The following is a 57,236-nucleotide window of genomic DNA, read 5'->3' as shown; positions in this document are numbered from 1 at the left end:
GGCGACTACCAGCTGCCGCGCAGCCTGGGCGAGGCGCTGGAGAAGCTGCGCAACGAGAAGGCGCTGGCGGAGGTGCTCGGCGAGTCCTTCATCACCGTCTACACCGAGATCAAGGAAATCGAGTACGCCGAGTTCATGAAGGTGATCTCGCCGTGGGAGCGCGAGCACCTGCTGCTGCACGTCTGAGCCGCGCCCGCCCGCCGTACCCGCACCACCGAACACGATCAGGAACCGCACCATGAGCACCCCGACCACCCACGACACCGCCTCCTGGCAAGCCGCCGACGCCGCCCACTTCCTGCACCCCTTCACCGACTTCCAGCAGCTCGCGCAGAAGGGCTCGCGCATCATCACCAAGGCCGACAACCTCTACCTCACCGACAGCGAAGGGAACCGGCTGTTCGACGCGATGAGCGGCCTGTGGTGCGTCAACGTCGGCTATGGCCAGCAGTCGCTGATCGACGCCGCGGCGCACCAGATGAAGGAGCTGCCCTTCTACAACAGCTTCTTCCAGACCACGACGCCGCCCGCCGTCGAACTCGCGCAACTGCTTGCCGAGGTCACGCCGCCGCAGTTCCAGCACGTCTTCTACGCCGGCTCCGGCAGCGAGGGCAACGACACCGTGGTGCGCATGGTCCGCCGCTACTGGGATCTGCAGGGCCAGCCCGAGCGCCAGGTCATCATCAGCCGCTGGAACGGTTACCACGGCTCGACGATGGCCGGCGCCTCGCTCGGCGGGATGAAGTACATGCACGCCCAGGGCGGCCTGCCGATCCCCGGCATCACCCACATCGACCAGCCGCACTGGCTCGAACACGGCGCCGGCATGACACGCGACGCGTTCGGCCTGAAGGCGGCCGGCTGGCTGGAACAGAAGATCCTCGAAGTCGGCCCGGACAAGGTCGCCGCCTTCATCGGCGAGCCGGTGCAGGGCGCGGGCGGCGTGATCGTGCCGCCGGCCACCTACTGGCCGGAGATCCAGCGCATCTGCGACAAGTACAACATCCTGCTGGTCAGCGACGAGGTGATCTGCGGCTTCGGGCGCACGGGGAACTGGTTCGGCTGCGAGACGATGGGCACGAAGCCGGACCTGATGACCTTCGCCAAGGGCGTGACCTCGGGCTACATCCCGCTGGGCGGCGTGATGGTCGGTGACCGCGTCGCCAAGGCGCTGATCGAGCAAGGCGGCGAGTTCGAGCACGGCTACACCTACAGCGGCCACCCGGTCGCCTGCGCCGTCGCCATCGCCAACATCAAGCTGATCCAGTCGCTGAAGCTGGTCGAGCGGGTGCGCGACGAGACCGGGCCGTATCTGGCCGCGCAGTTCGCCAAGCTGAACGACCACCCGCTGATCGGCGAGACGCAGACCTGCGGGCTGATGGCGTCGATGCAGCTCGTCAAGGCCAAGGACCGCGGGGATGGGCATCCGGCGATGTTCGATTCCGCGCTGGAAGTCGGGATGCTCTGCCGCGGGCACTGCTTCGCCAACGGGCTGGTGATGCGCGCGGTCGGGGACCGGATGATCATTGCGCCGCCGCTGGTGATGACGATCGCGCAGGTGGATGAGTTGATGGGGTTGATCCACAAGTGTCTGGACCTGACGCTGGGGGATGTGCGGGCGCGGGGGTGGGTGTGATGCACGAACTGGATGGATTGCGTACGCGCATCGACAGCATTGACGAGCAGATCATCCAGTTGCTGGCCGAGCGATTCCGCGTCACGGAAGATGTGGGGCTGATCAAGAAACGATACCAATTGCAGGCCGTCGATCCGCAACGAGAAGCCGCACAAGCCGAAAATTTCCGTGCCCTGGCCAGAGCCCACCAACTCAATCCGGATCTGGTTCAACACATTTTTTCCTGCGTTATTCAGGAAGTCGTATCGCGCCACCGGATCTTGTCAATCACGCCAGAAAAATGAGCACTGACCGCTTCACGCAACGCGCCAACGACCTGCGCCGTGCCGTCGCCCGATTGGTCGAGGCGTGCGAACAACCGTTCAATTCATTCGTCCGCGACTCGGCCATCCAGCGCTTCGAGTTCTGCTGGGAGCTGGCGTGGAAGACGCTCAAGCTGCGGCTGGAGGTGGTGGGCATCGACGCCCTGACGCCCCGCGATGTCTTTCAGGCGTCGCTCCAGAACGGCCTCATCCACGACGGCAACCTCTGGAGCGACGCGCAGAAGATGCGCAACCTGACCAGCCACACCTACGACGAATTGCTGGCCCAGAAGGTGTACGAATTCCTGCTCGAATCCGGACAAGGAATCTTCAAGCAACTGGCTGTGGACGTGGCGCAATGGCAGACCGAGACCCCTTGACCTTCGGCATCGCGCAGCGGCACCTCGACGCACTGCGTCAGGTGTTCGCCCGGCACGCCACGATCGACCAGGTGCTGATCTTCGGCTCACGCGCCCGTGGCACCGCACGGCCCGGATCCGACATCGACCTGGCCGTCGTGGCGCCACAGATGACCGATGCGGAGTTCTCGACGCTCTGGAACGAGATCGACGCCCTGCCGATCCTGTTCAAGATCGACCTGCTGCACTGGGACCGGATCACCAATCCGGCGCTGAAAGACAACGCCTTGCGCGACGGACGCCCGCTCGGCTCCCCCGCGCCCTTGCAGACCAAGACGACGGAACATTCATGAACCCAACGCAGTCCTGGCACGACCGTGCCGCCGCCCTCACCCTCGACGGCCGCGCCTTCATCAACGGCCAGCGCACCACCAGCGCCAGCGGCGAGACCTTCGACAAGCACTCGCCGATCGACGGCCGCCGCCTCGCCCCCATCGCCCGCGGGCAGACCGCCGACATCGACGCCGCCGTGGCCTCGGCCCGCGCCGCGTTCGAGGACGGCCGCTGGGCGCACCAGCCGCCCGCCGCTCGCAAGAAGGTGCTGCAGCGCTTCGCCGAGTTGATCCTGTCCCACCGCGACGAACTCGCGCTGCTGGAGACGCTCGACATGGGCAAGCCGATCCAGTTCTCGCGCAGCGTCGACGTGCCCGCCGCGGCGCGCACCATCGCGTGGTACGCCGAGGCGATCGACAAGGTCTACGACGAGATCGCCCCCACCGGTCGCAACGCGCTGGCGCTCATCACCCGCGAGGCGATGGGCGTGGTCGGCGTGATCGTGCCGTGGAACTATCCGATGATCATGGCCGCCTGGAAGCTCGGACCGGCACTCGCCACCGGCAACTCGGTGGTGATGAAGCCGAGCGAGAAATCGCCGCTGACCGCGCTGCGGCTGGCCGAGATCGCGCTCGAAGCCGGTTTGCCGCCGGGGGTGTTCAACGTCGTGCCGGGCTTCGGCCACGAGGCGGGCGAGGCGCTCGCGCTGCACATGGACGTGGACGCGATCGGCTTCACCGGCTCGACGCGCACCGGCCGGCGCATGCTCGACTACGCCGGACGCTCCAACCTCAAGCGCGTCTACAACGAACTCGGCGGCAAGTCGGCCTTCCTCGTCTTCCCCGACCACCGCGACCCAGCCAAAGCGGCCCGCACCGTCGCCAGCAGCCTGTTCTTCAACCAGGGCGAGTCGTGCAACGCACCTTCGCGGGTGCTGGTCCATGCGTCCATCGCCGACGAGTTCGTCGCCAACGTCACCGCCCAGATGCCCGGCTGGCAGCCCGCCGACCCGCTCGACCCGGCCACCGTGATGGGCGCGCTGGTCGATGAAGGGCAGATGCGCACCGTGCTGGGCTACATCGACGCCGGTCGGGCGGAAGGCGCGGTCTGTCACGGCGGCGAGCGGGTGCGCACCGAGTCGGGCGGCTTCTACGTCCAGCCGACCGTCTTCGACCACGCCACCAACGACATGCGCATCGCCCGCGAGGAGGTCTTCGGGCCGGTGATGTCGGTGATCCGCTTCGAAACCGAAGAAGAGGCGGTGCGACTGGCCAACGCCACGCCCTACGGCCTGCAGGCCAGCGTCTGGAGCCACGACCTCAACCGCGCGCACCGCGTGGCACGCGCCTTGCGAGCTGGTACCGTGCATGTGAACCAGTACGACGAGGACGACATCACCGTGCCCTTCGGCGGCTACAAGCAGAGCGGCAACGGCCGTGACAAGTCCCTGCACGCGCTGGAGAAGTACACCGAGCTGAAGACCACCTGGCTGAGACTGGATGATGCATGAAGCCCCCCGTGCGGCGTGACGGAATGGCGAATCCTCAGGCCATAATCCCGCCGCGCGCAGGGTCATTCCAGCGCCAGCACCACCCGGTACCACTGATCCACCCACTTCTGGAGCACTCATGAAGCTGTTGTCCTCCCGGCCCGCCAAGGCCCTGAATGTCCTGGTCGCCGCTGTCGCGGTGCTGTGCTCGGCGGGCGTGCGCGCCGAGGAAGAGAAGGTCCTGAACATCTACAACTGGTCGGACTACATCGCCGAAGACACGATCAAGAACTTCGAGAAGGAAACGGGCATCAAGGTCCGCTACGACTTCTTCGACAGCAACGAGTCGCTGCACGCCAAGCTGATCGCCGGCAAGACGGGCTATGACATCGTGGTGCCGGGCTCCAACTGGGCCAAGTCGCAGATCGAGGCCGGTCTGCTGATGAAGCTCGACAAGAGCAAGATCCCCAACCTGGCCAACCTCGACCCCGCCATCCAGGCGCAGCTCGCCAAGATGGACCCGGGCAACGACCACATCGTCGACTGGCTCTGGGGCTACACGACGGTCGGCATCAACGTCGACAAGGTGAAGAAGGCGCTGGGCGACAAGCCGATGCCGGACAACGCCTGGGACTTGGTGTTCAACGCCGACTACGCCAGCAAGCTCAAGAGCTGCGGCGTCGCCGTGCTCGACACGCCCTCGGAAATCATGCCGCTGGCCCTGAACTACCTCGGCAAGGATCCGCACAGCAAGAACGCCGACGACTACAAGGCCGCTGGCGAGATGCTCAAGAAGGTCCGTCCGTCGGTGACGCGCTTCGTGGGCTCGGGCTCGGACTACATCGACCAGATGGCCAAGGGCCAGATCTGCGCCGTGGTGGGCTGGTCGGGCGACATCATGATCGCCAAGGACAAGTCGCAGAAGGCCAAGAAGCCGCAGAACCTGGAAGTGCTGCTGCCGAAGAACGGCGGCTTGCTGTTCTTCGACACCATGGCCATCCCGAAGGATGCCAAGCATCCCGAGAACGCGCACAAGTGGATCAACTACATCCTGAAGCCGGAAGTCCACGCCTCGCTGACCAACACCGTGTTCTACGCCAACCCGAACAAGGCCTCGCTGAAGTTCGTCAAGCCTGAACTGGCCAAGGACCCGGCGGTGTTCCCGGACGAGGCCGCGCTGGGCAAGATGATCCCGCCCGGCACGCCCGACCAGGCCACCCGCAAGCTGATCACCCGCACCTTCACCAACTTCAAGGCGGGCCGCTGACGCGGGCACCGCACTGTCACAGGGATACACGCACATGGCCAAGACACTGGAGGACAGCGCCTTCCTGCGGATCGACTCCGTGGTGAAGGAGTTCGGGGATTTCCGGGCGGTGGACCAGGTGAGCCTGGACATTGCCAAGGGGGAAATCTTCGCCCTGCTCGGCTCGTCGGGCTGCGGCAAGAGCACGCTGCTGCGCATGCTGGCCGGCTTCGAGTCGCCGACCTCCGGCCGCATCGTGCTCAACGGGCAGGACCTCGCGGGCAAGCCGCCCTACGAGCGCCCGGTGAACATGATGTTCCAGTCGTATGCGCTGTTTCCCCACATGACGGTGTGGGACAACATCGCCTTCGGGCTGCGCCGCGACGGCCTGCCCTCGGCCGAGATCACGGCGCGCGTCGACGAGATGCTGCGCCTGACCCAGCTCGGCAAGCTGGCCAAGCGCAAGCCGCACCAGCTCTCCGGCGGCCAGCAGCAACGGGTGGCCCTGGCGCGTTCGCTCGCCAAGCGGCCGCAACTGCTGCTGCTCGACGAGCCGCTGGGCGCGCTCGACAAGAAGCTGCGCGAGGCCACGCAGATCGAGCTGGTCAACATCATCGAGACGGTCGGCGTGACCTGCGTGATGGTGACCCACGACCAGGAAGAGGCAATGACCATGGCCTCGCGCATCGCGGTGATGAGCGAGGGCCGCTTCCTGCAGGTCGGCAGCCCGTCCGACATCTACGAGACGCCGACCACCCGCTTCGTCGCCGACTTCATCGGCAACGTCAACCTCGCCGACGGCACGATCACGGTCGACGAGGCGGACCATGTGCATGTGCAGTGTGCCGACTACACGCACTACATCGGCCATGGCATCACGGGCTACCTCGGCCAGCCGGTGACGGTGGCCGTGCGCCCCGAGAAGATCCACCTGAGCAAGGACCGCCCCGAGAACACGCCCGGCGACATGAACCGCGTCGCCGGCAAGGTCAAGGAGATGTCCTATTTCGGTGACACGACGCTCTACCACCTGGAACTCGCCAGCGGTGCGCGCCTGAAGGTCAGCGTCGAGAACGACTCGCGCGACCGGCAGGGGGCACTGACCTGGGGGGACCAGGTCTGGGCGCACTGGCTGCCGTCGTCCCAGGTCGTGCTGACCCAATGATCTGCTGCCGGAGCTGAGCATGGCCATCGCCCCCACCCTGCAGCGCCTGCGCACCCTCGCGAGCGGGCGCAGCCTCGTCATCGGCACGCCACTCGTGTGGCTGCTGGTGTTCTTCCTGCTGCCCTTCCTCATCGTGCTGCGCATCAGCTTCGCGGAGATGGACGGGGCGCGGGTCAGCGACCTGTTCACCTTCGCGAACAACGAGCTGTTCATGAAGCTCAAGCTTCAGAACTTCCTCACCATCCTGCAGGACGACCTGTACCTGGCGACCTACGGCCAGTCGCTGCTGTACGCCGGCATCACGACCGCGGTCTGCCTGTTCATCGGCTACCCGTTCGCGTATTTCATGGCGCGCTCGCCCGCGACGGTGCAACCGCTGCTGCTGATGGGCGTGATGCTGCCGTTCTGGACCAGTTTCCTGCTGCGGGTCTACGCCTGGAAAGGACTGCTGGACACCGAGACCGGCTGGGTCGGCACCTTCCTGAACACCCTCCACGCCGACCAGGTGCTGCTGCCACTGGGGCTGATCTCGGCCGAGGGGCAATACATGTACACGCCCTTCTCGCTGATCCTGGGCATGGTCTACACCTACCTGCCGTTCATGATCCTGCCGCTGTATGGCACGCTGTCCAAGCTCGACCTGCGCCTGCTGGAGGCCGCGCAGGACCTGGGTGCAACGCCGTGGCAGGCGTTCTGGCGCATCACGGTGCCGTTGTCCAAGGGCGGCATCATCGCCGGCGCCATGCTGGTGTTCATCCCCTGCGTCGGCGAATACGTGATCCCCGAGCTGCTCGGCGGACCGGAGACGCTGATGATCGGCCGCGTGCTGTGGGACGAGTTCTTCAGCAACAACGACTGGCCGATGGCGTCGAGCGTGGCCGTGACGATGGTGCTGCTGATCCTCGTGCCCCTGGCGATCTTCAACCGCAACCAGTCGCAGGGAGCCGCCCAGTGATCATCACCCCCGCCGGACGCTGGACGAGCCGGATCTGGCTGACCGCCGGCTTCGTCTTCCTCTACCTGCCCATCATCGCGCTGGTGGTCTACAGCTTCACCGACTCGCCCGTGCCCAATGTCTGGGCCGGCTTCTCGCTGCGCTGGTACGAGAAGCTGGTCGAGGACGAGGCCATCCGCAACGGCCTGTTCCTGTCGCTGCAGATCGCCACCGCCACCGCCACCGGCGCCGTCATCCTCGGCACGCTGGCCGCCTTCACGCTGGAGCGCTACCCGCGCTTCCCCGGCCGCACGCTGTTTTCCGGCATGGTGAATGCGCCGCTGGTGATGCCGGAGGTGATCGTCGGGCTGTCGCTGCTGCTGATGCTGGTGTCGATGCAGCGGCTGTTCGGCGTGCCCGAACGCGGCATCGTGACGATCTGGATCGGCCACATGCTGGTCGGCATGGCCTACGCGACGGTCGTGATCGCGGCGCGTCTGCGCGACCTGAACCCGCAGTTCGAGGAAGCCGCGCAGGACCTCGGCGCCCGTCCGCTGCAGGTGTTCTTCCTCGTCACGCTGCCGATGATCGCGCAGTCGATGCTGGCGGCGTGGCTGCTGACCTTCACGCTGTCGCTGGACGACGTGGTGATGTCGGCCTTCCTGTCGGGACCCGGCTCGACCACGCTGCCGCTGGTGATCTTCTCGCGCGCCCGGCTGGGTCTGGACCCGACGGTGAACGCGCTGGCCACGGTCGTGATCGTGGTGGTGGCGGTGTTCGTCGTGGTGTCGAGCTACATGATCGCGCTGCGCGAGCGGCGCCTGCAGCAGGAACAGCAGGCTGCGCTGAAGGGTGGTTGACCGGGTGGAACGTCTCTGCAGCAGCATCAGCCTCGTCATCCCCTGCTACAACGAGGCCGACAACCTGGACGCGCTGCTGGCGCGCTGTGTCGCCACCTTGAACACGCTGGGCATGGTCTGGGAAATCGTGCTGGTCGACGACGGCAGCCGGGACAACACCGCGCTGCAACTGGCGCACTGGTCGGTGCGGGAGCCACGGGTGCGCGCGCTGCTGCTGTCCCGCAATTTCGGCAAGGAAGCGGCCCTGAGCGCCGGCCTCGACGCCGCACGCGGGCAGGCCGTGGTGCTGATGGACGCCGACCTGCAGCACGAACCCGAACTGGTCCCCACCATGCTGCAGCGCTGGAAACACGGCATCGACGTGGTCTACGCGCGCCGCCGGGACCGCAGCGACGAGCCCTGGTTCAAGCGCACCTTCACGCGGCTGTTCTACCGGATGCTCAACGCCACGCATCCGCGGGTGACGATTCCCGCAGACGCAGGCGATTTCCGGCTGCTCGACCGCCATGTGGTCGACGCGCTCAAGTCGCTGCCGGAGCACAACCGTTTCATGAAGGGCATGTACGCCTGGGTCGGCTTCCGCTCGGAAGAGCTGCCCTACACGCCCAAGGCACGCGCCAGCGGCCAGAGCCACTACAACCTGCACAGCCTCGTCAGCCTGTCGCTGAGCGGCATGACGGCGTTCACGACCTGGCCGCTGCGGGCCTCCAGCGTGCTCGGCGTGAACCTGGCGCTGCTCGCGTTCGGCTACGGCGGCTATCTGGTGCTGGACTACTGGCTGTTCGGTGCCGAGGTGTCCGGCTGGACCACCATCGTGGTCAGCACCATGCTGTTCTCCGGCGTGCAGCTGCTCAGCCTCGGCGTGCTCGGCGAATACATCGCCCGGATCTACGAGGAGGTCAAGGGGCGCCCGCTCTACATCGTGCACCGCCACCTGGGCGAAGGTCTGCCACAGGGCGGTGGCATCACCCCGGCGACGCCGCCCGAAACACCCACAGCCGGCTGACCACGAAGGTCGCCACCGCCAGCCCGACCAGCACCACGCCGAGCGCCAGGTCGTAACGCAGGCCGCCAGCGCGCAGCAGCGCGGCGTAGCAGACCTCGTTGACGGCGAACCCGGTGCCGGACACCAGGACAAAGCGCCACAGACTCTGTCCGGTGCCGACCCCGGTGGTCGCGCCGAAGGTCCAGAACCGGTGGCCGCTGAAGGACACGACGAATGCGATCATCCAGCCCGCCACGTTGGCCACCAGCGGCGCCACCTCCATGGACTCCACGGTCAGGCGCACGACGCCCCAATGCACCGCAGCCGCGGTGGTCCCCACGGCGATGAAGCGCACGCCTTGCCAACGATCTTTCGACATGCCCGACATCCTAGCCTCCCCCCGACCCTGCAAGCGCCTGGCGGTCTGTGTCGATGACTACGGCCTGCATGCCGGCATCGACGAGGCCAGCACGCAGCTCGCACGCGCCGGCCGCATCAGCGCCGTCAGCGTGATGAGCGATGGCCCGACCTGGCCCGCCAGTGCCCCCGCGCTGCGCGACGCCGCCCGCACGCACCCGGTCGATGTCGGCCTGCACCTGAACCTGACCGAAGCCCTGCCGGGCACCGCGGGCGAGCCGTTGCCGCGCGTGATCCTGCGTGCCGGGCTGCACCTGTTCGACGCACGCGCCCTGCGGCGCCGGATCGAGCAGCAGCTGGACCGGTTCGAGGCCGGCTGGGGCGCGGCGCCGGACCATGTGGACGGACACCAGCACGTGCACCAGCTGGCCCAGGTCCGCAGCGTGCTGCTGGAGGCACTGGAGGCGCGCTACCCGGACACCGCCCGCCGGCCGTGGCTGCGCGCCAGCCGGGCCCCCGCCGGTGCCGACCTGCCGCTGCGGCGCAAGGCCGACGTGATCTCGTGGCTGGGTGCGGTGGAACTGCAACGCGGCGCGGCCCGGCGTGGCTGGCAGTCCAACGCCCACCTGCTTGGCGTCTACGGCTTCGACACCGACGCGGCGGGTTACCGGGCCTTGCTGCAACGCTGGTTCGCCCTGGCGCAGGACGGTGATCTGCTGATGTGCCACCCGGCCAGCCATGCGCCGGCCGGCGATGTCATCGGCACGGCCCGCCAGGTCGAATGGCGCGTCTGGCAATCCGACACCCTGCCGGAGGACCTCGCCCGGTCCGGGCTGCAGATCACGGCGCTGCGCAACGTGCTGGCGGAACGATCATCCAGTGGAGCGTCTGGTGCGGTGCTTGCCGCTGCGCCGGGACATCAAAACTGAACTCCCCCCGCAACACCGGACCGGACGACCAGTCGTCCAGCTCCGGCGGCGTGCCGAGCCGAACCGCGAGATGCCCCGCCTCGGCGAAGTCCGCCAGCTGCAGCCACGGCGTGTGCAGCAGGTTGTCGTCCACCACGGCCGGATGCTCGGGCGCATAGAGCCCGATGATGCCGGCCTCGAATCCCGGACCACGCACATAGCGCAGCGTGCAACCCGCGGGCACGGCGGCCAGCCACTGCGCGCGCATGGCATCGGCCATGGCGCGGGCCGGGTAGAACTCGTCGACACGGGCTCTGGTCGAACGGGCCATGTCCGTCCAGCGCGGCGCGGAATGGGCCAGCAAGAACACGCCGTGCAGCACCAGCGCCACCGCCACGCAGCGACGCCACGCCGGCCGCACCGGCCAGGGCCAGAGCGCAGCCGCCACGAGGCCCATGAACTGGAAGGTCTGGATGCCCCAGTGGTCCTGCAGGCGCAGCCCCCCCATCAATGCCGCCACCAGCACGCCCGCCACCGGCACACCCAGCAGGCTGGACAGCCAGATCCACTGCGGTGCCGGACGGTCGTCGCCGCGCACGGGCTGGGGCATCCGGGCCGCCCTGTCCGTCCCGCGCCGGCCGGACCAGCCGGCCACCAGCGCCAGCATCAGCAGCGCCGGCGACAGCACCCGCAGCTGGATCACCAGAAACTTGACCACCCCGGCCAGGCGCTCGCCAGCGGACTGGGACACCCCCGACTGCGTCGCGTAGGCCACCGTGCTCCAGCCGTGCGTGGCCACCCAGGCCACGTGCGGTGCCAGCATCAGCAGCGCGATCACCACCGCCAGCGCCAGCCCCTGGCGATTCGCGGGACGCGCCAGCGCACCCGAGCGCCACATCGCCACCACCACGCCGATCAGCGGCAGCGCGGCCTGGTATTTCGACAGCATCGCCAGCCCGGCCACCACACCGACCAGTGCCCAGCGCAGGGTCTGCTGCCGCGCCGGACGCGCTGCCTCCAGCTGCGTGGCCCGCAGCGCCAGCAACACGACCGCCGACACGCAGACCACCAGCACCGAGTTGTGGTTGAACAGCTGCGCCTTGCCCATGAAGCCCTGCTGCAAGCCGGCGAACAGCACGGCCAGCCCTGCACGGTCCTCGCCGATCAGCCAGCACGCAATGCGCCAGGTCAGTACCAGGTTCAGGGCAATGCAGCCCCCGGCCAGCACGGATGGCCACCACGCATGCAGCCCCCCCACGCGGATCGCGGCGGCCAGCAGCCAGCTCGGCAGCGGCGGGTGCTTGTGGTAGCCCCACTCCATCGACTGTGCCCAGGACAGCTGCTCGAAGTGGTCCCCGTACTGCGCCGTGTTGGTCCACCAGGCCACCAGCACCCAGACCAGCACCAGCCCTGCGGCCAGCAGCGGGGGGTGGATCAGCCCACGCGCCGAGACCGCCCACCGCAGCCCCCCTTCGGGCAGCCACGGCACCGACCGCCGACCGGCTCCGGCGGCCACACCGGCCACAGGCGCGGCCTCTGCACAGGTACCATCCGGACGGCTGTTTCTCGTTTTCACACTGGCATCCCGGCTGCAGCGCAACACTGCTTCACGAACAGACACATAGATACATTCAAGGCGCGGGATTGTGCTTGATCAACATGACATCTTCTACCGAGAGTTTCCCCGCCGCGCCGCTGCGCTGGTCCTACATCTGTCTGGCAGGCAGCATGGCGCTGGTCGGCAGCTACGTCGGGCTGTCCAAGCTGCTGGTCGCCGTCTTTCCGATCTTCCTGCTGGCCTGGCTGCGCTTCGGCATCGCCGCGGTGGCGATGGCCGGCTGGGTGCGTCGTCCGGCCAGCGAAACACCCCTCGCGCGCCACGACCGCGTGCTGCTCTTCTTCGAGAGCTTCCTCGGCAACTTCCTGTTCTCGATCTGCATGCTGTATGGCGTGGCCATGAGCACGGCGCTCGCCGCCGGCGTGATCATGGCGGCGCTGCCGGGGGTGGTCGCGCTGATGTCGCGGGTGTTCCTGGGTGAACGGCTCACCGGGCGCGTTCTTGCCGGCATCGCCTGTGCCGTGGCGGGCATTGCGCTGGTGTCCTGGAGTCGGCACGGCGTCGCCGATGTGCCAGGCACCACCAGCACCAGCACACTGACGGGCAATCTGCTGCTGGTCGGCGCGGTGGTCTGCGAGGCCAGCTACGTCGTGATCGGCAAGCGGCTGTCTGGCCGCATCGGCCCGCGCCGCATCAGCGCACTGGTGAACCTGTGGGGCCTGGCACTGGTCACGCCGTTCGGCCTGTGGCAGGCCCTGTCGTTCGACTTCACCGCGGTCACGCAGCCGACCTGGATGCTGCTGCTGTTCTATGCCCTGGCCGCCAGCGTGGTGACGGTGTGGCTGTGGATGACCGGCCTGCGCCACGTGCCCGCCGCGCGGGCGGGGGTGTTCACGGTGATGCTGCCGGTGTCGGCCGCTGCCGTGGGCGTGCTGCTGCTGGGCGAGTCGTTCAGCACGGCGCAGGCGCAGGCGTTCGCACTGGCCATGCTCGGCGTGGTGCTGGCGACCTGGCCTGAATCAGCCGCCCGCTGAGCGGGTGTCGATCCGGGCAGAACCGGACAAGACCACATTTCCAGCAATTGTATTGTGTGCAATTAAACTGCACACATCATGAACACCCATCCCAGCGACAGCACCCGCCACGAGGCACCCGACCGTCCGAGCCGCGACTGGCTCGCCCTCGACCGGCAGTTGTGCTTTGCGCTGTACACCGCCTCGCTGGCAATGACCAGGCGTTACCGGCCGCTGCTGGAGCCGCTCGGGCTGACCTACCCGCAATACCTGGTGATGCTGGCCCTGTGGCAGCGCGACGGCCGCAGCGTCGGCGAGCTGGGCGAAGCCCTGTCGCTCGACTCCGGCACCCTCACCCCGCTGCTCAAGCGCCTCGAAGCCGCGGGACACCTCCGCCGCCAGCGCAGCCGCGACGACGAGCGGCGTGTCCAGGTCCACCTCACCGAGGCGGGCCGTGCACTGCGCGAACAGGCGCTGGCCATTCCTCCCCAGCTGGCGGCCGCCGCCGGTTGCTCGCTCGACGAGATCGGTGCCCTCACCGGTGAACTGCACCGCCTGCGCCAGGCGCTCGCCCAGACGGAAGGCCAGATCACCGTGTCCCCTCAATGTCCCCACCCCGCCCTGAAACCCTGAAAGACCCCACCATGTCCCTCGACAAAGTGCTCTACACCGCCCGCGCCACTGCCACCGGAGGTCGTGACGGCGGCGCCACCACCGACGACAACCGCCTGAGCGTCAAGCTGTCCGTGCCGAAGGGCCTGGGCGGCGACGATGGCGCCGGCACCAACCCCGAGCAGCTGTTCGCGGCCGGCTATGCCGCGTGCTTCATCGGCGCGATGAAGTTCGTCGCCGGCCAGAAGAAGGTCGCCCTGCCCGCGACCACCTCGATCGCCTCGGAAGTCGGCATCGGCCCGATCCCGACCGGCTTCGGCATCCAGGTGACGCTCAACGTCAGCATCCCGGGCGTCGACCGTGCAACCGCCGAAGCGATCGTCCAGGCCGCCCACATCGTCTGCCCGTACTCGAACGCCACCCGCGGCAACATCGACGTCACGCTGAACGTGCTCTGATCGGTCGGTACCTGCCCGGCCGCCGCCACGCTTCACGCCCGGCGTGACAGCAGCCGGAGCAGGATTTCCACGCGGGCCTGCACCGCGGTGAGCGCGCCGGCATCGGGGACCAGATCATGTCCGGTCGGCACGATGCAGCCGGAGCCACCGCGCAAGGCCCGCACCACGGCCACACCGGCAGACTGCGCCCGCAGCAGGGCCGTCTGCAGTTCCTGGTGCACCGTGCCATTGCCGGTGGCCGCGACCACCAGCCCCTGCACCCCGGCCTCCATGAGCAGGTCCACCACCCGGCCGTCGGCGCCAGCGTGGCTCACGACAATCTGCACTTCCGGCCAGATGTCCGCCGCGAGCACCTGCAGACCCAGCGGCGTTCCAGTCGGCCAGTCGCGCAGCACGCGCAGACGGCCTTCCTCGACATGCCCGAGCGGCCCGGCATCGCCGGCATCGAAGGCATCCGGCCGGTAGGGATGCACCTTGCGCACCTCCCCGCCCAGCCAGACCTTGCCTGCCAGCACCGCCACCACCCCCCGCGCGCCGTCCAGACCGGCAACCGTGACGGCATCCGCCAGATTCTGCGGACCGTCGGGCTGGCTCGCGCTGGCCGGGCGCATCGCGGCCGTCAGCACCACCGGCTTGGCGGGCGCCAGCACGCGCTGCAGCAGGTAAGCGGTCTCCTCCAGCGTGTCCGTGCCGTGGGTGACGACGATGCCATCGACCTCCGGACGGTCCAGGTGAACCTGCACCCGCTCGGCAAGCCGCCGCCAGACGGCGTGGCTCATGTCCTTGCTGTCGATCTGGGCCACCTGTTCCGACTCGATCGACCAGCCTTCCTCGCTGCGGCGGCGCAGGGCTGGCACAGCACCCAGCAGCTGTGCCACCGCGACCTGACCGGCGGTGTAACCCACGTTGTCGTCGGCACTGGCAGCCTGCCCGGCAATGGTTCCGCCAGTGCCCAGCACGACAATGCGCCGCGGCAGAGCATGGAAGCTCGAATTCGAATCTGTGCTTGTCATTTGCAAATGGCTGGATAAAAATACAGGCGCTGGATGTTTGACCAGTCCATGCGCCGCCAACGTCACCACCTAGCGAGGAATCCGTGGACGACAGCCCCAAGCTCACCGACCGACAGCAGCAGATCCTGGAGCTGATCCTGCGATCAATCGAACGAACAGGCGCACCACCGACACGCGCCGAGATCGCATCCGAACTGGGATTCCGCTCGCCGAACTCCGCCGAGGAGCACCTCAGGGCCCTGGCACGCAAGGGCGTCATCGATCTGGTCAGTGGCACCTCGCGAGGCATCCGCGTCAAGTCTGACACATTGCGCCGCCTCAACGCGTCGCGGATGCGCGGCGTCGACGAGACCGCCCGTGATGCCATTCCGGCCGGTCCGCTGTCGCTGAGTCTGCCGCTGGTGGGCCGGGTCGCGGCAGGCAGTCCGATCCTGGCGCAGGAACACATCGAGCGGACGTTCAACGTCGAGTCCTACCTGTTCGCTCGCAAGCCGGACTACCTGCTCAAGGTCCGCGGCATGAGCATGCGAGACGCCGGCATCCTGGATGGCGACCTGCTGGCGGTCCAGAAGACCAGCGATGCCAAGAATGGCCAGATCGTCGTGGCCCGCCTGGGCGACGAGGTGACGGTCAAGCGGTTCAGGCGCACGGCTTCCTGCATCGAGCTGATCCCAGAGAACCCTGATTTCCAGACCATCCGGGTGCCTGCGGACAGCACCGACTTCAGCCTGGAAGGGCTGGCGGTCGGCCTGATCCGCAACACGCTGCTGAGCTAGCGGGACCGCTCGATCCCCTGCCACGAGGGCCACGCACCGGAGCGCGCGTCCGGGCGGGGCATTGTGCGGTCAAGTCAACCCATCGCTGGTCGATAGATCTGGCATGCGCCCGATCCGTCGACCTCCAGGAGGTCCTTCATGCATCCACTGCTTGCCCAGTTGCTTCAGCGACGTGCAGCGCGGCGCGAGTCGATCCCCGGCCACATCCTGCGCACGACACTGCCACCATCGCGCGAGATGTCCATCCGGCGCCCCGGCACTGGCCACCGCACCGACAGCGGGATGGCACTGTTCATGAACCAGTCGCCGCGCCCAACGTTCGGCCGACCCTGCCCTGCAGCGTCCGCGGCCATCGACACCGTGCTCGACGAACTGCAGGCAATCGCTCCGTCGGCCAGGGTACCCGCCAGCGATGCACGGTCACGGTCACCGACTGAATCCGACGGCGTGCACCTGTGCATCGACCCGCAAGACCACCAGCGCGTGCGCATCAGCGGCAGCATGCGCGAGGTCTGCGCCGCACTGGATGCGCTGATCGCCGTGCAATGAAAAAAACCGGGCAAGCCCGGTTCTGGAGTCGGCAAAACCGGCCTGCAAGTGGCCGGAGACCGATCAGCCCATGTGCAGGCCGCCGTTGCAGCTGAAGTCCGCACCGGTCGTGAAGCCCGAGTCATCGCCGGCCAGCCAGGCGACGATGGAGCCGATTTCTTCCGGCGTGCCCAGGCGCTTCACCGGGATGGTGGCGACGATCTTTTCCAGCACTTCCGGCTTGATCGCGCGGACCATGTCGGTGCCGATGTAGCCGGGGCTCACGGTGTTGACCGTGACACCCTTGCTGGCCATTTCCTGGGCCAGGGCCATCGTGAAGCCGTGCATGCCGGCCTTGGCGGCCGAGTAGTTGGTCTGGCCGGACTGGCCCTTTTCGCCATTGACCGAGCTGATCTGGATGATCCGGCCCCAGCCCTTGGCGACCATGTCCGCGACCACCTGCTTGGTGACGTTGAACATGCTGTTCAGGTTGGTGTCGATGACAGCGTCCCAGTCGTCGCGGGTCATCTTCAGGAACATGCGGTCCTTGGTGATGCCGGCGTTGTTGACCAGCACGTCGATGATGCCGTGCTCGGCCTTGGCGCGCTCGAAGGCATCGACCGTCGAGTCCCAGCTCGCCACATTGCCCACCGAAGCGTAGAAGGTGTAGCCGGCCGCGGCCTGCTCATCCAGCCACTTCTGCGCGTCGCGGGTCGGGCCGCAACCGGCGATGACCTTGAAGCCTTCCTTGTGCAGGCGACGGCAGATCGCGGTTCCAATGCCACCCATGCCGCCAGTGACGTAAGCAACTTTCTGAGTCATGTTGTCTCTCCTACTGATTCGAGCCTGTCCCCGATGGACAGGCTTCAGGCCCGTGTTCGGCCCCTGCTAACTGGGAACTCTGAAAACTCAGCGCTCGACCGTGAGCGCCACACCCATGCCGCCGCCGATGCACAGCGAGGCGATGCCCTTCTTGGCATCGCGCCGCTGCATCTCGTGCAGCAGCGTGACGAGAATCCGGCAACCGGATGCACCGATCGGGTGACCGATGGCGATGGCGCCGCCGTTGACGTTGACCTTGCTGGTGTCCCAGCCCATTTCCTGGTGGACAGCGCAGGCTTGTGCGGCAAAGGCTTCGTTGATTTCGAGCAGGTCGAGGTCGGCCGGCGACCAGCCGGCGCGCTGCAGCGCCTTGCGCGCAGCGGGAACCGGGCCCATGCCCATGAAGGCGGGGTCCAGACCGGCGCTGGCGTAACTGGCGATGCGGGCCAGCGGCGTCAGGCCGAGGGCAGCCGCCTTGGCGGCCGACATCAGCACGACACCCGCAGCACCGTCGTTCAGACCGGAGGCATTGCCGGCCGTGACGCTGCCCGTCTTGTCGAACGCAGGGCGCAACCCGGCCAGCGCTTCAGCCGTGGATCGGCGGTTGATGAACTCGTCGCTGTCGAAGACGACCGGATCGCCCTTGCGCTGCGGGATCGACACGGCGGCGATCTCGTCCTTGAACTTGCCGGCTTCCTGGGCGGCGGCGGCCTTCTGCTGCGAGCCCAGCGCCAGCGCATCCTGCATCTCGCGGGTCACGCCGTACTTCCTGGCGATGTTCTCGGCGGTCGTGCCCATGTGGTACTGGTTGTACACATCCCACAGGCCGTCGACGATCATGGAGTCGACCATCTTCCAGTCGCCCATGCGCTGGCCATCGCGCGAGCCAGCCAGCACGTGCGGGCTCATGCTCATGTTTTCCTGGCCACCGGCAATGACGATCTCGCTGTCGCCGTCGCGGATGGCCTGGGCACCCAGCATCACGGCCTTCAGGCCGGAGCCGCAGACCTTGTTGATGGTCATGGCTGGCACGCCTTGCGGCAGACCCGACTTGATGACCGTCTGGCGGGCGGGGTTCTGGCCCGAGCCGGCCGTCAGCACCTGGCCGAAGATCAGCTCGCCGATCTGCTCGCCGGACAGGCCCGAGCGCTGCAGCAGCGCGCGCACGACCGTGGCGCCAAGTTCGGGCGCAGCGGTCTTGGACAGGCTCCCGCCAAATTTTCCAACGGCGGTACGCGCCGCAGCGACGATGACGATGTCAGTCATGCAATTCTCTCCAAATACAAAAACTAGAAGTCGGTTCAAGCGTCCAGGGACGCCGACACTCTATCTCAGACTGTCGTCGAACCGACAATCAGACCTTGGCTTTGACGTACCGACCCGGCGCCGGCTCGATCGCCTTGTACTTGCGGCTGCCGAAGGACTTGGGGGCGGCCTTCTTCTTGCCTGCATGGCCGGCCAGCCACTCGGACCAGTCGGTCCACCAGCTTCCAGGCTGGCTGGTGGCGGTGTCCAGCCAGGCGTCGGCCGAGGCGGCCGGAGCCGCATTGATCCAGTAGTTGCGCTTCTTCTTGGCCGGCGGATTGACGACACCCGCGATGTGACCGGATGCGCCCAGCACGAAGCGGTACGGGCTCTTGAAGATGCGCGTGCTCAGGAATGCAGAGTCCCACGGCACGATGTGGTCTTCACGCGACGCATAGAGATAGACCGGTGCCTTGATCGCGCCGAGATCGACCTGTTCACCACACACGGTCAGGGCACCGGGCACCTTCAGCTGGTCCTGCAGGTAGGTATTGCGCAGGTACCAGCAGTACATCGCACCGGGCAGGTTGGTGCTGTCGGAGTTCCAGTACAGCAGGTCGAACGGCGGCGGCGTCTCGCCCTTCAGGTAGTTGCCGACGACATAGTTCCAGACCAGATCGTTCGGACGCAGGAAGCTGAAGGTGCTCGCCAGTTCCTTGCCACGCAGCATGCCAGGGCCCTGCGGGGCATCCGGCCCGATCGTCATCTCGCGCAACCGGACCGAGCCTTCGTCGACGAAGATGTCCAGGATGCCCGTGCTGCTGAAGTCGAGCAGCGTGGTCAGCAGCGTCAGACTCGCCGCGGGGTGCTCGCCGCGCGCCGCCAGCACGGCCAGCGCGGTGGACAGGATGGTGCCGCCCACGCAGAAGCCCAGCATGTCCAGCGTCTCCGCACCGGTGATCTCCTGCGTGACGCTGATGGCCTTGAGGACCGCGTTCTCGATGTAGTCGTCCCACGTCGTGGCCGCCATGTCATCGGTCGGGTTGCGCCAGCTCACGACGAACAGGCGGTGGCCCTGTTCGACCGTGTAGCGGATGACCGAGTTGTCGGGCTGCAGGTCGAGGATGTAGAACTTGTTGATGCATGGCGGCACGAACAGCATCGGCTTGTCAAACACCTGTGCCGTCAGCGGCTTGTATTCGATCAGCTGGAACAGCTCGTTCTCGAACACCACGGCGCCTTCGGTGGTGGCCACGTTGCGGCCCACCTCGAACAGCGATTCGTCGGTCTGCGACACATGGCCCTGCTTCAGGTCACCGAGCAGGTGCTGCATGCCCTGCGTCAGGCTCTCGCCCTTGGTCTCGACGGCCTTCTTCAGCGCCTCGGGATTGAGTGCAAGGTAATTGGACGGTGCGGCGGCATCGACCCACTGCTGCACGGCGAAGCGGATGCGCGCACGGGTCTTGTCATCGCCCTGCACCACGTCGGACAGTTCCATCAGCGTGCGGGCATTGAGCAGGTAGGTCGCCGCGGCGAACCCGGCCAGCGGGTTGTCGCTCCATTCAGGGGCGGAGAACCGGCGGTCCTTGGGCAGCGTCACCTTCCCGCCTGCCCCCAGGCTGCTGTTCCACAGTTCGCTGGCACTGCGCAGGTACTCCCCCTGGATACGGGCAAGATCGGCCTGCGGGATCTGCAGTTGCGAAAGGGTCTTCAACAGACCTGCGACGTCCTGCCCCAGCTCGGGTGCAGTGAACATGGACTTGCCAAACGGGTTCATTCATCTCCTCCGGTGCATGGAATACTGCATTTGAAGGCATTATGCATGCCGCATCCATACAGCCACCTTGCTAACTGCGTTGCAACAGATAACGGGAAATCCCCATGTACTTGGTCGCAATTGCGTGGCTTTATGTCACGTTGATGATGGCACTGGCAGAAGCCACGAATCCCCACGGGACCATACTCGGCGCGGTATTCACGCTGCTGCTCTACGGCATCGGCCCGCTCGCGCTGGTGATGTACCTGATGGGAACGCCCATGCGCCGCAAGGCGCGTCAGGCCAAAGAATCGACGCAGAAAGACGACACAGCAACGGCCACCGTCACCGGCCCGGAGGGGACCCCGCCGGGCTGATCGCTCGTTCGACCGTTCAGCGCAGCCAGACCAGCGCCGCCATCCGTCCGGTGCGCGGCGCGTGCCGGTAGGAGAAGCAGCGCTGCGGGTGGCCCAGCGTGCACCAGTCCGGCGCGCCGCTGTTGCCCGCCATCTGCTGCACACCGGCGGCCGCCAGCCGCTGTCGGGCGAGTGCCGGCAGATCGGCCAGCCACTTGCCCGGCCGAGCCGGCCGGAAACACGCGCCCGGCTGTTCGGGCGAAGCACCGAAGGCCAGCAGCACATCGGCACCGACCTCGAAGCGCGTCGGTCCGATGCACGGGCCGAGCCAGCATTCGATGTCCCCCGCCGACGCATCGGCCAGCGCACGGACATGCGCCAGCGTGGCCTCCAGCACGCCGCCAGCCAGACCGCGCCACCCGGCATGCGCAGCCCCGACGGCCCGCCCGCCGACATGCGCGAACAGCACCGGCAGGCAATCGGCCACCTGGATCTCGCAGGCCACGGCCGACGAAGCGGTCACGACCGCATCCGCCACCGGGGGTGTCGCGGGCGGCTCGGCCATCGACTCCAGCAGGTGCACCGCCACGCCGTGCACCTGCGACAGCAGCCGCGTCGGCCGGCCGACGATCTCCTGCAGCAAGGCCCGGTTGGCCGCGACCGCCACGGGATCGTCACCCAGACCATCCCGCAGGTTGAAGGCATCGAACGGCGGCTGGCTGACGCCGCCGGAGCGTGCCGTCATCACCGCCCCGACACGGGGGTGGGAGAACCGTGGCCGCCACCAGTCGGCGGGTGCGAGTTCGTCGAGACGCTCAGGCATCGGCATCCGGGCACGCCGAGGGTTGCGCCGCCAGGAAGGCCGGCAGCCGCATGCAGTTCTCGAAGATGCGCATGACCGTGGGGACATGGTCCAGGCGGCAGTCGAAGCGCTGGGCGTTGAAGATCTGCGGCACGAGCAGGCAGTCGGCCATCGTGGGCGTGTCGCCATGGCAGAACGTGCCGGTCGCGGGCTGCTCGGAGAGCTGACGCTCCACCACCTCCAGACCGACTTCGACCCAGTGCCGGTACCAGGCGTTCTTGGCGTCCTCGCTGGCGCCGAGTTCCTTGACCAGGTAGCGCAGCACCCGCAGGTTGTCGAGCGGGTGGATCTCGCAGGCGATGTCCTGGGACAGCGAGCGCACCCGCGCGCGGCCCAGCGGATCGGCGGGCATCAGCGGCGGCTCGGGGTAGACCTCGTCGAGGTATTCGATGATCGCCATCGACTGCGTGAGCGTGGCCTCGCCGTCCTTCAGCAGCGGCACCAGGCGCTGCGGCGACACGGCCGCGAACGCCGGGCCGGTCTGCTCGTTGCGCACCAGATGCACCGTCCTGTAGTCATACGGGAGCGACTTGAGCGCCAGCGCAATGCGCACCCGAAATGAGGCAGACGAACGGAAATAGCTGTAAAGCTCCATGGTGGATGGCTCCTCTTTGTTCGCACCGTTTGTTTCAGATCATGCCATGCGAAGCAGGCGATACACTGCCGGGATGCTACTGCCGCGACGTATCAAGCACTGCCGGGAGTGCGGGTCTCAGGTCCTCTACCAGATCCCCGCCGACGACAATCGAGAGCGTGCCACCTGCACGGCCTGCGCCACGATCCACTACGAAAATCCGCTCAACGTGGTGGGAACGGTTCCCTTCTGGGAGGATCAGGTCCTGCTGTGCCGACGCAACATCGAGCCGCGCCACGGCTTCTGGACGCTGCCGGCCGGCTTCATGGAACTCGGTGAAACCCTCGCTGAAGGCGCGGTGCGCGAGACGGTCGAGGAGGCCGGCGCCCATATCGAACTCGACGGACTGTTCTCGGTCCTGAACGTGGTCAAGGTCGGTCAGGTGCATGTCTTCTACCGTGCGGCCTTGCTGGACACGGTGTTCGATCCGGGCCCGGAAACCATCGAGGCCCGGCTGTTCCGCCAGCAGGACATTCCCTGGCACGACCTGGCGTTCCGCACCGTGCGGGTGACGCTGGAACGCTATTTCGAGGACCGCGCCCGCGGTCAATTCGGCCTGCACTGCGCCGATATCGGCTGAGCACTTCAGCGTCCACCGACCACACCATGACACTGCCTCGACCTGGCGCCCCCGGAGCGCCCCAGCCGGCGCCTGCCTCCGTGGCGGCCGCCCCCGCCAGACCGGCCCCCGCCGCCCGCGACGCGGCCACGGAGCGCCTGCGCGAGGACCTGCTCAACCCGGACCCGCTGCTGGACTGCCTGCTCGAAGTCTGCCGCCTGCACGGCGTCAACGCGTCGCGGGCCTCGCTGTCGGCCGGCCTGCCGCTGCAGGACGGCCGCCTCACGCTGAGCCTGGCCGAACGCGCCGCCCAGCGCGCCGGCATGTTCAGCAAGCTGCAGCGTGTCAAGCCGAACAGGATCGACGCCGCCACGCTGCCCGCCGTGCTGATCCTGCGTGGCAACGATGCCTGCGTGCTGCTGGGCTGGACCGCCGAGGGCGACGCCCGCGTGCTGATGCCCGAGACCGGCCAGGGCGCAGTCGTGATGGCGCGCAAGGACCTGGCGCGGCGTTACAGCGGTGTCGTGCTCTACGTGCGCCCGCATTTCCGCTTCGACGAGCGCACGCCCGAAGTCCGCGCCACCACCAAGGGCCACTGGTTCTGGAGCGCCATCGCCAGCCAGCGGCTGGTCTACCGCGACGTGCTGTGGGCCGCCTTCCTGATCAACCTGTTCGCGCTGGCCTTCCCGATTTTCACGATGAATGTCTATGACCGGGTGGTGCCCAACCACGCGATCGAGACGCTCTGGGTGCTGGCACTCGGGCTGATGCTGGTGCTGCTGGCGGACTTCTACATGCGCAAGCTGCGCAGCCACTTCGTCGACGAGGCGAGCGCGCGGATCGACGTGCAGCTGTCCTCGGTGCTGATGGAGCGGGTGCTGGGGATGCGGCTGGAGCACCGGCCGCAGTCGGTCGGTTCCTTCGCGTCGAACCTGCGCGGCTTCGAATCGGTGCGCGACTTCATCGCGTCGAGCACGGTGACCGCGCTGATCGACCTGCCCTTCGCGCTGATCTTCCTCGGCGTGATGGCGTGGATCTCGCCGTGGATGGTGCTGCCGGTGCTGCTGGCCTTCGTGCTGATCCTGGGCATCGGCTACGTGCTGCAGCAGCGCCTGCATGAACTCTCGGAGTCGACCTACCAGGCCAGCGCCCAGCGCAACGCCACGCTGGTCGAGGCCCTGACCGGCATCGAGACCATCAAGACCCAGGCCGCAGAAAGTGTCATCCAGGCCCGCTGGGAGCGCGCCAACCAGTTCCTCGCCCAGACCAATGTCCGCATGCGGGCGCTGTCCAGCACCGCCAGCTACGGCACCAACTGGCTGGCCCAGGTCGTCAACCTCAGCATCGTGCTGATCGGCGTCTACCTGATCTCGCAGCGCGAGCTGACGATGGGTGCGCTGATCGCCTGCACCACGCTGAGTTCGCGCGCGCTGGCACCAGCCGGCCAGATCGTTGGCTTGCTGATGCAGTACCAGGGCGCCCGCACCGCGCTGGAGTCGCTCAACAAGGTGATGGCCAACCCGGTCGAGCGCGAGGCCGGCCAGCACTTCCTGCACCGGCGCGAGCTGAAGGGCGACATCGAGTTCCGCGACATCAAGTTCGCCTATCCGGGCCGCGATGACCCGGTGCTCGATGGCATCAGTTTCCGCATCCAGCAGGGCGAGCGCGTGGCGCTGATCGGCCGCGTGGGTTCGGGCAAGACGACGCTGCAGAAGCTGATGCTCGGCCTCTACCAGCCGACCTCGGGCGCCGTGCTGCTCGACGGCATCGACCTGCGCCAGCTGGATCCGGCCGATGTCCGCCGCAACCTCGGCTATGTCTCGCAGGACGTGACGCTGTTCTACGGCTCGCTGCGCGAGAACATCACGATGGGCCTGCCCTACGCCGACGAGACCGCCGTGCTGGCCGCCGCCGAGACCGCCTGCATGACCGAGTTCGTCAACCGCCACCCGCGTGGCTTCGACATGCCGGTGGGCGAGCGCGGCGAGCTGCTCTCGGGCGGTCAGCGGCAGAGCGTCGGGCTGGCGCGCGCCGTGCTGCACAACGCGCCGCTGCTGCTGCTGGACGAGCCGACCAGCGCGATGGACTTCTCCACCGAGGCGCAGGTCACCCGCAAGGTCACCGAGTTCGCCCAGGGCAAGACGGTCGTGCTCGTCACGCACCGCACCTCGATGCTGGCGCTGGTGGACCGCGTCATCGTGGTCGACCAGGGCAAGGTCGTCGCCGACGGTCCGCGCGACCGCATCCTGGAAGCCCTGCAAGCGGGCCGCATCGCGAGGGCTGCATGAGCAACAACACCCCCAATCCCCGACAGGACGCCGCCAACGGCCCGGAGGCGGCCAGCCGCTGGTCCGACCGGCTGGGCGCCCTCGCCCGCGGCCTGTTCGGCAAGACTGTGGCCGATGGCGCCGGACCGCAAGGCCTGCGCGACTTCGAACACGAAGCCGAAGACATCATGTCTAGCCAGAAGACCGCCCGGGCGCAGCAGATCGTGCGCGCCGCGGTGGTCATCGTGGTGCTGCTGATCGTCTGGGCCGCGTTCGCCGAGATCGACGAGGTGACCAAGGGCGACGGCCGGGTCATCCCCTCGCGCCAGCTGCAGGTGGTGCAGTCGCTCGATGGCGGTGTGGTGTCCGAGATCCTGGTCAAGGAAGGCCAGGAGGTCGAGGCCGGCCAGCTGCTGCTCAAGGTCGACGAGACACGGGCCACCTCGGGTGTCAACGAAAGCGCGGCCACCGTCTTCGCGCTCAAGGTCAAGGAAGCGCGCCTGAAGTCGCTGGCCGAGGGCGGCGCCTTCAAGCCGCCGCCGGGCAATGGCGGCCCCGACGAGGACCGGATCATCGCGGAGGAGCGCAACCTCTACCTGTCCAGAGTGTCCGAGCTGCAGTCGATGCTGTCGGTCGTGCAGCAGCAGGGAGCGCAGCGCCAGCAGGAAGTCTCCGAGGCGCAGGCGCGGCGCTCGTCCGCCCAGCGCTCGATCGAGATTTCCCAGAACGAGCTGCGCCGCACCAAGCCGCTGCTGGCCACGGGTGCGGTGTCCGAGGTCGAGGTGCTGCGTCTGGAGCGCGAGATCAGCCGGTACCGCGGCGAGATGGAACAGGCCGCCGCGAGCATGGGCCGTGCACAGGCGGCGATCGGCGAATCGCGGCGCAAGGCGCAGGAGATGGAACTCACCTTCCGCAACGAGGCGCGGCGCGATCTCTCGGACGTGCTCGGCAAGCTCAACGCCATGAACCAGGGCGCGGCCGCGCTGGTGGACAAGGTGGACAAGTCCAGCGTCCGGTCGCCCGTGCGTGGTCGCGTGCAGCGGCTGCTGGCCAACACGGTGGGCGGCGTGGTGCAGCCGGGCAAGGACATCGTCGAGATCGTGCCGGTCGACGACGCGCTGGTGCTGGAAGCCAAGGTGCAGCCGAAGGACATCGCCTTCCTGCACCCGAACCAGACCGCCACGGTCAAGTTCACCGCCTACGACTTCTCGATCTACGGCGGCCTGGAGGCCAAGGTCGAGAACATCAGCCCGGACACCCAGATCGACGAGAAAGGCAACGCCTTCTACATCGTCAAGGTCCGCACCGCGCAGCCGCGCTTCAGCGAAAACCAGCCCATCATCCCGGGCATGACGGCGGAAATCGACATCCTGACCGGCAAGAAAACCGTGCTGTCCTATCTGCTCAAACCGGTTCTGAAGGCCAAGGCCTACGCATTGCGTGAACGTTGACACGAATTCATCATTTTTCCAGCACCAAGCCCCTCGATCGAGGGGCTTTTTCTTGCACCCGACACTGGTACCGCACCGGCTTCGTTATCCTTGCCGGAATGCATTTCCGAGTGAATCAAATCACGTTTATTGACGCATTTGATGCGTTAGTGAAACCCGGTTTGCTCTATTCTGGCGAGATCGCCTCGTCGAACTGAAAGATCCCCCATGGCTGCCACCCAAGCTCCGACCCTGAAATCGGCCCTGCTCTCCGGCAAGGCCGGCCTGCTGCAGAGCCTGCAGCGCCTGACGCTGGATCCGAACTATGTGCCGGCCCGCCTGCCGGAGGGCATGGTCGTGGGGATCTGGGGCGACGCCGTCGTGCGCACGCCGGACGGCACCGTGCGCGAGCTGAAGGTCGGCGAGATGGTCCGCAAGGGCTATGTGATCCTGACCTCGCAGAACGGCATCGTGCAACTGGAGGCCGAAGGCGATCGCCTGGCCCGCGTGCCGGTGGACCGTGACGGCCTGGAGCCGACCGGCACCGGCCTGTCCGGTGGCGAGGACGGCTCGCTCAACGGCGCGGAACGGGTCGGGCGGGTCATCGAGGTGGTCAGCCCCGCGGACTTCGACTTCTCCGCGGCCGAGCGCGCAAGCAATGCGGCGGCCAGCGTGACGGGAACCGGGCTGGCAGCGCCGGTCGCGTCGGTGGCCGATGTGACGGTCAAGGAAGACGCTGGCCACGCGGTCTTCACCGTCACGCTCGCACGCAGCTCCGACAGCGCCACCACGCTCGGCCTGGCCCTGACGGACGGCACGGCCCAGGGCGGCGGCATCGACTACGGCACCGCCGGCACCCCGCAGAACCTGGAAGTCTCGCTCGACAACGGCGCGACCTGGACCCCGGCGACCAGCGTGACGATCCCGGCGGGGATGCAGAGCGCCCTGGTGCGCACGCCGATCACCAGCGACTCCACCTACGAGCCCGACGAGGGCTTCACCCTGACGACCACGCTGCTGGCCGGCAACGTCAACGTCGCGGACCCGGTCGGCGTGGCGACCATCGTCGACCAGCTGCCCTACATCCAGGCCGTGAACCCCGTCACCGTCAATGAAGGGGCCGGACAGGCCGTGTTCACCGTGACGCTGTCCAATGCGTCGAAGGAGCCCGTCACGGTGCGCTACACCACGGCAGACGGCACAGCGACCGGTGGCGCCGACTACACCCCGGTGACGGGGCTGATCACCTTCGCACCGGGCGAGACGAGCAAGACCATCGCGGTCCCCATCCTGAACGACACGGTCTACGAAGGTGACGAGACCTTCAAGCTCACCCTGAGCGAACCGGTCAACGCCGGCCTGCCGACCCCGGACGTGCTCGGCACGATCCAGGACGACGGTCGCGGCACCGGTGGCACCGACGACGACCGGCCGCGTGTCGGCACCGTCTCCAGCCCGGCGGCCCGGGAAGGCGAGCCGCTGGATTTCACCATCACGCTGACCACCACCTCCACCACGCCGACCGTGCTCGACGTGACGCCACGCTCCGGCTCCGGCACCGTGGGCGCGGACACCGGCCCGCTGGAAGTCTCCTTCGACGGCGGCAAGACCTTCACCACGGTCACGGACGGCAAGGTCACCGTCCCGCCGGGCACCGACACGCTCATCGTGCGGGTGCCGACGCTGCCGGACTCGGATCCGGAAACCAGCGAAACCATCTTCCTCGATGTCAAGGCACCCGCCGACCCGGCCCCCGTGTACGGCACCGGCACCATCGAGGACGTCCCGCTCGTGTCGATCGCCGGCCCTGCAGCCGTCGACGAGGCCATCGGCAACGCCACCTACACGGTCACGCTGAACCATGCGGCCACCGTCCCCGTGAGCGTCACGGTCAAGACCGTCGAAGGCGTCGCCCTGGCGGGCAGCGACTACACCGCCGTGAACCAGGTGCTGACGTTTGCCCCTGGCGAAACCAGCAAGACGGTTCTGGTGCCGATCACCAATGACGACGTGCTGGAGGGCAAGGAAGCCTTCACCGTCCAGCTGGCAGCGCCCGCCGGCACGGTCATCGACACCGCGCATGCCAGCGTGCTCACGGAAATCGCCGACGACGGGCTGCTCGACGATGGCGTCAACAAGGACGCCCCCAAACTCGCCGTCACCGACCTGAACCTGCCCGAGACCTCCGGCTTTGCGGTCTTCAACGTGACACTGGACAAGGCCTCGGGCCTGGCCACCACGGTCGCGCTGGCGCTGGCCGACGGAACCGCCAAGGGCGGCGGCGTGGACTACGGCAGCGCCGGTGCCGGCAATCTGCAGGTCTCCACCGACGGTGGCACCACCTGGACCGACGCCACCACCGCCACCTTCGCCGCCGGCAAGACCAGCGTGCTGGTGCGCACCCCGCTGGTCGCCGATGCACTCGACGACAGCGGCGAGACCTTCACGCTCAAGGCCACGACCACGGCACCGGCGGACGGCACCTCCAATGCCAGCGCCACCGGCACCGCCACCGTCTACGACCTGCCGACGCTGCGCATCGACGACCAGACGGTCAACGAAGCCACCGGCACCGCCACTTTCACCGTGACGCTGTCCAGCGCGTCCTCGACCGCCGTCACGGTCCGCTACGCCAGCGTCAACGACACCGCCACCAGTGGCAGCGACTACGGCGCCGTCTCCGGCACGCTGACCTTCGCCCCGGGCGAGCTGACCAGGACCATCTCCGTCCCCATCACCGACGATCTGGTCTATGAAGGTGCGGAGACCTTCAAGATCCAGCTCACCAGCCCGAGCGTCAACGCCCTCATCGCCGACGACACCGGCATCGGCACCATCATGGACGACGGCACCGGCACCGTGCCGCCCGGCGTCACGCCCACCGACGACCGGCCGCGCGCCACCGTCAACGACGTGATCGTCAACGAAGGTGCCGGCACGGCCACCTTCACCGTGACCCTGGCCGGCACGGCCACCACGCCGATCACCCTGGGCTTCGCGACCTCCGACGGCACCGCCAAAGCCGGTCTCGACTACAGCGCCACCACCGGAACCCTGACCTTCGCGCCGGGCGAGACCAGCAAGTCGATCACCGTTCCCATCCTGAACGACACCGTCTATGAAGGCAGCGAGACCTTCGACGTCACCCTGAACAACCCCAGCAGCAACGTCGTCCTCGGCGATCCGCTTGGTCTGGGCACGATCAAGGATGACGGCACCGGCCCCGTCCCGCCCGGCGTCACGCCGGACGACGACCGCCCGCTGGTCACCATCAACGACGTGCAGGTCAACGAAGCCGCCTCGAAGGCCAGCTTCACGGTGACGCTGTCCAACCCGTCCGACCTGCCGGTCACCGTCAAGTACAGCAGCGTCAACGGCACGGCCGAAGCGGGCTTCGACTACGACGCCGTGCTGGGCACGCTGACCTTCGCTCCGGGCGAACTGAGCAAGACCATCGACGTGCCACTGAAGAACGACACCGTCTATGAAGGTGCGGAAACCTTCCAGATCGTGCTGACCGACCCGACCAATGCCACCGTGACCGCCGCGGGCGCGGGCGTGGACAGCACGAAGGACGGCACCGGCGTCGGCACCATCCTGGACGATGGCACCGGCCCGGTCCCGCCCGGCGTCACCCCGGACAACGACACCCCGGCCGCGTCGATCAACGACGTCGTCGTCAACGAAGCCGCGGGCACCGCCACCTTCACGGTCACGCTCACCAACGCCGCCAAGATGCCGGTGACGATCGCCTATGCAAGCGCCGACGGCACCGCCACGGCCGGTCTGGACTACACCGCCGTGGCGGATACGCTGACCTTCGCTCCCGGCCAGACCAGCCAGACCATCACCGTTCCCATCCTGAACGACATCGTCTACGAAGGCAGCGAAACCTTCACCATCAACCTGTCTGCGCCGGCCAATGCCACCATCGCCGATGGCATCGGGCTGGGTACGATCAAGGACGACGGCACCGGCCCGGTCCCGCCCGGCGTGACACCCGACAACGACACGCCGAGCCTGACCATCGACAGCCCGACCGTGGTGGAAAACCTCGCTGGCGGCCATGCGGTGTTCACGCTGACCCTGAGCAACCCGTCCACCACCGCCACCACCGTGGGTCTGGCGCTGACCGACGGCAGCGCCAAGGGCCTGGGCGTGGACTACGGCAGCACCGGCGGGAACAACCTGCAGGTGTCGATCGACGGCGGCGCAACCTGGGTGGACGCCACCACCGCCACCTTCGCGCCGAACACCACGACGCTGCTGGTGCGCACGCCATTGAACAACGACAAGGCGATCGAGCCCTCGGAAGCCTTCACGCTGACCGCCACCACCACCGCAGGCGCCACGCGGTCGCCCACCAGCACGGGCACGGCCACCATCGCGGACGATGACGTCGCGCCCGTGGCACTCCCCGACACCGGCCGCGGTGACGAGGACACGCCGATCACCGGCTCGGTCCTGACCAACGACACCGATGCCAACGGCGACCCGCTGACCGTCACCGGCTTCAGCGTCGGCGGCACACCCTATGTGCCGGGCACGACGGCCACCATCCCTGGCGTCGGCACCATCACGATCGCGCCGACCGGCGTCTACACCTTCAACCCGCTGCCCAACTACGACGGACCGGTGCCGGTCATCACCTACACGGTGACGGACGGCGCCAACCCGGTGAACGGCACGCTGACGCTGACCATCAACCCGGTCAACGACGCACCGATCGTGACGGCTGGCGCCGTGACGCCGCTGTCCGAGGAAGGGCTGACCGGCGGTCTGGCCGACACGACCGGCAACGTCGACACCACCAATCTGGTCGTCAACACCGGACAGATCGGTCTGAGCGACGTCGAAGGCAGTCCGATGACGGTGGTGTGGTCGCCGGTCACGGCGAATTACACGCAAAACGGCATTGGCATTTCCTGGACCGGACAAGGCACACAGACGCTCGTAGGACGCGCGGACAGCGGTCCGGAGATTCTTACCGCAACAATCGACAACACAGGGGCCTACACCGTAAAACTGCTGGGCCAGATCGACCATCCCTCGGCAGGCGAGGATTCGCTGCAACTGGATTTCGGAGTCGTCGTCAGCGACGGCGTGCTCAGCAGTCCAGGCACGGTCAGCGTGCGCATTGAAGACGACTCTCCCGCCGCACTGGTGACGCAAACCAGCAGCGTCAAGCTGCAGGACACCAATCTGCTCATCACGCTGGACACCTCAGGCTCGATGCTGACCAACATCGAAACAGGTGTGCTGGCAGGACAGACCCGGCTGGATGTGGCCAAGGCTGCCATCAACAACCTGATGGAGGCCTACAGCGAGTTCGGCAGCGTCCGGGTGCGTCTGGTGTCCTTCGCCAATGCGGCCACCGACCAGGGCAACGCGTGGCTCACGCTCGCGCAAGCCAAGCTGGTGCTGGACGCCATCTCCACAGTGAACGGAATTCCAGGCGGCATCACAAACTATGACGTAGCCATCGCGGCTGCTACCGCCGCCTTCGGTACGGCAGGCAGTTTGCCCGCCGCTCAAACCGTTGCATATTTCCTCTCGGATGGAAATCCCAACCGCCCGGCCGGCAGCGAAGGAATGAACCCATCCGAGGAGTCATCATGGAAGACATTCCTCAACACCAACAACATCACCTCCTACGCCATCGGCATCGCCGACGGTGTTGGTCAGTCCAAGCTGGATCCAGTGGCATGGAATGGCACGACGACTGGAGGCAGCGAGGCCAATGCAGTCGTGGTCACTGACCTTGCCCAACTCAGTGCGGTGCTGAAAAACACTGTGCCGATTCCGTCCGGTGACCTTAGTGCGGGCGGCACCTTCCGTGCGGGCGGCCAGGTCGGCGCCGACAAGGGCAATGTCCAGTCGGTGACCGTTGATGGCGTGACGTATGCCTATGACACCGCCAATAGCAGCAGTAACCCCATTACCGTGAGTGGTGGAACCGGCCATTACGCCTACGTCTTGGCCACCAAGACGCTGGTGGTCACAACCAGTGCAGGCGGCAAGTTCTATATCGATCTGGACGACGGCAGCTATGAATACCGTGTGCCGGCCAGCCTGGCAATGGCCACGCAGACCGAGGTACTCTCCTACGTCGTCGCAGACAAGGACGGCGACACGCAGCACGCCCAGATCGTCGTCAATGTCGGCACGTCCACCTCGTCGGTGGTCAACAGCGAGAACGTTCCCACGGCGACCCACGTCGGCAACAGCAGCGACGACATCCTCGTCGGCAGTGCTGGCAACGACTACATGATCGGCGGGGACGGCAACGACAACCTGTCCGGACTGCTCGGCAACGACGCCCTGTTCGGCGGCTGGGGCAACGACACCCTGGTCGGCGGCGATGGCAACGACACCCTCACCGGCGGCCAAGGCAACGATGTGCTCACCGGCGGCGTGGGATCGGATGTCTTCGCCTGGACGCTGAGCGACCAGGGCACCAGCGGCGCCCCCGCCGTCGACACCATCACCGACTTCAACACCAGCCTGCCCGCCGACGGCGGCGACATCATCGACCTGCGCGACCTGCTCGCTGGCGAGAACACCAGCACGCTGCAGAACTACCTGGAGTTCACCTTCTCCGGCAGCGGCAGCACGGCATCGACCACCATCCACGTCAGCGCGAACGGGTCGTTCACCGGTGGCACCTACAGCGCCGCTGCGGAAGACCAGGCCATCGTGCTGACCGGCGTCGATCTGCGGACCTCGCTGGGTCTGGACACCGCGGCAACGGACGCCGACATCATCAGCAAGATGCTGACGCAGGGCAAACTGATCGTCGATCCTTGAGACCCATCTGACCGCCGCCCGGCGGGCGGCTGCAAGCAGGAAAGCCGCCCCGGCCATGACAGCCGGGGCGGCTTTCCTGTTGTGGGCAGGTCGGTTTCAGCCCGCTTCGGGCAGTTTCACGGCAGGTCCGGTGACCCCGTCCACACCGCAGGCCCACAGCTCCGGCAGGTCCTCGGCGTCCTGCACCCCTTCGACGAACACCTTCAGGCCCACCCCGTGCAGCATCGCCACCGAACTGCGCAGCCAGCTGCGGCGTGCCGTGTCGTGCCGGACCCCGCTCGCCCAGCTCGACGAGATCTTCACGTAGTCGAGCCCGGGCTCCAGCAACAACCCGATCGAGGACAACCGGTCGCCGGCATGCTCCAGCCCCAGGTGCACGCCATGCGGGCGCAGTTGCCGACACAGCTCGACCAGCGCTTCCGGGTGGCGCTCCAGCGCCGATTCGTCCACCTCGACCCACAGATTCCGTGCCGACGCACCGGCCGCCACGATCCGCTCGCGCAGACGCGGCAGGAACTGCGGATGCGCCAGCGACTGCGGTGACAGGTTCACGCCGCGCGGCTTGCCGTCGGACGCGATCGCCGTGACCGCCAGCGCCACGGCCGCCATGTCCACATCGCAGCTCATGCCCGTGCGCAGTGCAAACGGCAGCCAGCGGGCCGCCGGCTCGAAAGGTCCGTTGTTTTCCAGCTGCAGCCGCATGGGGCACTCCATGTGCACCAGATCGCCCATCCGGTCGCTCACGGGGAACTGCATCAGCTGGACCCGTGCCGCCAGCAGCGTCGCCTGCAGCGCCCGGCGCCAGGTGTCCTCACCACCTTGCAACGGCGCGGGCTCCAGCCCGTTCGCGATGTAGACGAAATCGCCCTTGGACTCGGCTTCCGCCAGCCCCATGTCGGCCTTGGCCAGCAGCTCGGTCATCGGCATGCCGATCCGGCACCCGACCGACGACACCACCACCGCGACACCCGGGGTGTCGGCCAGGCACTGGCGCAACCGTTCGAGCAGCTCGACCGCCTGGTCATCGCGCTCGGTGGCATGCGGGTACACCACCGCGAAGTCCGCACCATTGAGCCGACCGAAACAGGTGACCGCCGCCCCGTTCTGGTTCGACTCGCCCAGCGCGTGGGCGATGGAGCGCAGCATCTGGTCGGTGCGCTGGTGGCCCAGCGTGCGGTTGACGTCCGCCAGGCGCCGCACGCGCACCAGCACCAGCTGCGCCGATGCCGACGAGTCCTCGCGGCCCAGGTGCGCCTCGAAACTGGCCAGGAAATGGCGCCGGTGCGAAATACCGGTCAGCGGGTCGCAGCTGGCCTGCACACGCAACTGGTCCACCTGCTCGGCCTGCTCGGAGAAGATCTGGTTGATCCGGGCCACCATCTGGTTCATGGCCTGCGCCACACGGCGCAGCTCGGGCGTGCGGGGCTCCTTCACGCGCACGAAACGGCGCTGGGTCAGGGCATCCGCCTGCTGCACCACCTCGTCGAGCTGCCGCCTCAGACGCCGCACCGCGAGATGGCCCAGCGTCGCAGCAACCAGCCCGATGGCAAAGGTCCACAGCGTGATGCTGACGCAGGCAGACCAGAGTCCCGCGTAGGCGTAGGCCGACTGGCTGACGACCTCGAGCGTGCCGATCTGCGCCCAGCCATTGAGCACCTGCCCCAGACCCGCCGTGGGCCGGATCGGCACCAGGTGGACGAACCACGCAGGAGCCGGGCTCTGAACCTCGCCCGAGACGCGGGAGTACCGTGTCGTTCCATCCGGCGCCCGCAGAATGATGGACTGGTAATGTCCGGTATCAAACTGCGCCGAAATCGCGATCCCGAGCAGTGCCGGATCATCGCCCTGGTGCGACAGAGACAGCGCCAGCGACTGGGCGTTGTCATTGTTTTTCACCGACAACTGGGTTTCCAGCGAATTCCGGGCCGTCCAGACCGACACCAGCACACTTCCGGCGCAGGACAGCAGGATCGTGCCGACGATCAATATCCAGATTTGTCGAATCAGCGACATGCCGACTCCTTTTTTGATTTGTTCACAGGAACCCCTGATCTCTTGCTTTGACCAGCACTTCGCGCCACCGGGACAGGCGCGCCACAGCGTCGCCAGCCCCCGGGCCCTGGGTCCCTTGCCAGAGACCTTCCGAATTGAAACTGAACACCGGAATGAGGTCCGGGCGCCGGGACGCTGGCCGGATGTCCCCGATCAGGTTGTCCAGGATGAGCGGATCCGCGCCGGAACTCGGGTAGTACGCCAGCACCATGTGCGCCTGCTGCAACGAAGCCTGTCCACCGAAAATGGCCTTGACGTAGACGAGACGCAGGCGCGTCGGCGGCATGCCCGAAGCGATGAGGGAGAAATACTTGCCGATCGCGTAATCCTCGCAATCCCCCTGTCCCTTTTCCATGAATTCGAGGGGACTGGCCCAGTAATCGATCTGGCCCCACGTCTCGATGTCTTCGCGAAACAGCAGGCGCCGGTTGAAGAACTGGTTGATGGCCTGCAGGCGGATGTCGTCGTCCTGGCGCGACACCTGGTGAATCATCTCGTTCAGCGACTGCGCCAGGTGGAGCGTCTGGCCGCCATGCCGGGTGGCCAATTGCAACAGGCGGTCGGCCTCCCACGCCAGCGCCACAGCAGGCACGACGCACAAACCGGTCACCAACAGGATCCAGGTGAACCAGGCGCGTGTCCAGACACCCCCCTTGCTGGGGGGTACTGTTACAGACCGTGACACAGGTACAACAACGCGCATGGGGACGTTGTCGGCACGATGTGGACCAAACCGTAGCCTTCCTTCAAGAATTGCGACGGTAGGCACAACTGAGCGCGATTTAGTACGCAGATGACTTGGACGCGCCATCCGTGGTGTGGAATACTCAGACGAAGGTATCCGCGGGCGAGACAGCAAAATAGCCGTCGGAAGTACACCCTTCATCCACGGGTCTCCCGGGAGTGACCATCGGACGTGACAAACGGTAGATGTGTCTATTCCGGAGGCCAGCGCAAGGATCAATGAAACAATGAATAAGGCAGCCTCTCCTCTCGTCGTCGGCCTGATCGCCTTGGCATGTCAGGTTGCGTTTGCGCAATCGACCGACCCGCTCAAGGACACGGTGCAACGCGCGATTTCCACCAACCCCGAGGTGACCGCGAAACTCAATGCGTTCCGGGCAGCGGTCGATGAAGTCGATGTGGCCCGCGGCGCGTACTACCCGCGGGTGGACCTGAATGCCGAAGCCAACCGGACGCGAGACCGCATCGGCTCGACCAACCAGTCCATGACCAGCACCGGCGTGGCGCTGTCGGCCACGCAACTGCTCTGGGATGGCTTCGCGACCATGAACCAGGTCGATCGGCTCGGCCACGCCCGTCTGGTGCGCTACTTCGAGTTCATCGATGCCAGCGAGCAGGTCGCCCAGGAAAGCGTGCGCGCCTATGCGGACGTCCAGCGTGCACGCCGTCTGGTCAAGCTCGCGGAAGACAACTACGTGCAGCACCGCCACGTGACGGAGCAGAGCCAGTCCCGCGTGCGGGCTGGCGTGGGCCGCGGTGTCGACCTGGAACAGGCAGCGGCGCGCCTGGCGCTGGCAGAGTCGAATCTCTCCACCGAAACCTCCAACCTGCACGATGTGACCGAGCGCTATCGACGCATAGTCGGATCGCTTCCGCCGGTGGATCTGCCGCCCGCAGCAGGCCTGGAGAAGGGCCTGCCCACCTCGCCGACAGCCCTGCTGGAGCTGACTGCCAAACGCAGCGCCAGCATTGCCGCCGCGGTCGAAAATCTCCGTGCCGCCCAGTCCCAGTCACGCGAGAAGGAGGGCAACCTGTACCAGCCGCGGGTGGAAGCCCGTGTCCGCGCCGCCGCAGGCAACAATCTGGACGGCGTGCTGGACCAGAAACGCGACACCACGGCCGGTCTGGCCCTGAACTGGAACCTGTACAACGGCGGGTCGGACAAGGCGCGCGTGCGGCAGGCCGCCAACCTGCTCAACCAGGCAGCCGATACCCGGGACAAGGCCTGCCGTGATGCACGCCAGACGGCGGCCATCGCCTACCACGATGTGCAGAAGTTGACCGAGCAGCTCAGCTACCTGGACCGGCATGTCCTGTCGAGCGAAAAAGTGCGGGACGCCTACCGCCAGCAATTCGACATCGGTCAGCGCACCCTGCTGGATCTGCTGAATTCGGAAAATGAACTCTACGGCGCACGTCGTGCCTACACCAACGCAGAACTGGATCTGGTCATCGCCAAGGCGCGCACGCATGCCGCCGCCAGCAGTCTGGTCGCGGCACTGGGTCTGACACGCGCGGGCACCAACGAGGACGACATCGCCGAAGGCCGTTACTGGCAAGCCGGTGACGACGCTGCGGCGCGCTGTCCGATCAGCGCCACGGATCTGGCCTTGACATCGAAGGCCGATCTGGATGCCCGCGCCCGTCAACAGACCTCGACGCTGGCCCCGATTGCAGCCGCCGCCAGCCCGACCGTGAGCGCACTGCCGGCATCCCGCTCCGCTCCGGTACCGGCATCCACGGCCGATGCGGGAAGTACCACCCCCGTGTCCCAACGCCTGCTGGACTGGGTCGGAGCATGGACAGCCAAGGACGTGACCCGTTACCTGAGCTTCTACGATCCGAAATTCCAGCCGGCCGGCGTCCCCCGGGCGGTGTGGTTTGCCAATCGCACCAAGCTGCTCAAGAAGGATGGCGCAGTCGAGTTGAAGATCGCCAACGTCCAGCGCCGCACCGTGTCGCCGGACACGGTGGAAACCAAGTTCGAACAGCACTACTCGTCCAAGGATTTCACGGACAAGAGTCAGAAAACGCTGACCTGGAAACGCCGTGGATCGGACTGGTACATCGTCAAGGAAAGCAATCGCTGAACTTGCGTCTGGCCGGCGTCTGACCGGCGACCGTCAGGTCCTGTGCAACGAATAAAAAGAGGTGCCCGCAAGGCGCCTCTTTTTTCTGCACCGTGCAGCCAAGACAGTCCCAAAAGAAAAAGCCTCGCCAGATTGGATCTGCGAGGCTTTTTGGTTGCCTGTGTCTGTGTGACTCAGGCTATATATCTTGGCGGAGAGGGCGGGATTCGAACCCGCGGTGGGGATTAACCCACACACGCTTTCCAGGCGTGCGACTTAAACCGCTCATCCACCTCTCCGGAAAGACAGCAACTATAGCAGCAATTCCTGAGAAAGTGAATACCGATCAGCGCACGACGGCGATCTGCTCGCGGTTGCCGCCCTTGTAGGTGAACATCGTCAGCGCGCCGTTCTTCACGTCGCCCTTCTCGTCGAAACTGATGTTGCCCGTCACGCCCTTGTAGCCCGCCGTCTTCGCCAGCACCGGCAGGTACTTCGCCGGATCGCTCGACCCCGCCTTCTCCATCGCCGCCACCATCACGTTCAGCGCGTCGTACACGTACGGTGCGTAGATCTGCACGTCCGCGTTGAACTTCGTCTTGAAGCGTGCCTTGAAGTCTTCCATGCCCTTCTTCTGCTCGCCTTCGACGCCGCCCGCTTCCGCGCACACGACCTGGCCATCGTCCATCGCGCCGCCCGACAGCTTCGGCAGCTCGCCCGAGCAGATGCCGTCGCCGCCCATGAACTTCGCCTTGATGCCCAGCTGCTTCATCTGGCGGATCATCGGGCCCGCCACCGCGTCCATGCCGCCGAAGAACACGATGTCCGGCTTCTTGGCCTTCAGGTTGGTCAAGATCGCGGTGAAGTCCGTCGCCTTGTCGTTCGTGAACTCGCGTGCCACCGTCTTGCCGCCCGCGCCCTTCACGCCCTTCTCGAACTCGTCGGCCACGCCCTGGCCATACGCCGTGCGGTCATCGATCACCGCGATCGACTTGCCCTTCAGCTCCTTGGCGGCGTAGCGGCCCAGCGTGCCACCCAGGTGCACGTCGTCCGCCACCACGCGGAACGTCGTCTTGAAGCCCTGGCGCGTGAACTTCGGGTTCGTCGCCGACGGCGAGATCTGCGGAATGCCCGCGTCGCTGTAGATCTTCGACGCCGGGATCGAGGTGCCCGAGTTCAGGTGACCCACCACGCCGACGACCTTCGAGTCCACCAGCTTCTGCGCTGCGGCCGTGCCCTGCTTCGGGTCACCACCGTCGTCTTCGGCCAGCAGTTCGAACTTGACCTTCTTGCCACCGATCGACACGCCCTTGGCGTTGAGTTCGTCGATCGCCATGCGCGCGCCGTTCTCGTTGTCCTTGCCCAGGTGGGCAATGCCGCCGCTGGTCGGGCCCACATGGCCGATCTTGACCACTTCCTGGGCGCTGACCTGGGTGACCGCTGCAAAAGCAACTGCGGCGATGACGACGTTGAGCTTGTGATTCATGGAATGGAACTCCAGTTTCTGGAACAAGGTAAATGACCCGCCGACGACAGGCTTGAACAACTCAGCCGCGGAACTTACCCGAAATCGGCAGGCACCTCCAGCGGGCCGGACCTCGAATCGGGAAAGTCCTCAGATAACGTCTGACCCATGTACCGGGTGCACAGCGGACGTCGATCAGACCGTCTGTTAAGAATTCAGGGTGCGCGGGACTGCGCCAGCTCCCGGGCCACGGCCTGGCGCACGGCATCGGCCAACCCGGATGACAACTCGGCCCGCAGCGCCGGGATCAGCCCCTCCACCAGTTGCTCCAGCAACAGCGGCAGACAGGCCCGCAATCCGGATTCGAGCAGCGCATCCGCTCTGGCCTGCACGTCGCCCAGGATCTGCAAGGCCAGGCGTTCCTCGTCGATCGAAGACTCGATCGGTACAACCGGGACCGCCAGGGACACCGCCAGATCGGAAGGTCGAACCACCTCGGTCAAGGTCGGCACGTCGTCCGGCGGGGCTCTCGGCGGCACGGTCATCCGCCCACCTCGTGGCGCTCGATCGGGCAACCTTCGGCGCTGTACTGGCGCCAGCGGCCACGGGCTCCATCCCGGTCGAAGTCATCTCGCCCGACCACCTCGATGACCCGCGCATACTGCCCGTAGGCCTGCGGCACGTCCCGACCAAGGTTGACCAGCACCTCGTGCCCGAACCGGGCACTGTGACCCGTCGTCAGCAGCACCGGCGTGGATTGCAGGCGGGCGGGCAGTTCGTTCACCGATGGCCCGCGCCAGTGCGGGATGAACTCCAGCGCCTCGAAGGTCCACAGCAGCCGGTCCAGTTCGGCCAGTTGCGCCGACTCGCCTGTCACCACCACCCGGGCGCCCGCCCGGTAGGCCTTGCGCAGCAACCGGCAGGTGTAGGCCCGCCGGTCCGGCACGTTGAAATGGAAGGCAACCGCCGTCATGCCGACCGATCAGCCTGCCTGACCCAGGAGGTAGTGCGTCAGCAGCGGCACAGGCCGGCCCGTGCCCCCCTTCGCGGCACCGGAACGGAACGCCACACCGGCGACATCCAGATGCGCCCAGCGGTACTGCCCCGTGAAACGCTGCAGGAACTTCGCTGCCGTGATCGCGCCACCCGCACGGGCACCGATGTTGGGAATGTCGGCGAAGTGGCTCTTCAGGCCCTCGTCGTACTCCTCGTCCAGCGGCATGCGCCAGGCGGTGTCGTGCGAGGTGCGCCCGGCCTGCAGCAGTGCGTCGGCCAGCGCGTCGTCCGGGCTGAAGAGGCCGGCGTGCTGGAAGCCCAGACCGATGATGATCGCGCCGGTCAGCGTGGCGATGTCGATGACGGCCGCCGGCTTGAAGCGCTCGGCGTAGGTCAGCGCGTCGCACAGGATCAGGCGCCCTTCCGCGTCGGTGTTGAGGATCTCGATGGTCTTGCCGGACATCGAGGTCACCACATCGCCCGGCTTGATGGCACGGCCGTCGGGCATGTTCTCGCAGGTCGGGATCAGGCCGACCACGTTGATCTTCGGCTTGAGTTCGGCGATCGCACGGAAGGTGCCCAGCACGCTGGCGGCGCCGCCCATGTCGAACTTCATCTCGTCCATCTCGGCCGACGGCTTGATCGAGATGCCGCCGGTGTCGAAGGTGATGCCCTTGCCGACCAGCACGGTCGGCGCGTCCTTCTTGCCGGCGCCCTGGTAGCGCAGCACGATGAACTTCGGCGGCTCCTCGGAACCCTGCGCGACGGCGAGGAAGGCGCCCATGCCGAGCTTCTCGATGTCCTTGCGGTCCAGCACCTCGACCTTGAGTCCGTGCTGCTCCTTGCCCAGCGCACGGGCATGGTCGGCCAGCATCGACGGCGTGCAGTGGTTGCCCGGGCGGTTGGCGACTTCGCGGGCCAGCGTGCTGCCGGCCGCGATGGCACGGCCGCGGGCCAGGCCAGCGTCGGCATCGGCCTGGGCCGCCTCGCCGCAGACGAGGTCCAGCCGCGCCCACTTCGGCGCCTCGGCCGCGCTCGGCTTGGTGTGGCGGTAGACGTAGACGGCATCCTGAGCGACACAGACGGCGGCTTCGGCCATCGCGGCATCCGGCTCGCCCGCACCGGCCCAGACCAGCGCCGCGCGCTCCGCGCCGCTGCCCTTCAGCAGCCCGAAGGCCGCGCCCAGCGCCTTGCGCCAGGCCTTGCCGCCGGCATCGGCCGCCACGGCGACGACCAGACGCGGCGCCTTCAGGCCGGAGGGCCGGTGGATGTAGAGGGTGCGTCCGGCCTTGAGCGCCAGATCGCCCTGCGCGACCGCGTCGTCGACCAGCTTGCGCACCGCCGCCGGCAGACGCCAGGCGTCCGTCTCGGGGGGCACGATGACCACCAGTGCATCGGTGACCAGCTTCGAATAATCCTGCGTTGCCGCCGTGAGTGTTTGAACGTCCATAATTCCGCGCTGCTCCTAGACTTTCAGATGTTATTCGATTCCACCCTGCGCAAAGAGTTGTCCCGCAGCTTCGGCGGCACCCTGGTGGTCATCCTGACCATCGTGCTGACGATGATGCTGATCCGTGTCCTGGGCATGGCCGCCGGGGGAGAGGTCTCGCCGCAGGACGTCGTGCTGCTGCTGGGCTACACCGCGCTGGGGCATCTGCCGACGATGCTGAGCCTGTCGCTGTTCATCGCGGTGGTCTCCACGCTCACGCGGCTCTACCGGGACAGCGAGATGGCCGTCTGGTTCAGCAGCGGGTTGTCGCTCGGGCGCTTCGTGCAGCCGGTGCTGCGCTTCTCGGCGCCCGTGCTGGTGGCGGTCGCCGCGCTGATGCTGGTGGTGTGGCCCTGGGCGAACCGGAACACGGTCGACCTGCGCGCCCGCTACGAGCAACGCTCCGACCTGTCTCGGGTGGCACCAGGACAGTTCCAGTCCTCGGGTGACGGCAAGCGGGTGTTCTTCCTCGACAAGCAGACCGGTGACAGCGCCACCGGCCACCACATCTTCATCCTCGACCAGCGCGAGGGCCGCGAGTCGGTGACCACCGCACAAGCCGGCCGGATCGAACCAGGCGGCGAAGGCGGCCGCCGGCTGGTGCTGAACAACGGCGCCCGCACCGACCTGGACATCACTGGCGGCACACGCACGATCTCGCGCTTCGACCAGTACGAGGTGCGCATCGGCGAGAAGGCGATGGCGCAGTTGCAGGAGCGCCCGCCCAAGGCGCTCGACACGCTCGACCTGCTCCGTGCGCCCAGCCTGCGGGCGCAGGGGGAACTGGTCTGGCGGGCCGGCATGGTGCTGGCCGCGTTCAACCTGCTGCTGTGGGGCATCGGGCTGGCCTCCGGCGGGTCGCGGGGCGGCAACAACTGGGTGCTGCTGGTGGCGCTGCTGGGCTTTGTCGTGTATTTCAACCTGATCAACCTCAGCCAGGCCTGGGTCGGCACCGGCAAGTCCGGGGCGGCCACGGCACTCGCGGGCCTGCATGGCGGCCTGCTGCTGGGCGCGCTGGGCCTGCTGCGCTGGCGCATGCGCTGACCCGGACTCCCTTCATGCGCACCATTCGCCGCCTCCTCTACCGCGAGATCCTCGGCGCCACCGGTTTCGTGATGCTCGCCTTCCTCGGCCTGTTCCTGTTCATCGACCTGGTCGGCGAGCTCGACAACGTGGGCAAGGGGGGCTACACGCTCGCCCAGGCCCTGCTGGTCTGCGCACTGCAGGTGCCGGGCCATGTCTACGAACTGGCCCCCATCGGCGTGCTGATCGGCGCCATCTATGCGCTGGCACGGCTGGCGCAGTCGAGCGAGTTCACCATCCTGCGCACCGGCGGACTCGGCCCCGGTCTGGCACTGAAGCTGCTGGCCCAGCTGGGCCTGGCGATGGCCGCCGTCACCTTCCTCGTCGGCGACTTCGTGGCGCCCTGGTGCGACACGCAGGCGACGGTGCTGGAATCGATCCGCAAGGGCCGCCTCGACACCGAGCGCGGCGGCGTCTGGCTGCGCGACAGCCGGATGGCCGAAGACGGCGAGCACCGCTACACCCTCAACGTGGGCATCGCCCGCGACAACGGCGCGGTCGAGAAGGTCCGGATCTTCGAGTTCGGCCCCAAGGGCGAGCTGCGTACCCGCACCACCGCCGCACGCGCCACCATCGGCACCGATGGCGTCTGGCAGCTCGACGACGTGCGCATCTCGCAGTGGTCCGCCGACAGCACGCCCTCGCTTGCACCGGACCAGACGCTCGACCACCTGCGCTGGCCATCCGGCCTGACGCGGCAGGTGGTGGCCTCGGCGGTGCTGCCGCTGCACACCATGTCCACCATGGCGCTCTACACCTACATGACCCACCTGGCCGAGAACGACCAGTCCGCCCAGCGCTACGAGATCAAGTTCTGGAAGAAGGCGCTCTACCCGCTGGCCTGCCTCGTGATGATGGCACTGGCGCTGCCCTTCGCCTACCTGCACGCCCGCTCCGGCGGCCTCTCGCTCAAGGTGTTCGGCGGCATCCTGCTGGGCATCAGCTTCGTGCTGCTCAACAACGTCACCGGCCACCTCGGGCTGCTCCACCAATGGACGCCGTGGCTGGCGGCCAGTCTCCCCAGCGTGCTGTACCTGCTGATGTCGCTCGGCGCCTTCAGCTGGCTGGTGCGCTACCGCTGAACCAGGAACCCTCCCCATGCACGGCATCCTCCTCTTCGCCCACGGCGCCCGCGACCCTGCCTGGGCCACCCCCTTCCACACGATCGCCGCGCACATGCGCCAGGAATCCGGCGGGCGCCCCGTCGCCCTCGCCTTCCTGGAGCTGATGACGCCCAACCTCGAAGCCGGCGTGGCCGAGCTGGCCGCGCAGGGCTGCACCGCCGTCACGGTGGTGCCGCTGTTCCTCGGCGCGGGCGGCCATGTCCGGCGCGACCTGCCGCTGCTGCTCGACAGCGCCCGTGCGCACTTCCCCGGCGTGGAGATCGCCACGACGGCTGCGATCGGCGAGCTGGACGCCGTGACGCTGGCCATCGCCCGCGCGGCGCTGACGCTGCTGCCGGCATGAACCTGCACCAGTTCCGCTTCGTGCAGGAGGCGGCGCGCCGCAACCTCAACCTCACCGAGACCGCCAAGGCCCTGCACACCTCGCAGCCGGGCATCTCCAAGGCCATCCTGGAGCTGGAGGAAGAGCTGGGCGTGGACATCTTCGCCCGCCACGGCAAGCGCCTGCGCCGCGTCACCGAGCCGGGCCGCCAGGTGCTGACCTCGATCGAGATCATCATGCGCGAGGTCGCCAACCTGCGGCGCATCGGCGAGGACTACTCGCGCCAGGAGGCCGGCACGCTCTCCATCGCCGCGACCCACACCCAGGCCCGCTACGTGCTGCCGACCCCCGTGGCCGCCTTGCGCACCCGCTACCCCAAGGTCGCGGTCAGCCTGCACCAGGGCACGCCCGAGCAGGTCGCGCAGATGATCCTCGACGACTCGGCCGAGATCGGCATGGCCACCGAGCGCCTGACGCAGTACGACGATCTGGTCACGCTGCCCTGCTACGAGTGGCGCCATGTCGTGGTCGTGCCGGCGGCGCACCCGCTGGCGCGTGTCGAGCGGCTGACGCTGGAGCAGATCGCCGCCGAGCCGCTGATCAGCTACCACCCGTCCTTCACCGGGCGGTCCAAGATCGACGCCGCCTTCGAGCAGCGCCAGCTGAAGCCGAACTTCGTGCTGGAGGCCATCGACTCGGACGTGATCAAGACCTACGTGCGGCTCGGGCTGGGCGTGGGCATCGTCGCCGAGATGGCGGTGGCGGACGACCCGCTGTGCGCGCCGGGCGGTGACCTGATCGCCCGTCCGGTCGGGCACCTGTTCGGGCCGAACGTGGCGCGCATCGCCTTCAAGCGCGGCGCCTACCTGCGCAACTTCGTCTACACCTTTGCCGAGCTGCTCTCCGACCAGCTCACCCGCCCGCTGATCGAGCGCGCCATGCTCGGCCTCGCCGCCGACCGACCCGCCAGCGACGGACTCTGACCCACCCCCACCGTCATGCCCGCGCAAGCGGGCACCCACGCGAGCCACCCCAATGACCGCCACCGCCCGCACCCCCGCCGTCACCAGCCGCCTGCCGCAAGTCGGAACGACCATCTTCACCGTGATGTCAGCCCTCGCGACTCAGTGCGGCGCGGTCAACCTCGGCCAGGGCTTCCCGGACTTCGACGGCGACCCGCGCCTGATGCAGGCGGTCAAGGACGCGCTGGACGCCGGCCACAACCAGTACCCGCCGATGACCGGCATCCCTGCGCTGCGCGAGGCCATCGCCGCCAAGGTCGAGGCGCTCTACGGCCACCGCTACGACCCCGCCACCGAGGTCACAGTCACAGCGGGCGCCACGCAGGCCATCATCACCGCCGTCCTGGCGCTCGTGCACCCGGGCGACGAGGTCATCGTGCTGGACCCGTGCTACGACAGCTACGAGCCGAGCATCGTGCTGGCCGGCGCCACCCCCGTGCATGTGCCGCTGACGGCCGGCACCTTCCGCCCCGACTTCGCCGCCATCACCGCCGCGATCACGCCGAAGACCCGCGCGATCCTGGTCAACACCCCGCACAACCCGACCGGCACCGTCTGGACCGCCGCCGAGCAGCAGCAGCTCGCCGACCTGCTCCGGCCGACCGAGATCCTGCTGCTGTCCGACGAGGTCTACGAGCACATGGTCTACGACGGCGCCGCCCACCTCAGCGTCGCCAGCCACCCCGAACTCGCCGCCCGCAGCGTGCTCATCTCCAGCTTCGGCAAGACCTACCACGTCACCGGCTGGAAGGTCGGCTTCGTCGCCGCACCCGCGCCGCTGATGGCCGAGTTCCGCAAGGTCCACCAGTTCAACGTCTTCACGGTCAACACGCCGATGCAGCACGCGCTGGCCGCCTACATGGCCGATCCGGCGCCCTACCTGGAGCTTGGCGCCTTCTACCAGCGCAAGCGCGACCTGTTCCGCGCCGGACTGGCCGGGACGGGGCTGCGGCTGCTGCCCTGCGAAGGCACCTACTTCCAGAGCGTGGACTACAGCGGCCTCGCCCCGGAGATCGCCAGCCTCGGCGAAGCCGCGTTCTGCGAGTGGCTCACGCGCGAGGTGGGCGTGGCGGCGATCCCGCTGTCGGCCTTCTACCCGGACGGGCGCGACCAGCAGATCGCCCGGCTGTGCTTCGCCAAACGGGATGAAACGCTGCAGATGGCGCTGGAACGGCTGCGTGCACGCCTCGGCTGAACCGAGGGAAAACACCGACCACGGCGCAACCGTTTGCGACGAAAAGAACGAACGATCGTTCTTTTTTCCATGCCAGAATCTTCGGCGATGTCCACGACCCTGCCCGCCGAACTGCAAATCTCCCGCCACGACAGCACCCTGGTGCTGACGCTGCGCGACCCCGCGTCCCGCAATGCCCTGTCGCCGGCCATTTACGCGGCCGCGATCGCGGCACTGGACGACGCCGCCCGCGACCCGACGCTGCGCGCCATCGTGCTGACCGGCGCGGACGGCCACTTCAGCGGCGGCGGCAACCTGAACCAGCTCGCCGCCGTGCGTGGCCAGCCCGAAGTGCAGGCGGCCCGCGTGGACGCACTGCACGGCTGGATCGCCGCGATGCGGGCGCATCCGCTGCCGGTGATCGCCGCGGTCGAGGGTGCGGCAGCGGGGGCCGGCTGCTCGCTGGCGCTGGCCTGTGACCTGCTCGTCGCCTCGACCACCGCCCGCTTCGGCCTGGCCTACGGCCGCATCGGCGCCTCGCCGGACGGCGGCGCGGTGCAGGCGCTGATGCAGTTGTTGCCGCGCCAGCAGGCGCTGGAGTGGCTGTGGCTGGCGCAGGTGCGCAGCGCGGCGGACCTCCACCGCGCGGGGCTGGTCAATCGCCTGACCGACCCCGGACAGGCACTCGATGAAGCCCTGGCGCTGGCCGCATCCCTGGCGCATTTCGCACCGAACGTGATCGCCTCGGTCAAGCGGCTCTCGGCAGACGCCGCCGCCCTGCCGCTGGCCACCCACCTCGACCGCGAACGCGACGCCTTCATCGCCAACATCAACCACGACAACGGCGGCGAAGGCCTGGCCGCGTGGCGCGAGAAGCGCGCGCCACAGTTCCGCTGACCGACCACGGACCCGGACCCCGACCCGACATGACGCAGACCCCGCTCCCGCGCCGACGCCTCTACCTGATGCGCCACGGCTCCGTCGACTACTTCCTCGACGACGGCACCCCGGTCCCACCCGACACCGTGCCGCTCAACGCCACCGGCCGTGCGCAGGCCGATGCCGCGGGCGCGCTGTTCGCCGCATCGGCGGTCACCTTCGACCGCGTGCTGGTCAGCGGCCTGCCGCGCACGGTGGAGACTGCGCAGCGTGCACTCGCCGCGGCGCGTTCGACCACCACGATCGAGACCGACCCCGCGCTGCAGGAAATCCGCCCCGGCCGTCTGTCCGATCTGCCGCGGGACCAGGTGCGCGACGCCTTCCTCGGCGCCTTCGAAGGCGGTGCCACGCGCGAGGCCGTGGAGCAGCACCGCTTCCTGGGTGGCGAGAGCGTGGGCGAACTGCTCGACCGCTGCCTGCCCGCCTGGACACGCTTCCTGGCGCGCGACGACTGGGACTGCGCGCTGCTGGTGCTGCACGGCGGCGTGAACCGGGCCTTGCTGTCGAGCGCGCTGGCCGGCACACGCGCCTTCTTCGGCCGGATCGAGCAGGCACCGGCCTGCATCAACGTGCTCGACATCGGCGCCGACCACGCGGTCGTGCGCGCGATGAACCTGTCCCCCTCGCAGTGGCTCCACCACCGCGAGCGCCAGACGACGATGGAAAAGCTGCTCGCGCAGTACCTGCGCACGTGAACACCTGAGCACCTGAGAACTGGAACCCTGCCCGCATGACGACGCCCGTCCTGACCCCTGAAGAACGCCAGAACATCGAGTCCGGCTCCTGGTACGCCAAGCTCTCGCCCGCGCTGCGCCAGGACATCCTGAACCGCACCATCATCCGCCGCTACCCGGACGGCGTGCAGGTCGCCACGCGCGGCGCACCACCCGTGGACTGGGTGGGCGTGGCCAGCGGCGCCGTGCGGGTGAGTTCGGTGTCGATGTCGGGCAAGCAGATCACGCTGACCTATGTCGAGCCGGGCACCTGGTTCGGCGACATCGCCCTCTTCGACGGCCTGCCGCGCACCCACGACGCCACCACCCACGGCCCGACCACGCTGCTGATCGTGCGCAAACACGACTTCTTCGACCTGCTGTCGCGCCACGCCGAGCTGGCCGAGGCGCTGCTGCGGCTGAACTGCCGGCGCATGCGGCTGATGTTCGCGTCCTTCGAAGACCTCAACACCAAGCCACTGGCCGCCCGGCTCGCCAAGCAGGTGCTGACGCTGGCCCGCGCCTACGGTGTGCCGCACGGCGAGGAGACCCGCATCGGACTCCAGCTCGCGCAGGAAGATCTGGCCCAGCTCGTCGGTGCCTCCCGGCAGCGCGTCAACCAGGAACTCAAAGGCTTCGAGCGCGAAGGCGCGGTGCGGGTCGAGCCGACGCGGCTGGTCGTGCTCTCGCGCGACAAGCTGCTGGCGATCTCGGAACGCTGAAGCCACCCACTGCATCCCTTCCCAGGAGCACGCTGACATGGACACCCACGCCGCCGCCCAGTCCGGCACCCGCCCGGTCGCCGACGGGCAAGCCTTCGACGTCGCCGCCCTGGAGCGCTGGCTGGCCGAGCGCCTGCCGGGCTTCGCCGGGCCGCTGAGCGTCCGCCAGTTCAAGGGCGGACAGTCGAACCCGACCTACCAGCTCGAAACACCCGGCGCCCTGTACGTGATGCGCGCCAAGCCGGGGCCGGCGGCGAAGCTGCTGCCGTCCGCGCACGCCATCGAGCGCGAGTTCCGCGTGATGAACGCGCTGGCCGCGACCGACGTGCCGGTGGCCCGGATGCACCTGCTGTGCGAGGACGAAAGCGTCATCGGCCGGGCCTTCTACGTGATGGAGCATGTCGCCGGCCGCGTGCTGTGGGACCAGACGCTGCCGGACATGGCGCGCGAGGAACGCAGCGCCATCTACGACGAGATGAACCGCGTCATGGCCGCGCTGCACCGGGTCGATCCAGTCGCCATCGGGCTGGGCGACTACGGCCGCCCGGGCAGCTACTTCGAGCGCCAGACCGCACGCTGGAGCAAGCAGTACCTCGCCTCGGTCACCGACCCGATCCCCGAGATGGACCGGCTGATCGACTGGCTGCCCGCGCACCTGCCGGCCTATGCCCGCGACGACACGCAGGTCGCGATCGCCCACGGCGACTACCGGCTCGACAACCTGATGTTCCACCCGACGGAGCCACGGGTGCTGGCGGTGCTGGACTGGGAGCTGTCGACGCTCGGCCACCCGATCGCCGATTTCAGCTACCACTGCATGGCCTGGCACATCCCGCCGGGCACCTTCCGGGGCATCGGCGGCGTGGATCTGGCGCCGCTGGGGATTCCGTCCGAGGCGGAGTATGTGCAGCGCTATCTGGCGCGGGTCAACGAAGGGCGCAGCGGAGGGCTGACCTCTGAAGCGCTGATGCCCGACTGGGACTACTACCTCGCCTACAACATGTTCCGCATCGCCGCGATCCTGCAAGGCATCGCGCGGCGGGTGGTGGACGGCACCGCGTCCAGCGCGCAGGCGCGGCAGGCCGGTGCCGGGGCACGGCCGATGGCGGAACTGGCGTGGAAACACGCCCTGAAGGCGGGCGCCCGGTCGGTCTGAATCAGAAGGCGATGTCGGTGTGCGGCCCGATCCGGGATGGCATGCCCAGCGCCATCATGTCCGAGTCCATCGGGATCTCCATCACCGAGGGCTCGTCCAGCGGGGACACGTGGACCAGTCGACCGGCAGATGGTCCGCGGGTCGAGACTGCAGACGCCTTGGTCATCAGTTGCCGCGCCGAGGCGGCCGCCGCTTCGGCCAGATGGCATGCGCCGTCCAGCATGGCCTGCTCCGGCACCATGGCTTCGGTGCGCAGGTAGATCCGTCCGCGCAGCGTCATCAGCACCAGCGGTGCGTCGTTGCCGAGCCAGTTGTGGGCTGCGCGGCTGACGCGGCTCAGCAAGTCGCCGTCCAGCCAGCGCTGGGCATGGGGCGGCGAAGACGACAGCATCACGTAGCCGGCCACGGTCGACGGCACCGGCACGCGCTCCAGCATCGACAGCCAGCGCACCTCTTCCGGCAACGTCGCGTCGATGCCGGTCTGGTGGTCCTGCACGAGCGTCTGGTAGGCCTGCGAATCCAGGCGCTGCGCCAGTGAGCGCGACATCAGCAGCATCTCCAGATGCTGCGGCAAGCCCGCCTCGATGCACACGCGCAGTTCCCACTGCGGGATGTACGCGCGCTTGCTCGGACCCCATTCGAGCCGACCGCGGCGGCCCTCCCATTCGAACTCGACCACACGCCCGTCGCCATGGCGGACCCGCTTGAGCCGGTGCCCGCGGGTATCAGCCCACTCGTCGAGCACTTGCGTGTCGGTGGTCGCCTCGGAGCGCGACCCCAGCAGTCGCTGAAAACGTTGCAGGGTTTTGATCATGGCAGTGGCAGCGTCGTTGGAACGGTGAAGTTCACCGGTGCATCCATATCGACGTATGGCCAGAAAAACTGTAGCTGTTCGGAATCAAGCCAGGAGCGCGACCTCGACCGACACCGTCAGCCGCTCGCTGCCCCCGCCACTGCGCACGCCGCGCACCGGTGCGCAGGCCGCATAGTCCGGCCCGACGGCGATCTGCACGTGGCGCTCGTCCACCACGCAGCCATGGGTCACGTCCAGACCGAGCCAGCGCCGCGCCGTCGGGTCCAGGCAGACCTGCGCCCAGGCGTGGCTGGCGAGTTCCGGCGAGCCTGGTGCATGGAAATAGCCGCTGACATAACGCGCCGGCAGGCCCACGGCCCGGCAGGCGGCGACCAGCACGTGGGCCTGGTCCTGACAGACCCCCGCCCCGCCAAGCCAGGCCTCGGCCGCGGTGGTGTTCGCATTGGTGCACCCCGGCTGGTAGCGCACCCGCTCCGCCACGAGCGCAGCCAGCGCCTGCGCCTGCGCCCGACTGCCGTCCACGCCGCGCACAGCCACCAGCGCGCTGCGGCGCAGCGCCTCGTCGGCACGTGCCAGCGTCGATGGCATGAGGTAGAGCCGCGGATCCGGTCCCAGCGGATCGGTCTGCAGCGATTCGCCCAGCGCCTCGACCATCCCGGTGGCCTCGCACTGGAGCATCCGCGCCCCGGCGCCTGCCGTCAGCACATGGCTTTGGTTGCCCCAGGCATCGGTCTGGGCCTGCAGCGGTGTGGCCGACGCGAGCTGCCAGTGGTGGACGATCTGGGTGTCGGTGTGGCGCGGCGTCAGGCACAGCGTCTGGGTGGCGCTGTGCAGGGGCTGGGTGTAGCGGTAATGGGTGCGGTGACGGATCTGATACTTCACGTCCGCATCTTGCAAGACGCGGGCCAAACCGTCACGCCAAATCCCCAGGGCTCAGTCGGAGTCGAACACCGTCTCCAGCGGCTCCACCGTCACCGCCACCCGCGGCACTGCACGCCCGCCACCCCGGATCACGCCCCGCAATGGTGCAACGTCGGCATAGTCGCGCCCCCAGGCCAGCGTGACGTGGTCGGTGCCGGCTGGCACGGCATTGGTCGGATCCAGCGCCACCCAGCCATGCACCGGGCACCAGACCGAGACCCAGGCGTGCGAGGCATCGGCCCCGATCAGGCGCGGCTGTCCGGGCGGCGGACGGGTCAGCAGGTAGCCGCTGACGTAGCGGGCGGCGAGTCCGATCGAGCGCATGGCACCGATCATCACGTGCGCGAAGTCCTGGCAGACGCCCTGGCGCTGGGCCAGCGCCTCCGGGGCCCGCGTGTTGACCGAGGTGGCCAGCGGCTTGTAGGCGAAATACCGGAAGATCAGGTGCATCATCGCCAGCGCCCCTGCCAGCAGCGGCGTGCCCGGCCGGAACACCCGCGTCGCGAACCGCGCCAGCGAGGCCTCGCGCGGGGCATAGGCCGAACCGAGCGTGAACTCCACGGCTTCATCGAACCCCGCGCCGGGCCGGTAGCGCAGGCGCTCGGCCACGGCCTCCCAGGGCGGGCTGGCCCCGGGGTGCAGCGTCGGCAGCGGATCGACCTCGACCACGAAGCTCGACACCACCACCAGCCGGTCGTGCACCCGGGAATGCGAGAAGCTCGCCCGGTGGTTGCCCCAGGGATCGACACTCTGGTGCACGCCGGGCGACACCGTCACATGGCAATCCGACCCGTCGACCGGCCCGTCCGGGTCGTCATCTCCCACATCCGGCTGCGGCGCGACCGACAGTTGCCACTCGCACACGCGCTGCAAGGGCGTTGCACGCGGACGCAGGTGCCCGAGGTGGTGGGCCAGCTCGACCGGCGCGTCGTAGGCGTAGGCGGTTTCGTGGAGAACCCGCAGCGTCACCGCCGCGTCCTCCGGTACAGGAATCACTGCCATACGGTGCGGTCTGCCGGCCCCACATGCGAGAACAGGTGGCGGCTGATTTCGTTGGACAAGCCCAGCACCGAGGTGCAGCAGGTCTGCAGCGCATCGAGCAAGGCGGTGTAGCGGCCGTCGGCGTCGCGGGTGCTCAGGGTTTCGAGCGACCAGTCTTCCGGACGGGGCAGCACGCGCACGATCTGGTCGGCCCAGACCGGATCGTGGCGCGAGAGCTTGCGCAGCCGCTCGCGCAGCGTGCGGGCCACCCAGGCGAGCGAACGCGGGTTGTCGGTGTCCAGCACCACCAGGTGCAGCAGCGGCGGCACCTCGCGCCGGGCCTGGAACTGCGCCCGGTAGGTGATGGTGGAGTCGAACAGCCCGAGCAGCAGCGCGAAGCCGTCGTCCGTGTCGGCCAGGCCCGCCTTGATGCCCGTGGCCAGCGCATTCGCCAGCATGTCCAGCCGCTCGATCTGACGCGCGACGCTGAGCAGGCGCCAGCCGTCGTCGCGGGTCATGCGGTCGGTCTGGGCGCCCGTGATGGCCGCCAGATGCAGCGCAGCCTGGTTGAGCACACCCAGCACATCGCTGAGTGGCTCGTGCCCCTCGCGGGCCTCGATGGCGGTGAGCTGGCGCGAGAACAGCTCGCTCAGGTGCTTGATCAGCCCCCAGTGTTCGGTGGACAGCCGCTCGCGCAGCGCCTCGGCACAGCCGCGCAAGGCCTGCAGGTTGAAGGCGATGCTGGCACCGGCACGCGGGTCACCCATGGCGTGGATCAGGGTGCGCTCGAAGACCCGCGCAGCCTGCCCGGACGGATGCGCCGGCAGCGGCACCACGGCGGGGATCATGCCGTGCCGCACCAGCAGCGCATGCATGACCTGCAGCACGCCGGTGCTGCCGGCCGGCAGCGCCTCCAGCGTCAGCCGCGCCAGCCGCACGGAGTTTTCCGCACGCTCGGTGTAGCGGCCGAGCCAGAACAGGTTCTCCGCTGCGCGGCTGGTGATGACGCGCCGCCAGTCCGCCAGCTCGGCGGGCTCCAGCGGCCGCGGCAGCAAGGTGGTCGCATCGACCTTGCCTTCGGTGAGCACCCAGGTGTCGGTACTGGCCGAGCCCGACTGCATGGACAAGTAGGCATCGGTGCCGCCGCTGCCCTGACCGTCTGCATCGCGCCGGTTGGCCACGCGCGTCAGCCCGCCCGGCAGGACACACCAGCCACCTTCGCCATCCGACATGGCGTAGACCCGCACGACCACTGGCCGCGGCTCCAGCCGCCCGGCCCGCCACACCGGCAGCTCGGAGGGCCGCGCCGGCGCCATGAGCGTGTGCGCGGCCGGATCAGCGTCAATGCGGGCCTCCCACTGGCGCAGCGCCTCCGCGTCCAGTTCGCTGGCCATCACCGGCGCGAAACTCTTGGTCACTGCGCTCGGCGAGAAGGTCGGCACGATCACGAACTCGCGCAGCTTGCGCCGGTTGGCCGCCCAGACGCTGGCCTCGCCGCACCACCAGCTGGTGTGGGCGGGCAGCAGCAGCTCCTCGTCCAGCACCCGTCTGGCCACGCCCGGCCAGAACGCGCTCAGGCCCGGGCTTTCGAGCACGCCCGCCCCTGGCGCATTCGCCACGACCACCTCGCCCGCGCGCACCGCCTGCACCAGCCCGGGCACGCCCAGCGCCGAGTCACCGCGCAGCTCCAGCGGATCGAGCCACTCGTCGTCCACCCGGCGCAGCAGCACGTGCACACGCTCCAGCCCGTGCAGCGTCTTGAGGTAGACCTTCTGGTGGCGCACCGTCAGGTCCGAGCCTTCCACCAGCGTCACGCCGAGGTAGCGCGCCAGGAAGACATGCTCGAAGTAGGTCTCGTTGCGCGGCCCCGGTGTCAGCAGGGCCACGCGCGAGCGCTCGCCGCCTGGGCTGACACGCAACAGCCCGTCCATCAGCGCGCGGAAGGCCGACGCCACGCGCTGCACCTTGAGTTCGCGGAAGGCCTCGGGGAACTGCTGGCCGATGATCAGCCGGTTCTCCAGCAGGTAGCCCAGACCGGACGGCGCCTGCGAGCGGTGGCCGACCACGCGCCACTGCCCGTCGGGCCGGCGCGCCAGATCGAAGGCCACCATCTGCAGCCAGCGCCCGCCGGCGGGTTTCACGCCGTGCATCGGGCGCAGGTACTGCGGGTGGGCCAGCACCAGCGAGGGCGGCAGGAAGCCGTCGTGCAGCAGGTCCTGTTCGCCATAGATGTCCGACAGCACGGCGTCCAGCAGCCGCGCACGCTGCTTCACGCCTGCCTCGATGCGGGTCCATTCCTGCGGGGTGATCAGCAGCGGCAGCAGCTCCAGCGGCCACGAACGCGCGCTGTCGCCGCCTTCGGCGTAGACGTTGTAGGTCGCGCCGTCCTCGCGCACGCGGCGCTGCACGCGGGCGAGGCGTGCGGCCAGATCCAGCCAGCCGGCGGTTCCGTTGGCATTGAAGAAGCGCTCCCACACCGGCGCCAGGTCGAGCGGACCGGCAGCGCCCGGGGAGCCGGTCAGGAAACCGCGCAGCTCGTCACGGTGCCCAGGAGTACCGTGCAAGGCGGACGAGGCCGCCAATACGGCGGCCTCGGGCGCTTCATCGGGGAGAAGACTCGATTGCATCGGCGCATCATGCACCGATGCCGGCTTTTCTGACATGCGGGACAGCCACAGTGGCGGACCCTGACCCGGATCAGGTCCGGCGCAGGTCCAGCGTGAAGGGGAACTCCAGACTGCGCTGCGCCACGCCCGGCACGACCTTGCCCGGGGTGTGGCCCATCGCGAAGAAGCGCGCCAGACGGCGGCTCTCGGCCTCGAACGAATTCACCGGGAAGGTGTCGTGGTTGCGTCCGCCCGGATGCGCCACATGGTACTGGCAGCCGCCCAGCGAGCGGTTGTTCCAGGTGTCGACCAGGTCGAAGGTCAGCGGCGCATGGACGCCGATGGTCGGGTGCAGCGCGGCCGGCGGCTGCCAGGCACGGTAACGCACCCCCGCCACGTACTCGCCCACCCGGCCGGTCGGCTGCAGCGCCAGCGGCTCGCCGTTGACGGTGACGACATGGCGCGGATCGACCAGCCCGGTGACCAGCACCTCGATGCGCTCCAGCGACGAATCGACGTAGCGCACCGTGCCACCGATCGCACCCTCCTCGCCCATCACGTGCCACGGCTCCAGCGCGTTGCGCAGCGTCAGGTGCACACCACGCGCCGACATCTCGCCCACCTTCGGGAAGCGGAACTCGAAATGCGGCGCGAACCAGGCCGAATCGAAGGCATAACCGTCCTGCTGCAGGTCGGCCATCACGTCGTCAAGGTCCATCCGCACGAAGGTCGGCAGCAGGAAGCGGTCGTGCAGCTCGGTGCCCCAGCGCACCAGCGGCGCGCGGTACGGCTCCTTCCAGAACCGGGCGATCAGCGTGCGCAGCAGCAACTGCTGCACGATCGACATGCGCGCATGCGGCGGCATCTCGAAGGCGCGCAGCTCCAGCAGACCCAGGCGGCCCGTGGACGAGTCCGGCGAGTAGAGCTTGTCAATGCAGAACTCGCTGCGGTGCGTGTTGCCGGTGACGTCGATCAGCACGTTGCGCAGCGTGCGGTCCACCAGCCACGGCGGCATGTCCGTGCCGTAGATCGCCTTGTTGCGCTCGATCTCGGCCAGCGCGATTTCCAGCTCGTAGATCTGGTCGTTGCGGGCCTCGTCGACGCGCGGCGCCTGGCTGGTCGGGCCGATGAACATGCCCGAGAACAGATAGCTCAAGGACGGGTGGTTGTGCCAGTAGGTCAGCAGCGAAGCCAGCAGGTCCGGCCGGCGCAGGAACGGCGAGTCCGACGGCGTGGCGCCGCCCATGACCATGTGGTTGCCACCGCCGGTGCCGGTGTGGCGGCCGTCGAGCATGAACTTCTCGGTCGACAGGCGGGTCTTCCAGGCCGCGTCGTAGAGGAACTCGGTCTGCGACACCAGATCGCGCCAGCTGTGCGCGGGGTGGATGTTGACTTCGATGACACCCGGGTCCGGCGTGACCTGCAGCACCGTCAGGCGCGGGTCGCGCGGCGGCGGATAGCCTTCGAGGACGATCTGCACACCCAGATCCTCGGCGGTCGCCTCGACGGCGGCGAGCAGATCCAGGTAATCCGCCAGATGCGCCAGCGGCGGCATGAAGACATAGAGCACGCCG

The 57,236-nt window shown here is 67.8% G+C and carries 51 protein-coding genes and 1 tRNA gene (2 of these 52 running past the window's edge); 32 read left to right on the top strand and 20 right to left on the bottom strand.

Annotation, left to right across the window (positions count from 1 at the left end; genetic code table 11):
- The 11 genes from BDD16_RS17700 to BDD16_RS17650 form a co-directional block, all read left to right on the top strand.
- Positions 1-186 carry the end of a glutamine synthetase family protein gene (locus tag BDD16_RS17700; RefSeq protein WP_179635154.1) on the top strand. It extends 1,179 nt beyond the left edge of the window, so only the last 186 of its 1,365 coding nucleotides appear in the window; the start codon falls outside the window, past its left edge; it ends in the stop codon at positions 184-186.
- Between the two features lie 52 nt (positions 187-238).
- Positions 239-1,636 (top strand): aspartate aminotransferase family protein, encoded by a 1,398-nt coding sequence (locus BDD16_RS17695; protein ID WP_179635153.1) that lies wholly within the window; start codon positions 239-241, stop codon positions 1,634-1,636.
- The gene (locus BDD16_RS17690) at positions 1,636-1,920 is read left to right on the top strand and encodes a chorismate mutase (RefSeq protein WP_179635152.1); all 285 of its coding nucleotides are present in this window, start codon (positions 1,636-1,638) and stop codon (positions 1,918-1,920) included. The genes BDD16_RS17695 and BDD16_RS17690 overlap by 1 nt, the downstream gene beginning before the upstream one ends.
- Positions 1,917-2,318: an HI0074 family nucleotidyltransferase substrate-binding subunit gene (locus BDD16_RS17685; RefSeq protein WP_179635151.1), complete on the top strand. Its 402-nt coding sequence runs from the start codon at positions 1,917-1,919 to the stop codon at positions 2,316-2,318. Before BDD16_RS17690 ends, BDD16_RS17685 begins: the two co-directional genes overlap by 4 nt.
- Positions 2,315-2,650 carry a nucleotidyltransferase family protein gene (locus tag BDD16_RS17680; RefSeq protein ID WP_218897850.1) on the top strand — a complete coding sequence of 112 codons (336 nt, stop codon included), beginning with the start codon at positions 2,315-2,317 and terminating at the stop codon, positions 2,648-2,650. The genes BDD16_RS17685 and BDD16_RS17680 overlap by 4 nt, the downstream gene beginning before the upstream one ends.
- Entirely contained in the window at positions 2,647-4,140 is a 1,494-nt protein-coding gene (locus BDD16_RS17675) for an aldehyde dehydrogenase (protein WP_179635149.1), read from the top strand. The genes BDD16_RS17680 and BDD16_RS17675 overlap by 4 nt, the downstream gene beginning before the upstream one ends.
- A gap of 118 nt (positions 4,141-4,258) precedes the next feature.
- The gene (locus BDD16_RS17670) at positions 4,259-5,386 is read left to right on the top strand and encodes a polyamine ABC transporter substrate-binding protein (RefSeq protein ID WP_179635148.1); all 1,128 of its coding nucleotides are present in this window, start codon (positions 4,259-4,261) and stop codon (positions 5,384-5,386) included.
- Between the two features lie 34 nt (positions 5,387-5,420).
- Positions 5,421-6,530 (top strand): ABC transporter ATP-binding protein, encoded by a 1,110-nt coding sequence (locus BDD16_RS17665; RefSeq protein ID WP_179635147.1) that lies wholly within the window; start codon positions 5,421-5,423, stop codon positions 6,528-6,530.
- Positions 6,531-6,549: 19 nt separating this feature from the next.
- The gene (locus BDD16_RS17660; RefSeq protein ID WP_179635146.1) at positions 6,550-7,485 is read left to right on the top strand and encodes an ABC transporter permease; all 936 of its coding nucleotides are present in this window, start codon (positions 6,550-6,552) and stop codon (positions 7,483-7,485) included.
- On the top strand, positions 7,482-8,324 hold the full coding sequence (locus tag BDD16_RS17655) for an ABC transporter permease subunit (protein WP_179635145.1): 843 nt from the start codon (positions 7,482-7,484) through the stop codon (positions 8,322-8,324). The genes BDD16_RS17660 and BDD16_RS17655 overlap by 4 nt, the downstream gene beginning before the upstream one ends.
- Before the next feature lie 4 nt (positions 8,325-8,328).
- The gene (locus BDD16_RS17650) at positions 8,329-9,330 is read left to right on the top strand and encodes a glycosyltransferase family 2 protein (RefSeq protein ID WP_310732772.1); all 1,002 of its coding nucleotides are present in this window, start codon (positions 8,329-8,331) and stop codon (positions 9,328-9,330) included.
- On the opposite strand, the gene BDD16_RS17645 is transcribed toward BDD16_RS17650, so the two are convergent.
- A complete protein-coding gene (locus BDD16_RS17645; protein WP_179635143.1) occupies positions 9,290-9,688 on the bottom strand; it encodes a GtrA family protein in 399 nt (132 codons plus the stop codon). The genes BDD16_RS17650 and BDD16_RS17645 overlap by 41 nt on opposite strands.
- Between BDD16_RS17645 and BDD16_RS17640 the strand changes: the two genes are divergently transcribed.
- Positions 9,687-10,595, top strand: a complete 909-nt coding sequence (locus BDD16_RS17640) for a ChbG/HpnK family deacetylase (RefSeq protein ID WP_179635142.1) — start codon at positions 9,687-9,689, stop codon at positions 10,593-10,595. The genes BDD16_RS17645 and BDD16_RS17640 overlap by 2 nt on opposite strands.
- Here BDD16_RS17640 and BDD16_RS17635 read toward each other — a convergent pair.
- Positions 10,507-12,150 (bottom strand): glycosyltransferase family 39 protein, encoded by a 1,644-nt coding sequence (locus BDD16_RS17635; protein WP_179635141.1) that lies wholly within the window; start codon positions 12,148-12,150, stop codon positions 10,507-10,509. The two genes, BDD16_RS17640 and BDD16_RS17635, sit on opposite strands and share 89 nt — an antisense overlap.
- Before the next feature lie 83 nt (positions 12,151-12,233).
- On the opposite strand from BDD16_RS17635, the gene BDD16_RS17630 reads away from it, so the two are divergent.
- The 3 genes from BDD16_RS17630 to BDD16_RS17620 all read left to right on the top strand — a co-directional run bounded on the left by BDD16_RS17630 (position 12,234) and on the right by BDD16_RS17620 (position 14,215).
- On the top strand, positions 12,234-13,166 hold the full coding sequence (locus BDD16_RS17630) for a DMT family transporter (protein WP_179635140.1): 933 nt from the start codon (positions 12,234-12,236) through the stop codon (positions 13,164-13,166).
- A gap of 78 nt (positions 13,167-13,244) precedes the next feature.
- Positions 13,245-13,778: a MarR family winged helix-turn-helix transcriptional regulator gene (locus BDD16_RS17625; protein WP_179635139.1), complete on the top strand. Its 534-nt coding sequence runs from the start codon at positions 13,245-13,247 to the stop codon at positions 13,776-13,778.
- Positions 13,779-13,789: 11 nt separating this feature from the next.
- Complete coding sequence (locus tag BDD16_RS17620) at positions 13,790-14,215, top strand: organic hydroperoxide resistance protein (protein WP_179635138.1); 426 nt, start codon at positions 13,790-13,792, stop codon at positions 14,213-14,215.
- A gap of 32 nt (positions 14,216-14,247) precedes the next feature.
- On the opposite strand, the gene BDD16_RS17615 is transcribed toward BDD16_RS17620, so the two are convergent.
- A complete protein-coding gene (locus BDD16_RS17615) occupies positions 14,248-15,228 on the bottom strand; it encodes an asparaginase (RefSeq protein WP_179635137.1) in 981 nt (326 codons plus the stop codon).
- Positions 15,229-15,311: 83 nt separating this feature from the next.
- On the opposite strand from BDD16_RS17615, the gene lexA reads away from it, so the two are divergent.
- On the top strand, positions 15,312-16,004 hold the full coding sequence (lexA, locus tag BDD16_RS17610; RefSeq protein ID WP_179635136.1) for a transcriptional repressor LexA: 693 nt from the start codon (positions 15,312-15,314) through the stop codon (positions 16,002-16,004).
- 138 nt (positions 16,005-16,142) lie between these two features.
- Positions 16,143-16,553: a hypothetical protein gene (locus tag BDD16_RS17605; protein ID WP_179635135.1), complete on the top strand. Its 411-nt coding sequence runs from the start codon at positions 16,143-16,145 to the stop codon at positions 16,551-16,553.
- 63 nt (positions 16,554-16,616) lie between these two features.
- Here the strand turns inward: BDD16_RS17605 and phbB are convergent, their stop codons facing one another.
- From phbB to phaC, 3 genes are all read right to left on the bottom strand, one after another.
- Positions 16,617-17,354: an acetoacetyl-CoA reductase gene (phbB, locus tag BDD16_RS17600; protein ID WP_179635134.1), complete on the bottom strand. Its 738-nt coding sequence runs from the start codon at positions 17,352-17,354 to the stop codon at positions 16,617-16,619.
- 87 nt (positions 17,355-17,441) lie between these two features.
- Complete coding sequence (locus BDD16_RS17595; RefSeq protein WP_179635133.1) at positions 17,442-18,620, bottom strand: acetyl-CoA C-acetyltransferase; 1,179 nt, start codon at positions 18,618-18,620, stop codon at positions 17,442-17,444.
- An 88-nt stretch (positions 18,621-18,708) separates the two neighbouring features.
- Entirely contained in the window at positions 18,709-20,376 is a 1,668-nt protein-coding gene (gene phaC, locus BDD16_RS17590) for a class I poly(R)-hydroxyalkanoic acid synthase (protein WP_179635132.1), read from the bottom strand.
- 104 nt (positions 20,377-20,480) lie between these two features.
- Here phaC and BDD16_RS17585 point away from each other — a divergent pair, with 104 nt between their 5' ends.
- Entirely contained in the window at positions 20,481-20,732 is a 252-nt protein-coding gene (locus BDD16_RS17585) for a hypothetical protein (RefSeq protein ID WP_179635131.1), read from the top strand.
- 16 nt (positions 20,733-20,748) lie between these two features.
- Here the strand turns inward: BDD16_RS17585 and pgeF are convergent, their stop codons facing one another.
- Together pgeF and maiA are read right to left on the bottom strand one after the other, a co-directional pair.
- Positions 20,749-21,540, bottom strand: a complete 792-nt coding sequence (gene pgeF, locus BDD16_RS17580; RefSeq protein ID WP_310732773.1) for a peptidoglycan editing factor PgeF — start codon at positions 21,538-21,540, stop codon at positions 20,749-20,751.
- Entirely contained in the window at positions 21,527-22,168 is a 642-nt protein-coding gene (maiA, locus tag BDD16_RS17575) for a maleylacetoacetate isomerase (protein ID WP_179635129.1), read from the bottom strand. Before maiA ends, pgeF begins: the two co-directional genes overlap by 14 nt.
- Before the next feature lie 73 nt (positions 22,169-22,241).
- Between maiA and BDD16_RS17570 the strand changes: the two genes are divergently transcribed.
- The 4 genes from BDD16_RS17570 (at position 22,242) to BDD16_RS17555 (ending at position 33,270) form a co-directional block, all read left to right on the top strand.
- On the top strand, positions 22,242-22,787 hold the full coding sequence (locus tag BDD16_RS17570; protein ID WP_179635128.1) for an NUDIX hydrolase: 546 nt from the start codon (positions 22,242-22,244) through the stop codon (positions 22,785-22,787).
- A gap of 26 nt (positions 22,788-22,813) precedes the next feature.
- The gene (locus BDD16_RS17565; protein WP_179635127.1) at positions 22,814-25,054 is read left to right on the top strand and encodes a type I secretion system permease/ATPase; all 2,241 of its coding nucleotides are present in this window, start codon (positions 22,814-22,816) and stop codon (positions 25,052-25,054) included.
- Entirely contained in the window at positions 25,051-26,484 is a 1,434-nt protein-coding gene (locus BDD16_RS17560; RefSeq protein WP_179635126.1) for an HlyD family type I secretion periplasmic adaptor subunit, read from the top strand. The genes BDD16_RS17565 and BDD16_RS17560 overlap by 4 nt, the downstream gene beginning before the upstream one ends.
- A 207-nt stretch (positions 26,485-26,691) precedes the next feature.
- Entirely contained in the window at positions 26,692-33,270 is a 6,579-nt protein-coding gene (locus BDD16_RS17555) for a Calx-beta domain-containing protein (RefSeq protein WP_179635125.1), read from the top strand.
- A gap of 96 nt (positions 33,271-33,366) precedes the next feature.
- Here the strand turns inward: BDD16_RS17555 and BDD16_RS17550 are convergent, their stop codons facing one another.
- Positions 33,367-35,283 (bottom strand): bifunctional diguanylate cyclase/phosphodiesterase, encoded by a 1,917-nt coding sequence (locus BDD16_RS17550; RefSeq protein WP_179635124.1) that lies wholly within the window; start codon positions 35,281-35,283, stop codon positions 33,367-33,369.
- A gap of 22 nt (positions 35,284-35,305) precedes the next feature.
- Positions 35,306-36,025, bottom strand: coding sequence for a transglutaminase-like cysteine peptidase (locus BDD16_RS17545; protein ID WP_179635123.1), 720 nt, complete (start codon positions 36,023-36,025; stop codon positions 35,306-35,308).
- A gap of 229 nt (positions 36,026-36,254) precedes the next feature.
- On the opposite strand from BDD16_RS17545, the gene BDD16_RS17540 reads away from it, so the two are divergent.
- Complete coding sequence (locus BDD16_RS17540; RefSeq protein WP_310732774.1) at positions 36,255-38,156, top strand: TolC family outer membrane protein; 1,902 nt, start codon at positions 36,255-36,257, stop codon at positions 38,154-38,156.
- A 188-nt stretch (positions 38,157-38,344) separates the two neighbouring features.
- On the opposite strand, the gene BDD16_RS17535 is transcribed toward BDD16_RS17540, so the two are convergent.
- The 5 genes from BDD16_RS17535 to BDD16_RS17515 form a co-directional block, all read right to left on the bottom strand.
- A tRNA-Ser gene (locus BDD16_RS17535) sits at positions 38,345-38,434 on the bottom strand.
- Between the two features lie 47 nt (positions 38,435-38,481).
- Entirely contained in the window at positions 38,482-39,621 is a 1,140-nt protein-coding gene (locus BDD16_RS17530) for a branched-chain amino acid ABC transporter substrate-binding protein (protein WP_179635122.1), read from the bottom strand.
- Between the two features lie 194 nt (positions 39,622-39,815).
- Positions 39,816-40,145: a hypothetical protein gene (locus BDD16_RS17525; RefSeq protein WP_179635121.1), complete on the bottom strand. Its 330-nt coding sequence runs from the start codon at positions 40,143-40,145 to the stop codon at positions 39,816-39,818.
- Complete coding sequence (locus tag BDD16_RS17520) at positions 40,142-40,573, bottom strand: DNA polymerase III subunit chi (protein WP_179635120.1); 432 nt, start codon at positions 40,571-40,573, stop codon at positions 40,142-40,144. The genes BDD16_RS17525 and BDD16_RS17520 overlap by 4 nt, the downstream gene beginning before the upstream one ends.
- Before the next feature lie 9 nt (positions 40,574-40,582).
- A complete protein-coding gene (locus BDD16_RS17515; RefSeq protein ID WP_179635119.1) occupies positions 40,583-42,046 on the bottom strand; it encodes a leucyl aminopeptidase in 1,464 nt (487 codons plus the stop codon).
- 27 nt (positions 42,047-42,073) lie between these two features.
- Between BDD16_RS17515 and lptF the strand changes: the two genes are divergently transcribed.
- The 9 genes from lptF to BDD16_RS17470 all read left to right on the top strand — a co-directional run bounded on the left by lptF (position 42,074) and on the right by BDD16_RS17470 (position 50,340).
- A complete protein-coding gene (gene lptF, locus BDD16_RS17510; RefSeq protein WP_179635118.1) occupies positions 42,074-43,129 on the top strand; it encodes an LPS export ABC transporter permease LptF in 1,056 nt (351 codons plus the stop codon).
- Between the two features lie 14 nt (positions 43,130-43,143).
- Positions 43,144-44,250 (top strand): LPS export ABC transporter permease LptG, encoded by a 1,107-nt coding sequence (gene lptG / locus BDD16_RS17505; RefSeq protein ID WP_179635117.1) that lies wholly within the window; start codon positions 43,144-43,146, stop codon positions 44,248-44,250.
- 16 nt (positions 44,251-44,266) lie between these two features.
- Positions 44,267-44,635 (top strand): sirohydrochlorin chelatase, encoded by a 369-nt coding sequence (locus BDD16_RS17500; protein ID WP_179635116.1) that lies wholly within the window; start codon positions 44,267-44,269, stop codon positions 44,633-44,635.
- Positions 44,632-45,597 (top strand): CysB family HTH-type transcriptional regulator, encoded by a 966-nt coding sequence (locus BDD16_RS17495; RefSeq protein WP_179635115.1) that lies wholly within the window; start codon positions 44,632-44,634, stop codon positions 45,595-45,597. Before BDD16_RS17500 ends, BDD16_RS17495 begins: the two co-directional genes overlap by 4 nt.
- Positions 45,598-45,649: 52 nt before the next feature.
- Positions 45,650-46,831, top strand: coding sequence for a pyridoxal phosphate-dependent aminotransferase (locus tag BDD16_RS17490; protein ID WP_179635114.1), 1,182 nt, complete (start codon positions 45,650-45,652; stop codon positions 46,829-46,831).
- Positions 46,832-46,918: 87 nt separating this feature from the next.
- Positions 46,919-47,707: an oxepin-CoA hydrolase, alternative type gene (locus BDD16_RS17485; protein WP_375139082.1), complete on the top strand. Its 789-nt coding sequence runs from the start codon at positions 46,919-46,921 to the stop codon at positions 47,705-47,707.
- Positions 47,708-47,736: 29 nt separating this feature from the next.
- Positions 47,737-48,444, top strand: coding sequence for a histidine phosphatase family protein (locus BDD16_RS17480; RefSeq protein WP_179635113.1), 708 nt, complete (start codon positions 47,737-47,739; stop codon positions 48,442-48,444).
- Between the two features lie 35 nt (positions 48,445-48,479).
- Positions 48,480-49,184, top strand: a complete 705-nt coding sequence (locus BDD16_RS17475) for a Crp/Fnr family transcriptional regulator (protein ID WP_179635112.1) — start codon at positions 48,480-48,482, stop codon at positions 49,182-49,184.
- 37 nt (positions 49,185-49,221) lie between these two features.
- Positions 49,222-50,340, top strand: coding sequence for a phosphotransferase (locus tag BDD16_RS17470; RefSeq protein ID WP_179635111.1), 1,119 nt, complete (start codon positions 49,222-49,224; stop codon positions 50,338-50,340).
- 1 nt (position 50,341) lies between these two features.
- On the opposite strand, the gene BDD16_RS17465 is transcribed toward BDD16_RS17470, so the two are convergent.
- From BDD16_RS17465 to BDD16_RS17445, 5 genes are all read right to left on the bottom strand, one after another.
- The gene (locus BDD16_RS17465) at positions 50,342-51,154 is read right to left on the bottom strand and encodes a hypothetical protein (protein WP_179635110.1); all 813 of its coding nucleotides are present in this window, start codon (positions 51,152-51,154) and stop codon (positions 50,342-50,344) included.
- An 84-nt stretch (positions 51,155-51,238) separates the two neighbouring features.
- A complete protein-coding gene (locus BDD16_RS17460) occupies positions 51,239-52,036 on the bottom strand; it encodes a transglutaminase family protein (RefSeq protein WP_179635109.1) in 798 nt (265 codons plus the stop codon).
- A gap of 51 nt (positions 52,037-52,087) precedes the next feature.
- A complete protein-coding gene (locus tag BDD16_RS17455) occupies positions 52,088-53,077 on the bottom strand; it encodes a transglutaminase family protein (RefSeq protein WP_179635108.1) in 990 nt (329 codons plus the stop codon).
- The gene (locus tag BDD16_RS17450; protein ID WP_179635107.1) at positions 53,068-55,719 is read right to left on the bottom strand and encodes a circularly permuted type 2 ATP-grasp protein; all 2,652 of its coding nucleotides are present in this window, start codon (positions 55,717-55,719) and stop codon (positions 53,068-53,070) included. The genes BDD16_RS17455 and BDD16_RS17450 overlap by 10 nt, the downstream gene beginning before the upstream one ends.
- A 34-nt stretch (positions 55,720-55,753) precedes the next feature.
- Positions 55,754-57,236: the final stretch of a transglutaminase family protein gene (locus tag BDD16_RS17445; protein ID WP_179635106.1), read on the bottom strand. The gene runs 2,114 nt beyond the window's last position; only the last 1,483 of its 3,597 coding nucleotides appear in the window; its start codon lies off the right edge, out of view — the gene reads right to left on this strand; it ends in the stop codon at positions 55,754-55,756.

Origin of the sequence: Sphaerotilus montanus (assembly GCF_013410775.1) — a bacterium.
Lineage (GTDB): Bacteria > Pseudomonadota > Gammaproteobacteria > Burkholderiales > Burkholderiaceae_C > Sphaerotilus > Sphaerotilus montanus.
This window is presented reverse-complemented; position numbering and strand designations above follow the sequence as displayed.

What these genes read in the sequence shown, in the direction of transcription:
- BDD16_RS17530 (WP_179635122.1), bottom strand. Translation starts at nt 39,621, where the DNA reads ATGAATCACAAGCTCAACGTCGTCATCGCCGCAGTTGCTTTTGCAGCG.
- BDD16_RS17605 (WP_179635135.1), top strand. Translation starts at nt 16,143, where the DNA reads ATGCATCCACTGCTTGCCCAGTTGCTTCAGCGACGTGCAGCGCGGCGC.
- BDD16_RS17455 (WP_179635108.1), bottom strand. Translation starts at nt 53,077, where the DNA reads ATGGCAGTGATTCCTGTACCGGAGGACGCGGCGGTGACGCTGCGGGTT.
- BDD16_RS17545 (WP_179635123.1), bottom strand. Translation starts at nt 36,025, where the DNA reads ATGCGCGTTGTTGTACCTGTGTCACGGTCTGTAACAGTACCCCCCAGC.
- BDD16_RS17550 (WP_179635124.1), bottom strand. Translation starts at nt 35,283, where the DNA reads ATGTCGCTGATTCGACAAATCTGGATATTGATCGTCGGCACGATCCTG.
- BDD16_RS17520 (WP_179635120.1), bottom strand. Translation starts at nt 40,573, where the DNA reads ATGACGGCGGTTGCCTTCCATTTCAACGTGCCGGACCGGCGGGCCTAC.
- BDD16_RS17630 (WP_179635140.1), top strand. Translation starts at nt 12,234, where the DNA reads ATGACATCTTCTACCGAGAGTTTCCCCGCCGCGCCGCTGCGCTGGTCC.
- BDD16_RS17555 (WP_179635125.1), top strand. Translation starts at nt 26,692, where the DNA reads ATGGCTGCCACCCAAGCTCCGACCCTGAAATCGGCCCTGCTCTCCGGC.
- BDD16_RS17570 (WP_179635128.1), top strand. Translation starts at nt 22,242, where the DNA reads ATGCTACTGCCGCGACGTATCAAGCACTGCCGGGAGTGCGGGTCTCAG.
- BDD16_RS17495 (WP_179635115.1), top strand. Translation starts at nt 44,632, where the DNA reads ATGAACCTGCACCAGTTCCGCTTCGTGCAGGAGGCGGCGCGCCGCAAC.
- BDD16_RS17640 (WP_179635142.1), top strand. Translation starts at nt 9,687, where the DNA reads ATGCCCGACATCCTAGCCTCCCCCCGACCCTGCAAGCGCCTGGCGGTC.
- BDD16_RS17490 (WP_179635114.1), top strand. Translation starts at nt 45,650, where the DNA reads ATGACCGCCACCGCCCGCACCCCCGCCGTCACCAGCCGCCTGCCGCAA.
- lptG (WP_179635117.1), top strand. Translation starts at nt 43,144, where the DNA reads ATGCGCACCATTCGCCGCCTCCTCTACCGCGAGATCCTCGGCGCCACC.
- BDD16_RS17470 (WP_179635111.1), top strand. Translation starts at nt 49,222, where the DNA reads ATGGACACCCACGCCGCCGCCCAGTCCGGCACCCGCCCGGTCGCCGAC.
- pgeF (WP_310732773.1), bottom strand. Translation starts at nt 21,540, where the DNA reads ATGCCGATGCCTGAGCGTCTCGACGAACTCGCACCCGCCGACTGGTGG.
- BDD16_RS17480 (WP_179635113.1), top strand. Translation starts at nt 47,737, where the DNA reads ATGACGCAGACCCCGCTCCCGCGCCGACGCCTCTACCTGATGCGCCAC.
- BDD16_RS17500 (WP_179635116.1), top strand. Translation starts at nt 44,267, where the DNA reads ATGCACGGCATCCTCCTCTTCGCCCACGGCGCCCGCGACCCTGCCTGG.
- BDD16_RS17585 (WP_179635131.1), top strand. Translation starts at nt 20,481, where the DNA reads ATGTACTTGGTCGCAATTGCGTGGCTTTATGTCACGTTGATGATGGCA.
- BDD16_RS17645 (WP_179635143.1), bottom strand. Translation starts at nt 9,688, where the DNA reads ATGTCGAAAGATCGTTGGCAAGGCGTGCGCTTCATCGCCGTGGGGACC.
- BDD16_RS17660 (WP_179635146.1), top strand. Translation starts at nt 6,550, where the DNA reads ATGGCCATCGCCCCCACCCTGCAGCGCCTGCGCACCCTCGCGAGCGGG.
- BDD16_RS17625 (WP_179635139.1), top strand. Translation starts at nt 13,245, where the DNA reads ATGAACACCCATCCCAGCGACAGCACCCGCCACGAGGCACCCGACCGT.
- BDD16_RS17565 (WP_179635127.1), top strand. Translation starts at nt 22,814, where the DNA reads ATGACACTGCCTCGACCTGGCGCCCCCGGAGCGCCCCAGCCGGCGCCT.
- BDD16_RS17450 (WP_179635107.1), bottom strand. Translation starts at nt 55,719, where the DNA reads ATGTCAGAAAAGCCGGCATCGGTGCATGATGCGCCGATGCAATCGAGT.
- phbB (WP_179635134.1), bottom strand. Translation starts at nt 17,354, where the DNA reads ATGACTCAGAAAGTTGCTTACGTCACTGGCGGCATGGGTGGCATTGGA.
- lptF (WP_179635118.1), top strand. Translation starts at nt 42,074, where the DNA reads ATGTTATTCGATTCCACCCTGCGCAAAGAGTTGTCCCGCAGCTTCGGC.
- BDD16_RS17665 (WP_179635147.1), top strand. Translation starts at nt 5,421, where the DNA reads ATGGCCAAGACACTGGAGGACAGCGCCTTCCTGCGGATCGACTCCGTG.
- BDD16_RS17615 (WP_179635137.1), bottom strand. Translation starts at nt 15,228, where the DNA reads ATGACAAGCACAGATTCGAATTCGAGCTTCCATGCTCTGCCGCGGCGC.
- BDD16_RS17595 (WP_179635133.1), bottom strand. Translation starts at nt 18,620, where the DNA reads ATGACTGACATCGTCATCGTCGCTGCGGCGCGTACCGCCGTTGGAAAA.
- BDD16_RS17620 (WP_179635138.1), top strand. Translation starts at nt 13,790, where the DNA reads ATGTCCCTCGACAAAGTGCTCTACACCGCCCGCGCCACTGCCACCGGA.
- BDD16_RS17675 (WP_179635149.1), top strand. Translation starts at nt 2,647, where the DNA reads ATGAACCCAACGCAGTCCTGGCACGACCGTGCCGCCGCCCTCACCCTC.
- phaC (WP_179635132.1), bottom strand. Translation starts at nt 20,376, where the DNA reads ATGAACCCGTTTGGCAAGTCCATGTTCACTGCACCCGAGCTGGGGCAG.
- BDD16_RS17690 (WP_179635152.1), top strand. Translation starts at nt 1,636, where the DNA reads ATGCACGAACTGGATGGATTGCGTACGCGCATCGACAGCATTGACGAG.
- BDD16_RS17485 (WP_375139082.1), top strand. Translation starts at nt 46,919, where the DNA reads ATGTCCACGACCCTGCCCGCCGAACTGCAAATCTCCCGCCACGACAGC.
- BDD16_RS17525 (WP_179635121.1), bottom strand. Translation starts at nt 40,145, where the DNA reads ATGACCGTGCCGCCGAGAGCCCCGCCGGACGACGTGCCGACCTTGACC.
- BDD16_RS17685 (WP_179635151.1), top strand. Translation starts at nt 1,917, where the DNA reads ATGAGCACTGACCGCTTCACGCAACGCGCCAACGACCTGCGCCGTGCC.
- BDD16_RS17515 (WP_179635119.1), bottom strand. Translation starts at nt 42,046, where the DNA reads ATGGACGTTCAAACACTCACGGCGGCAACGCAGGATTATTCGAAGCTG.
- BDD16_RS17695 (WP_179635153.1), top strand. Translation starts at nt 239, where the DNA reads ATGAGCACCCCGACCACCCACGACACCGCCTCCTGGCAAGCCGCCGAC.
- BDD16_RS17670 (WP_179635148.1), top strand. Translation starts at nt 4,259, where the DNA reads ATGAAGCTGTTGTCCTCCCGGCCCGCCAAGGCCCTGAATGTCCTGGTC.
- BDD16_RS17560 (WP_179635126.1), top strand. Translation starts at nt 25,051, where the DNA reads ATGAGCAACAACACCCCCAATCCCCGACAGGACGCCGCCAACGGCCCG.
- BDD16_RS17465 (WP_179635110.1), bottom strand. Translation starts at nt 51,154, where the DNA reads ATGATCAAAACCCTGCAACGTTTTCAGCGACTGCTGGGGTCGCGCTCC.
- BDD16_RS17475 (WP_179635112.1), top strand. Translation starts at nt 48,480, where the DNA reads ATGACGACGCCCGTCCTGACCCCTGAAGAACGCCAGAACATCGAGTCC.
- maiA (WP_179635129.1), bottom strand. Translation starts at nt 22,168, where the DNA reads ATGGAGCTTTACAGCTATTTCCGTTCGTCTGCCTCATTTCGGGTGCGC.